The organism is Flavobacterium cyanobacteriorum (genome assembly GCF_002251835.1).
Taxonomy (GTDB): Bacteria; Bacteroidota; Bacteroidia; order Flavobacteriales; family Flavobacteriaceae; genus Flavobacterium; species Flavobacterium cyanobacteriorum.
Window position 1 is genome coordinate 1 of sequence record NZ_NOXV01000305.1, and the last position, 57,671, is coordinate 57,671.

At 41.8% G+C, this 57,671-nt stretch carries 51 protein-coding genes (1 of these 51 running past the window's edge); 35 read left to right on the forward strand and 16 right to left on the reverse strand.

The features are described 5' to 3' along the window. Positions 1 to 295 precede the first annotated feature (295 nt). From CHU92_RS14840 to CHU92_RS14855, 4 genes are all read right to left on the reverse strand, one after another. Positions 296 to 1,198 (reverse strand): IS1595 family transposase, encoded by a 903-nt coding sequence (locus CHU92_RS14840; RefSeq protein ID WP_094416951.1) that lies wholly within the window; start codon positions 1,196 to 1,198, stop codon positions 296 to 298. A gap of 209 nt (positions 1,199 to 1,407) precedes the next feature. Beyond that, a complete protein-coding gene (locus CHU92_RS14845; protein WP_165764679.1) occupies positions 1,408 to 5,088 on the reverse strand; it encodes an autotransporter-associated beta strand repeat-containing protein in 3,681 nt (1,226 codons plus the stop codon). Between the two features lie 319 nt (positions 5,089 to 5,407). After that, positions 5,408 to 5,899 (reverse strand): 6,7-dimethyl-8-ribityllumazine synthase, encoded by a 492-nt coding sequence (gene ribH, locus CHU92_RS14850; protein ID WP_094417075.1) that lies wholly within the window; start codon positions 5,897 to 5,899, stop codon positions 5,408 to 5,410. 1 nt (position 5,900) lies between these two features. Continuing rightward, positions 5,901 to 6,677, reverse strand: coding sequence for a tetratricopeptide repeat protein (locus tag CHU92_RS14855; protein ID WP_094416955.1), 777 nt, complete (start codon positions 6,675 to 6,677; stop codon positions 5,901 to 5,903). Between the two features lie 141 nt (positions 6,678 to 6,818). On the opposite strand from CHU92_RS14855, the gene recF reads away from it, so the two are divergent. The 8 genes from recF (at position 6,819) to CHU92_RS14895 (ending at position 14,617) form a co-directional block, all read left to right on the forward strand. Beyond that, positions 6,819 to 7,898 (forward strand): DNA replication/repair protein RecF, encoded by a 1,080-nt coding sequence (gene recF / locus CHU92_RS14860; protein WP_094416957.1) that lies wholly within the window; start codon positions 6,819 to 6,821, stop codon positions 7,896 to 7,898. A gap of 142 nt (positions 7,899 to 8,040) precedes the next feature. Beyond that, positions 8,041 to 8,712, forward strand: coding sequence for a DUF2461 domain-containing protein (locus CHU92_RS14865; protein ID WP_094417077.1), 672 nt, complete (start codon positions 8,041 to 8,043; stop codon positions 8,710 to 8,712). A gap of 257 nt (positions 8,713 to 8,969) precedes the next feature. After that, complete coding sequence (gene murB, locus CHU92_RS14870; RefSeq protein WP_262494656.1) at positions 8,970 to 9,995, forward strand: UDP-N-acetylmuramate dehydrogenase; 1,026 nt, start codon at positions 8,970 to 8,972, stop codon at positions 9,993 to 9,995. Positions 9,996 to 10,064: 69 nt separating this feature from the next. Next, on the forward strand, positions 10,065 to 11,171 hold the full coding sequence (locus tag CHU92_RS14875; RefSeq protein WP_094416961.1) for a glycosyltransferase: 1,107 nt from the start codon (positions 10,065 to 10,067) through the stop codon (positions 11,169 to 11,171). Then, on the forward strand, positions 11,162 to 11,725 hold the full coding sequence (locus tag CHU92_RS14880) for an RNA polymerase sigma factor (protein ID WP_165764680.1): 564 nt from the start codon (positions 11,162 to 11,164) through the stop codon (positions 11,723 to 11,725). The genes CHU92_RS14875 and CHU92_RS14880 overlap by 10 nt, the downstream gene beginning before the upstream one ends. Before the next feature lie 106 nt (positions 11,726 to 11,831). Continuing rightward, positions 11,832 to 12,665, forward strand: a complete 834-nt coding sequence (locus CHU92_RS14885; RefSeq protein ID WP_094416963.1) for an energy transducer TonB — start codon at positions 11,832 to 11,834, stop codon at positions 12,663 to 12,665. Between the two features lie 228 nt (positions 12,666 to 12,893). Beyond that, complete coding sequence (gene rimK, locus CHU92_RS14890; protein ID WP_094416965.1) at positions 12,894 to 14,264, forward strand: 30S ribosomal protein S6--L-glutamate ligase; 1,371 nt, start codon at positions 12,894 to 12,896, stop codon at positions 14,262 to 14,264. Next, positions 14,252 to 14,617 (forward strand): DUF1304 domain-containing protein, encoded by a 366-nt coding sequence (locus CHU92_RS14895; protein ID WP_094416967.1) that lies wholly within the window; start codon positions 14,252 to 14,254, stop codon positions 14,615 to 14,617. The genes rimK and CHU92_RS14895 overlap by 13 nt, the downstream gene beginning before the upstream one ends. Before the next feature lie 173 nt (positions 14,618 to 14,790). On the opposite strand, the gene hutH is transcribed toward CHU92_RS14895, so the two are convergent. Together hutH and CHU92_RS14905 are read right to left on the reverse strand one after the other, a co-directional pair. After that, a complete protein-coding gene (gene hutH / locus CHU92_RS14900; RefSeq protein WP_094416969.1) occupies positions 14,791 to 16,299 on the reverse strand; it encodes a histidine ammonia-lyase in 1,509 nt (502 codons plus the stop codon). A 71-nt stretch (positions 16,300 to 16,370) separates the two neighbouring features. Then, positions 16,371 to 17,864 carry an NAD(P)H-hydrate dehydratase gene (locus CHU92_RS14905; protein ID WP_094416971.1) on the reverse strand — a complete coding sequence of 498 codons (1,494 nt, stop codon included), beginning with the start codon at positions 17,862 to 17,864 and terminating at the stop codon, positions 16,371 to 16,373. Positions 17,865 to 18,160: 296 nt separating this feature from the next. Between CHU92_RS14905 and thrA the strand changes: the two genes are divergently transcribed. The 11 genes from thrA to CHU92_RS14960 all read left to right on the forward strand — a co-directional run bounded on the left by thrA (position 18,161) and on the right by CHU92_RS14960 (position 30,705). Then, on the forward strand, positions 18,161 to 20,611 hold the full coding sequence (gene thrA, locus CHU92_RS14910; RefSeq protein WP_094416973.1) for a bifunctional aspartate kinase/homoserine dehydrogenase I: 2,451 nt from the start codon (positions 18,161 to 18,163) through the stop codon (positions 20,609 to 20,611). A gap of 1 nt (position 20,612) precedes the next feature. Continuing rightward, positions 20,613 to 21,530, forward strand: coding sequence for a homoserine kinase (locus tag CHU92_RS14915; protein WP_094416975.1), 918 nt, complete (start codon positions 20,613 to 20,615; stop codon positions 21,528 to 21,530). Then, positions 21,527 to 22,267 carry a hypothetical protein gene (locus CHU92_RS14920; protein WP_094416977.1) on the forward strand — a complete coding sequence of 247 codons (741 nt, stop codon included), beginning with the start codon at positions 21,527 to 21,529 and terminating at the stop codon, positions 22,265 to 22,267. The genes CHU92_RS14915 and CHU92_RS14920 overlap by 4 nt, the downstream gene beginning before the upstream one ends. 3 nt (positions 22,268 to 22,270) lie before the next feature. Further along, on the forward strand, positions 22,271 to 23,557 hold the full coding sequence (thrC, locus tag CHU92_RS14925; protein ID WP_094416979.1) for a threonine synthase: 1,287 nt from the start codon (positions 22,271 to 22,273) through the stop codon (positions 23,555 to 23,557). Positions 23,558 to 23,618: 61 nt separating this feature from the next. Further along, entirely contained in the window at positions 23,619 to 23,918 is a 300-nt protein-coding gene (locus CHU92_RS14930) for a hypothetical protein (RefSeq protein ID WP_094416981.1), read from the forward strand. 153 nt (positions 23,919 to 24,071) lie between these two features. Continuing rightward, the gene (gcvT, locus tag CHU92_RS14935) at positions 24,072 to 25,154 is read left to right on the forward strand and encodes a glycine cleavage system aminomethyltransferase GcvT (protein ID WP_094416983.1); all 1,083 of its coding nucleotides are present in this window, start codon (positions 24,072 to 24,074) and stop codon (positions 25,152 to 25,154) included. Between the two features lie 5 nt (positions 25,155 to 25,159). After that, complete coding sequence (locus tag CHU92_RS14940; RefSeq protein ID WP_094416985.1) at positions 25,160 to 27,202, forward strand: carboxy terminal-processing peptidase; 2,043 nt, start codon at positions 25,160 to 25,162, stop codon at positions 27,200 to 27,202. Positions 27,203 to 27,209: 7 nt separating this feature from the next. Beyond that, the gene (locus CHU92_RS14945) at positions 27,210 to 28,244 is read left to right on the forward strand and encodes an LIC11966 family surface protein (protein ID WP_094416987.1); all 1,035 of its coding nucleotides are present in this window, start codon (positions 27,210 to 27,212) and stop codon (positions 28,242 to 28,244) included. Between the two features lie 56 nt (positions 28,245 to 28,300). Next, positions 28,301 to 29,011, forward strand: coding sequence for a YebC/PmpR family DNA-binding transcriptional regulator (locus CHU92_RS14950; RefSeq protein WP_094416989.1), 711 nt, complete (start codon positions 28,301 to 28,303; stop codon positions 29,009 to 29,011). 168 nt (positions 29,012 to 29,179) lie between these two features. Continuing rightward, positions 29,180 to 29,926 carry a metallophosphoesterase family protein gene (locus CHU92_RS14955; RefSeq protein WP_094416991.1) on the forward strand — a complete coding sequence of 249 codons (747 nt, stop codon included), beginning with the start codon at positions 29,180 to 29,182 and terminating at the stop codon, positions 29,924 to 29,926. Positions 29,927 to 30,000: 74 nt separating this feature from the next. After that, positions 30,001 to 30,705: a DUF4241 domain-containing protein gene (locus CHU92_RS14960; RefSeq protein ID WP_094416993.1), complete on the forward strand. Its 705-nt coding sequence runs from the start codon at positions 30,001 to 30,003 to the stop codon at positions 30,703 to 30,705. Here CHU92_RS14960 and CHU92_RS14965 read toward each other — a convergent pair. After that, the gene (locus CHU92_RS14965; RefSeq protein ID WP_094416995.1) at positions 30,702 to 31,427 is read right to left on the reverse strand and encodes a biotin--[acetyl-CoA-carboxylase] ligase; all 726 of its coding nucleotides are present in this window, start codon (positions 31,425 to 31,427) and stop codon (positions 30,702 to 30,704) included. The two genes, CHU92_RS14960 and CHU92_RS14965, sit on opposite strands and share 4 nt — an antisense overlap. Positions 31,428 to 31,521: 94 nt before the next feature. Here CHU92_RS14965 and rsfS point away from each other — a divergent pair, with 94 nt between their 5' ends. The 8 genes from rsfS (at position 31,522) to CHU92_RS15005 (ending at position 38,241) form a co-directional block, all read left to right on the forward strand. Further along, entirely contained in the window at positions 31,522 to 31,893 is a 372-nt protein-coding gene (gene rsfS, locus CHU92_RS14970) for a ribosome silencing factor (protein ID WP_094416997.1), read from the forward strand. 11 nt (positions 31,894 to 31,904) lie between these two features. Beyond that, positions 31,905 to 33,833, forward strand: a complete 1,929-nt coding sequence (gene ftsH, locus CHU92_RS14975; protein WP_094416999.1) for an ATP-dependent zinc metalloprotease FtsH — start codon at positions 31,905 to 31,907, stop codon at positions 33,831 to 33,833. 108 nt (positions 33,834 to 33,941) lie between these two features. Next, positions 33,942 to 34,544, forward strand: a complete 603-nt coding sequence (locus CHU92_RS14980; protein WP_094417001.1) for a lactate utilization protein B/C — start codon at positions 33,942 to 33,944, stop codon at positions 34,542 to 34,544. 1 nt (position 34,545) lies between these two features. After that, positions 34,546 to 35,358 carry a phosphatidate cytidylyltransferase gene (locus CHU92_RS14985; protein WP_094417003.1) on the forward strand — a complete coding sequence of 271 codons (813 nt, stop codon included), beginning with the start codon at positions 34,546 to 34,548 and terminating at the stop codon, positions 35,356 to 35,358. Continuing rightward, positions 35,348 to 36,001, forward strand: a complete 654-nt coding sequence (locus CHU92_RS14990; protein ID WP_094417005.1) for a phosphatidylserine decarboxylase family protein — start codon at positions 35,348 to 35,350, stop codon at positions 35,999 to 36,001. Before CHU92_RS14985 ends, CHU92_RS14990 begins: the two co-directional genes overlap by 11 nt. Position 36,002: 1 nt before the next feature. Further along, positions 36,003 to 36,269 carry an acyl-CoA-binding protein gene (locus tag CHU92_RS14995; RefSeq protein ID WP_094417007.1) on the forward strand — a complete coding sequence of 89 codons (267 nt, stop codon included), beginning with the start codon at positions 36,003 to 36,005 and terminating at the stop codon, positions 36,267 to 36,269. A 52-nt stretch (positions 36,270 to 36,321) separates the two neighbouring features. Beyond that, complete coding sequence (locus CHU92_RS15000) at positions 36,322 to 37,053, forward strand: superoxide dismutase (protein WP_243389621.1); 732 nt, start codon at positions 36,322 to 36,324, stop codon at positions 37,051 to 37,053. Positions 37,054 to 37,164: 111 nt separating this feature from the next. Next, positions 37,165 to 38,241, forward strand: coding sequence for an RHS repeat domain-containing protein (locus CHU92_RS15005; RefSeq protein ID WP_094417011.1), 1,077 nt, complete (start codon positions 37,165 to 37,167; stop codon positions 38,239 to 38,241). Between the two features lie 58 nt (positions 38,242 to 38,299). On the opposite strand, the gene CHU92_RS15010 is transcribed toward CHU92_RS15005, so the two are convergent. From CHU92_RS15010 to lon, 3 genes are read right to left on the reverse strand one after another with little or no spacing between them, the layout of a single operon-like run. Further along, entirely contained in the window at positions 38,300 to 38,881 is a 582-nt protein-coding gene (locus CHU92_RS15010) for a hypothetical protein (protein ID WP_129583107.1), read from the reverse strand. Positions 38,882 to 38,901: 20 nt separating this feature from the next. After that, on the reverse strand, positions 38,902 to 39,486 hold the full coding sequence (locus CHU92_RS15015; RefSeq protein ID WP_094417015.1) for a hypothetical protein: 585 nt from the start codon (positions 39,484 to 39,486) through the stop codon (positions 38,902 to 38,904). A gap of 45 nt (positions 39,487 to 39,531) precedes the next feature. Then, positions 39,532 to 42,018: an endopeptidase La gene (gene lon, locus CHU92_RS15020; RefSeq protein WP_094417017.1), complete on the reverse strand. Its 2,487-nt coding sequence runs from the start codon at positions 42,016 to 42,018 to the stop codon at positions 39,532 to 39,534. Positions 42,019 to 42,574: 556 nt separating this feature from the next. On the opposite strand from lon, the gene CHU92_RS15025 reads away from it, so the two are divergent. From CHU92_RS15025 to CHU92_RS15035, 3 genes are all read left to right on the forward strand, one after another. Next, complete coding sequence (locus CHU92_RS15025; protein WP_094417019.1) at positions 42,575 to 43,291, forward strand: porin family protein; 717 nt, start codon at positions 42,575 to 42,577, stop codon at positions 43,289 to 43,291. 5 nt (positions 43,292 to 43,296) lie between these two features. Continuing rightward, positions 43,297 to 43,854, forward strand: coding sequence for a Crp/Fnr family transcriptional regulator (locus tag CHU92_RS15030; RefSeq protein ID WP_094417021.1), 558 nt, complete (start codon positions 43,297 to 43,299; stop codon positions 43,852 to 43,854). Positions 43,855 to 43,942: 88 nt separating this feature from the next. Next, positions 43,943 to 44,704: a type 1 glutamine amidotransferase domain-containing protein gene (locus CHU92_RS15035; RefSeq protein ID WP_243389620.1), complete on the forward strand. Its 762-nt coding sequence runs from the start codon at positions 43,943 to 43,945 to the stop codon at positions 44,702 to 44,704. A 173-nt stretch (positions 44,705 to 44,877) separates the two neighbouring features. Here the strand turns inward: CHU92_RS15035 and CHU92_RS15040 are convergent, their stop codons facing one another. Together CHU92_RS15040 and CHU92_RS15045 are read right to left on the reverse strand one after the other, a co-directional pair. Beyond that, positions 44,878 to 46,959: an insulinase family protein gene (locus CHU92_RS15040; RefSeq protein WP_094417023.1), complete on the reverse strand. Its 2,082-nt coding sequence runs from the start codon at positions 46,957 to 46,959 to the stop codon at positions 44,878 to 44,880. Positions 46,960 to 46,973: 14 nt separating this feature from the next. Then, on the reverse strand, positions 46,974 to 48,299 hold the full coding sequence (locus tag CHU92_RS15045) for a M16 family metallopeptidase (protein WP_094417025.1): 1,326 nt from the start codon (positions 48,297 to 48,299) through the stop codon (positions 46,974 to 46,976). Positions 48,300 to 48,497: 198 nt separating this feature from the next. On the opposite strand from CHU92_RS15045, the gene rplU reads away from it, so the two are divergent. Together rplU and rpmA are read left to right on the forward strand one after the other, a co-directional pair. Next, on the forward strand, positions 48,498 to 48,860 hold the full coding sequence (gene rplU / locus CHU92_RS15050; RefSeq protein WP_094417027.1) for a 50S ribosomal protein L21: 363 nt from the start codon (positions 48,498 to 48,500) through the stop codon (positions 48,858 to 48,860). A 26-nt stretch (positions 48,861 to 48,886) separates the two neighbouring features. Then, a complete protein-coding gene (rpmA, locus tag CHU92_RS15055) occupies positions 48,887 to 49,147 on the forward strand; it encodes a 50S ribosomal protein L27 (protein ID WP_094417029.1) in 261 nt (86 codons plus the stop codon). Between the two features lie 135 nt (positions 49,148 to 49,282). Here the strand turns inward: rpmA and aat are convergent, their stop codons facing one another. Further along, positions 49,283 to 49,930, reverse strand: a complete 648-nt coding sequence (gene aat / locus CHU92_RS15060) for a leucyl/phenylalanyl-tRNA--protein transferase (RefSeq protein ID WP_094417031.1) — start codon at positions 49,928 to 49,930, stop codon at positions 49,283 to 49,285. Positions 49,931 to 50,049: 119 nt separating this feature from the next. Between aat and CHU92_RS15065 the strand changes: the two genes are divergently transcribed. Continuing rightward, complete coding sequence (locus CHU92_RS15065) at positions 50,050 to 50,655, forward strand: hypothetical protein (protein ID WP_207759856.1); 606 nt, start codon at positions 50,050 to 50,052, stop codon at positions 50,653 to 50,655. Between the two features lie 32 nt (positions 50,656 to 50,687). Beyond that, the gene (locus tag CHU92_RS15070; RefSeq protein WP_129583108.1) at positions 50,688 to 51,365 is read left to right on the forward strand and encodes a hypothetical protein; all 678 of its coding nucleotides are present in this window, start codon (positions 50,688 to 50,690) and stop codon (positions 51,363 to 51,365) included. 424 nt (positions 51,366 to 51,789) lie between these two features. On the opposite strand, the gene CHU92_RS15075 is transcribed toward CHU92_RS15070, so the two are convergent. From CHU92_RS15075 to CHU92_RS15085, 3 genes are all read right to left on the reverse strand, one after another. Continuing rightward, on the reverse strand, positions 51,790 to 52,269 hold the full coding sequence (locus tag CHU92_RS15075; RefSeq protein WP_094417037.1) for a hypothetical protein: 480 nt from the start codon (positions 52,267 to 52,269) through the stop codon (positions 51,790 to 51,792). Between the two features lie 370 nt (positions 52,270 to 52,639). Next, the gene (bshC, locus tag CHU92_RS15080; RefSeq protein ID WP_094417039.1) at positions 52,640 to 54,229 is read right to left on the reverse strand and encodes a bacillithiol biosynthesis cysteine-adding enzyme BshC; all 1,590 of its coding nucleotides are present in this window, start codon (positions 54,227 to 54,229) and stop codon (positions 52,640 to 52,642) included. Positions 54,230 to 54,285: 56 nt separating this feature from the next. Further along, a complete protein-coding gene (locus CHU92_RS15085; protein ID WP_094417041.1) occupies positions 54,286 to 55,356 on the reverse strand; it encodes a serine hydrolase domain-containing protein in 1,071 nt (356 codons plus the stop codon). Between the two features lie 430 nt (positions 55,357 to 55,786). Here CHU92_RS15085 and CHU92_RS15095 point away from each other — a divergent pair, with 430 nt between their 5' ends. Continuing rightward, positions 55,787 to 57,671 carry the 5' portion of a B12-binding domain-containing radical SAM protein gene (locus tag CHU92_RS15095; RefSeq protein ID WP_094417045.1) on the forward strand. It continues 341 nt past the right edge of the window, so the window shows 1,885 of its 2,226 coding nt (coding positions 1–1,885); its start codon is at positions 55,787 to 55,789; the stop codon falls past the right edge of the window.

Below are 57,671 nucleotides of genomic sequence, written 5' to 3' on the forward strand. Positions count from 1 at the left end.
CACCAGATACTGGTGATAAAAGACTCCAGCAACACTTCTTTTTATAAAAATTGTTCAATTGTGAGACCGGTAGCCATTCACAGTGTTCTATCTGTTCCCCGAAACCCCATTTTGTCCAACATTTGCTTCATAAAAACCATTCCACCCACGGGGTAATCTCTTTATTGTAAAGGATAAATCGAATTTCATCACTATTTTTTTCTACTGCTACGCAGTTGGACTTTCAGGCCTAAAATATGCTTTTTTCTCTATTGCGTAATTTGGGTTAAATAAAACTATAATTAAAAAAATTGAGTTATATAGTTAGTTTCTGTATTATTTGATTATGATATATAGGTTTTGAGTTTATCATTCTTTCGATTGTTTTGTGAAATATATTCTCTTTAAAAATAGATTTATTCATTCTAAAAGAGAATTCATCAAAATACGACTGAACGTGCTTTTTACTAACATGAGTTGGAACTGTTCTAATCCAAGACTTTATCTGGTGTACTACAACGTGTATTTCTTTAAAATTCCTTCCTTTTTTGCTTTCTTTTTGCTCAATATTATACATTGCTTTTAATGGTGAATATCCTCGCCATTTGTCTGTAAATATTTTGGCACTTGTACTTATGTGTTCCTCAAAAATAGGTGTTAATGACTTAGCTGAATAGTCATCAATTGCTTTCACATAAACGCGTTTTATCTTGTTTTTTTCTGTTAGTTCAACTGCTATAACTGCCGTAGTCTTTTTTGTGTCATAACTTCTTCCTTGTTTTGCGTCTTCTTTCCCACCAACTACAAATTCATCTACATGGACAATTTGCGATAAAGGATATTTCTGACTGCTTTGCATTGCAACACGTACCTTCTGCATGAAAAACCAAGCTGTGGTTTGGCTTATTCCATAACGCTTTCCAACTTGAATACTTGACATGCTTTTAGTTGAAGTTGTCATCTCAAAAACAATTAAAAATGCTTTTTGCAAACCGAATTTTACTTTATGAAAAAGTGTATTTGCTGTTGAACTTTCAACATGATTACAAGAATAACATTGATAGTTATATCCCGCTTTTTCACATCCTTTTTCAGAACCGTATTTTGAGCATTTAAAGCCATCCATCCATTTGATTTTACTTAAATAAGCTTTACAAGCATCATCGTCCGGTAATTCTTTTACTAAGTTGAGTATGTTTTGACCTTTAAAAACTTTCATAATATAGTATTTATAGGTGCTAATATACAGAAATTAAATTAATAACTCGTTAAAAAAAATTGGAAAAAACCTTTTTAAAGCTTTATTCATTAATCACATTATTTGCTTTAACTTCTTAATTTTGATAAAAATATGATTCCGGATAATTTTATATACACTACACCTGTAAAAGAATAAGCAACGGGATTCCAAATAATAAAAAAATAATACTAATGGACGAGTTTCCTGTTATAAATACCTTTTACGGTAGTGATTTTTAGGAGTAATACCTGCTGTTTTGCCACAAGGCCATCCAGCAATACCTCTGTAGACATTAGCCTCTCACGGCTATACACCAGCCTTCCCCTTATGTCGTACACCTCAATACCTGTGATATCTTCCTGTGGCGCGCTCACCACAACCGTATCGCCCTGCCTGTATACGCTAAGGGACGTACCGGCAGTAATCGTGGGCCTGTTAAGTGTATTATTAGCAAATACTATTTCAAACCTGTTACTAAAAGTTCCCGCCCCGGTCGTAAAGGTATAGGCGCCATCGGCAAAATTGTGTACCGTGCCGACAGCATTATCTTTGAGGTACACGGTCTGGCCTTCGCCAAACAAACCGTTTACGCGGCCTATGGCTACCTCATAAGTACCAGACTGGGCTGTACGCAGCTGCAGCGGCACCACATCCGTATCGGTAAATGGCAATGCACGTGCGTGTATAATGAATTCCTTACCATTCAGTACAGGCGCAAGTACAAAATCTGCATCGTTAATGTAGGGCGCGTCAAGCCCCTCATCTTCTTCATTAGTAGCGCCGGCTACATAGCCCGTATACATCTGGCTAAAACGCTGGCCGGGGCCTGTAAGATTGAGCCATATTCCGTGGCTTTCGGTTTCCGGCGCATTCATCCTAAAGAACTGGTTGGCCGTGTCGGTGCTTCGCATACCGTTCGTAAATAAGGCATTGAGCGAACCGGGGCTGTTTTTCATCTTCACAATAAAACCCTGCCCTGTCCTGATGATGCCCAGGGGATCTTCCTGCTCGGGCTCCCCATTGGAAGTGTATATCCCCACACTGTTTATGGTGACATAGGCCGATGAAGGGCTGTTGTTGGTTTTCCTCCATATCCAAACATTGCCGTCTATAGCGTTGGTATTGGCCGCCCTGAATACCGCAAGGCTAATGGGTGACGGGTACGGGTTACCTACAAAATTATAGCCGTTTCCTGCCGTGCTGAGGCTTACTGTAATATTGCCGTTATTAGGTAAGCCGGAAAACCTACCGTTGAACGTCATGGTGGTGATTCCCTGCTGGTATTCGGCAGCATTAGTACTGAATGTACCTGTAGGGTTCCCCTGGCCGTCAAAGCTGCCGTTTGGCATTCGTATCAGGTAGCCAGTACCGGGTGTAAAGGTTGTGGCTGACGATGTGCCCAAGCCGGGTACCTGGATATACTGGTCAGTAGCAGTATTGTAAGTGTAAAAACGGTTGGGCAGCGTATTGGGTGAAAAACCGAAAAGGTTCTGCGCGGCTACCGGTGATGACCACATGGTGTAATCCTGCCTGAAAAGCGGCGAACTGTTCCTGAAAACTACTACATTACCCGAATTGTTGTTTGTGGTAGTGGCAGCGCCCTGCAGCAGGTTGGCATTATTAAGGAATGACACGTTGCCCCCTGAATTAACAAGGTTGCCCCCTACAGTAAGGTTTTGCCCCGAAACTACTGTTAAGGCCACATTAGTTACAGTGGCATTACCGGCGGTGACTACGTTGCCCGCAAGGGTTTTTGCCCCGGAGCCAGAAAGAATGAGATTACCATACTGTGACCCGCCAAGCGTAGAAACAGACTGCGCCCCGCCGTAATATTCCGTAGTACTGGTGGCTCCCAATGTGTAATTGGCGTAACCCGCAGGAAATGAACCTGTACCGCCTATACGCAGCGTGGCACCATTGGCGATGCTAAAGGTGGCCCCTGTACCAGTATTGGTAAGGGTATTGGAAGCAATGTCAAGCGTAGAGGCATTAATAGCTACATTACCCCTTGCTGCAGTGTTGGCCGACAAAGATTTTGTGCCTGTGCCTGATATAGTAAGGTTGCCATAGTCAGTACTGTTAAGCGCAGCCACTACCTGGTTACTGCCATAGTACTCCACTGTTGACGAAGCACCCAGGGTATGGGTGGCAAAGTTGGCCGGGAAAGTACCGGTGCCGCCTATGCGGAGGATGGCGCCGTTGGCAAGGGTAAGCGTACCGCCCGAGACAGCCCTGCTCAGGGTGTTGGCACCAATATCAAGCGTACCGGCGTTGATATTCAGGTTGCCCGAAATGGCCCTGTCTGCACTAAGTGTGATGGTGCCGTTATCTACCGTAACGTTATTAGGCCCGAATGTAGCAGGCCATTCAGCACCGGTAGTAAGGGAACCCGGAAGGTTATAAATAAGGTTGCCGCCCGTGCCGTAGCGTATAGCCGCGCCGGCGCCTAACGACAGGGTTGCGGAACCTGTTACGGTAAGGTTACCGTTGATCGTAAGTACGCGGCCTGCTGTTATGGACAGGGTACCGCCACTAAGGGTAAGGTTACCGATGGTTTCATCAAAACCTACATTAAAAGTACCTGATGAGAGGTTTACAGATGCAGCATCAGGGATAATGTTAGCTGCACCCACCGTAAACGTTCCGCCGTTGATGTTATAAACTGTTGATGCCATAGCCACCGCTGTGGAGAGTTCATCACCCGAAACCGTAGTGCTGCCGGTGTAGCCTTGTGTACCATAGAGCGAAAGGGTGCCACTGCCCTGCTTGGTGATAGTGCCGGAACCGCTTATGGAATTCTGGAAGATGGTGCCTGTCCAGCCCCCGGTAATGGTCAGGTTACCCGAGCCAAGCGACACCGAGCCACCATTATTAAAACCAGTTTCCCGTACCGAAGCTACTGAGGTATCTACGCCGTTAAGGTCAAATGTTGCGCCAGCGCTGATAAACACATTGGAGCCGATACCGGGCCTGCCTGAACCACTCAGCCTGAGTGTTCCGCCGGTAATACGGGTGTTGCCGGTATAGGTATTGGCCGCCGCGAGCGTAATGGTACCTGTACCTTGTTTTATAAGTTCATTGACAGAAACAATAGTAGTAGAATTGGCATCCGTGCCGTTGCTTATGATACCGTCAAAAGTTGATGAGCCATTACCGCCGCCTATTTCGACGGTACCGGTAGAGCGGATAGAAGCATTTTTCCAAAACATGTTATTGCTGTTCCCACTTGTCTGGTTCCATATAGCAAAACTGGTAATATTGTCTGTTGCCCCAAGTGTGCCGGCAAGTACCATATCAAAAGAAGTAGCGCTGTTAGCCGATGAAATGGTAAGGTTCGCCGTTCTCGCCGAAGTGAGTTTCAGCCTGAAGGTTACATCCTGGTTTGGCGTAGCGAATCCGCTACCTGCTGAAGAAGCAGCGGGAAACCAGTTGCCATTCGTATTGATCTGGAAACGCGCTCGTTGGTTTACCAGCAAAGCGCCATAGTTTGAATATGTTGTATTTCCGTTAAAAGAAATACCCGCAGTACCATTGTCAAAAAAATTAGTAGAATTATTTACGAAAGCCGTGATTACAAATTCGTCGCCTACCTGCATAGGGCGGGAAATACCCTGGGTGCCAAAGGTATTGGTGGTAAAAGTACGAAATGTTGCCACACCCGGATTACCTATAAAACCACTTCCGCTACCGTTAGCAAACACACCCAGTTCGGCAGCGCCGTTATCAAAAGTGCCTGCAAAATAATTACTGCCTGTAAATACGGTATGGGTCTGGTTAAAAGCAACTGTTTGCGTGGTATAGTTAAGTGTTACCTGCGCATTCAGGGTATTGGTTAACATAAATAAAAGCAGGAGTAGTTTTTTTTTCATTTCCATAAATCATTTAAAAAACATTATTACATTAAAAATGAAGCACTTGTTTGTGCTTCATTCATACTCAAATGTAAAAATACATACAAAAAGTTGGTTTTACATACTAACTTTTTTTAACATTTAAACTATAACGTTTTCGTGTTGAAAAGTTTTTTAAAAATGATTATTTTAAAAAAAAAGATACGGGTTTTAAAAAAAATTAAGTAATACAATAGCAAATGTGCAATTGATGTGCCGCTGCAATTCTGACAGTAAAGTTTAAGGATAAGAGACTACTCTTGTAGTGAAAGGTTATTGTTACTTATACAAAATATAGTTACTTTACCCTGTGCTTTAAGCCGGCCATTTTCATGGCTACTACTGCTGCTTCCGTGCCTTTATTGCCGTGTTTGCCCCCGCTCCTGTCTATGGCCTGCTGCAGGTTATTATCTGTAAGCACACAAAAGATTACAGGGACATCAGTAATAATGTTAAGGTCTTTTATGCCCTGTGATACCGCTTCACAAACAAAGTCAAAGTGTTTCGTCTCGCCCTGTATAACGCTGCCTATGGCAATTACTGCATCAACAGCCTGTGATTGTATCATTTTTTTGCAGCCGTAGATTAGTTCAAAACTTCCCGGGACATTCCATATTACCAGGTTTTCTTCCGGCACGCCATTATCCCGCAGCGTTTCAACAGCTCCTTTATATAGCCCAGAAGTTATGTTTTCATTCCACTCTGAAACAACAATCCCAAACCGGAAATTTTTCGCGTTTGGGATTGTGTTTTTATCGTAATGTGATAAATTCTTATTTTCGGTTGCCATATTATTCGGCCTTTGCGATGTAGGCATCAATGTTTACGCCTTCAGCAGAAGTATCATATTTATCTTTTATTTCCTGGTAATATTTAAGCGCGTCAGCCTTTTTGTTCATGGACATTAAAAGCTGAGCCGCCTTAAACAGGAATCGTGGTGTAGTGAGCTCATTGTCACTGGCCTTTATGGCTTTTTCATAAAATTTTAGTGCGTCTTCATTCTGCTTCAGCTGGGCAAAAGCATCGCCTTTGGCACCTTCGGCCATGGCAGTAAGTACATCATCGCCGGATTTGAATTCTTCCAGATGTTTCACGGCATCCTTATATTTACCGGTATTAAGGTACGCCATACCGGCAAAATAATGTGAAAGGTTAGCCGCGTCAGTACCACCATAATTTTCAATTATGCCCAGGAAACCGAGTTTACCTTCACCACCTTTTAGCGACAGGTTATAAAGTGAGTCATTTGCGGTGGGGGCATCAATAGCCTGTGTAAAGTATTCTTCTGCCTGGAACATTTCCCTGGCAGCCTCGTCTTCTTTAGGAGTGGCAACAAACTTGTCATAAAGCAGGTAACCCACAGTAGCAAGGGCTATTATACCAAGCACTACAAATATAGCTTTTTGGTTACGGGCTACCCACGCTTCCGTTCTGGATGCGCTTTGGTCCAGCGTATTAAACACTTCAGCAGTAGTACTTTTGCCATCAAATTTTTCTTCAGGCTCAATATCATTAACTTCAGCTACAGGTTTGGGTGCTTTATATCCTCTTTTGTTATACGTTGCCATTTATTTCATTTTTGTGAGCCGCAAAAATAAAATTTTTATTGAATATTAAAATATCTTTTTATTGATATTTTTTGAATAATTTGCAGCCACTTTAAAAAAAGCATATACCATAACCGTTCGCTTATACCGGACGCATTGCGCATGTACCTGAAACAATTATCCATACTTAATTATAAAAACATTGCTGAAGCAGTATATGTTTTTGACCCGAAGATTAACTGTTTTACAGGTAAAAACGGCATTGGCAAAACCAACGTGCTGGATGCGGTATACCACCTTGCTTATGGAAAAAGTTATTTTAACCCGCTGGCGGTCCAGAACATTAAGCACGGTGAAGATTTCTTTGTCCTTGAAGGCACATTCAGCAAGGATGGCCGTACCGAACAGGTTGCCTGCAGCCTGAAGAAAGGGCAAAAAAAAGTACTGAAACGCAACGGCAAAGTGTATGAAAAATTTTCAGAACATATAGGTTTTATACCTCTTGTGATCATTTCACCATCTGACAATGACCTGATTATGGAAGGCAGCGAAACCCGCAGGAAGTTCATTGACAGTGTCATTTCACAGCTCAACAGCCGGTACCTGCAGCAGCTTATAGCCTACCAGAATATTATAGCGCAGCGGAATGCCCTGCTGAAGTACTTTGCACTCAACCGCGTATTTGATAAAGAGCAACTTTTGGTTTATAATGAGCAACTGGAACCACTGGCACAGGCTGTTTTTGAAGAAAGGAAAAAATTCCTTGAAAATTTCATACCTATTTTTAGCCACCACCACAGGACCATCACTGACGCGGCCGAAAGCGTAAACCTCATCTACGAAAGCCACCTGCACCATAATAGCCTTAGCGGCCTGCTTGAAGAAAACCTGGGCAGGGACAGGGTATTGCAATATACCAGTACCGGTGTGCATAAAGATGACCTTTTGTTCGAGATAGAGGGCCACCCCATAAAAAAATTTGGTTCCCAGGGCCAGCAAAAATCATTCCTCATCGCCCTGAAGCTGGCGCAGTTCGAGTTTATAAAGCAGCAAAGCGGCGTGCTGCCCATACTGCTTTTTGACGATATTTTTGACAAGCTGGATGAGACGAGGGTAGAAAAAATAGTTCGGATGATAGATGATAAGGTGTTCGGGCAGATTTTTATATCCGATACCCATACCGGTCGCACGGAAGCTATAGTCAAAGCCACACACCAGAGCTATAAGATGTTTACTTTATAAGAGTTGATTGAATTATTGATTTGCTTAGCCGGTATCCTGCTTTTTTTACTTTAAGCAAAAACTTTGTTACTTTGTTACTTTGTTACTGGCAAACCGATTATGTACAAAAAAAATTCACGAATCCACAAATTATCAAAAACAGATGCTTCAAAAAGAAACCCTCCAATTCATCAGTGACCTTAAAGCCAACAACAACCGTGACTGGTTCCAGGCAAACCAAAAGCGGTATGACGCTTATAAAAAAGAGTACAAACAACTTATTGAGGCCTTTATTGCCGAAATGAGCAAAGGCGATGCTTCACTGGCCCAACTGGAACCTAAGCACTGCTCGTTCAGGATAAACAGGGACATCCGGTTTACGAAAGACAAGTCGCCTTACAAGACCAATATGGGCATATGGATGTGCGAAGGCCGCAAGGGTACTAATAAGGCAGGCTATTATGTGCATATTGAGCCGGGGGCAAGTTTTGTAGCAGGGGGGCTATACATGCCTGAGGTAGCTGACCTGAAAAAAGTGCGCCGCGAAATTGCCGGGTTTTATGAAGACCTTGAAGCCATTGTAGGACATGAAGTATTTATAAAGCTATTTGGGACGCTTGACCGTGATGAAAATATTGCGCTTAAAACCGCACCTAAAGACTTTGATAAGGAACATCCCGCCATTGAATTCCTGAAGCTGAAAAGCTTTACTGCCACGGCAAAAATTAGTGATAAGGAGCTTGATGATAAAAATTTTGTAAAGAAAACATCAGAAAAGCTGCTGGTGCTGAAACCCTTGATTGAATTTCTGAACCGCGGGCTTTCTACAGAGTAACAGAACAGCTGTAACCCCCTGAAATATCATCCTGAAGCTGCCCGGAGGATACTGCAGTCCCCTGCCCAGCCCCGACAGAAGCGGCATCCTCCGCGGCGCCTGCTTTTGCGGCGCGGAGATACAGCGTATGGCGGGACCAAGCCCTGCCCGGCAAGCCGTACGCGTGCCGCTCCAAATGAAGCAATTAGCGTGTGTGCATTTTTTTTACACATTGCTATTGCGTAAATCGGGATTAACGTACTTTTGCCACGGCAAAAATAACCGCAGGCATGGAAATTATCAAAGACTTTTCCCTGAAAGGCTACAATACCTTTGGCATAGACGCAAAAGCGTCAGCATTTGTCGCCGTACACACTGTTGCAGAACTCGCGCAGGTTTTAAAAGAAAATACGGGCAGGAAACTGTTTATCCTGGGCGGCGGCAGCAACATGCTGCTGACTAAGGATATCGACGCACTTGTGCTACATATAGACCTAAAAGGTAAAGAGGTGGTAAAGCAGGAAGAAGGCTATGTACACATAAAAGGGATGGCGGGCGAAAACTGGCACCAGTTTGTACTGTACTGCATTGAGAGTAATTATGGCGGGCTGGAAAACATGTCGCTAATCCCCGGGAATGTGGGTACTACGCCCATACAAAATATAGGCGCTTACGGGACTGAAATTAAAGATACTTTTGTGTCATGCGAGGCTATGGACACAGAAACGCAGGAATTAAAAACCTTCACTAAGGAAGAATGCGAATTTGGCTACCGGGAAAGTGTTTTTAAAGGCAGGCTGAAGAACCGGTACATAATAACTTCGGTTACTTTCAGGCTTACTACTAGGAACCATAAAATAAATACTGCCTATGGCGATATTGCTGCCGAACTTGCCCGAAATAATATAACCCTTCCGGGTATAAAAGATGTAAGCGATGCCGTAACTGCCATACGCCAGAGCAAGCTGCCCGACCCAAAAGAACTGGGCAACAGTGGCAGTTTCTTTAAAAATCCGGTTATCACAAAAGAACAGTTTGACAAAGTATACCGGCAGCACCCGCAGATGCCGCACTACATACTGAACGACGCTGAAGTAAAAATCCCGGCAGGCTGGCTTATAGAGCAGGCAGGCTTCAAAGGCAAGCGTTTTGGCGATGCCGGAGTACATGCCAAACAGGCACTGGTACTGGTAAATTACGGTAACGCTACCGGGAAAGAAATACTGGAGCTATCAAAGAAAATCCAACAAAAGGTACTGAATAAATTTGGTATCGCTATTGAAGCCGAGGTTAATATTATTTAGCCTAAATATATTTTCAATTACTATTTGAACGTAACTTTGCGGTAAAATTAAAAAAACAGAAAAGCCTATATGCTGAACATTATTTTCTATGCCTTTATCGGGGTTGTGGCCATACAGCTGTTTTATTATGGAGGTATTTTTTCGAAATTTGCTTTTGCAAAACCTAAAACCATAACGCCAAAAAAAATACCTGTCTCTGTGATTGTTTGTGCTAAAAATGAGGCTGAAAAAGTAAGGGAGTTTGTGCCACTTTTGGCCACACAAGATTATCCTGACTATGAAATTGTACTGATTGATGATGCCTCCAGCGATGAAACCCTTGATATTTTTGAAGCTTTTGAAAAGCAGTACAGCAACATCAGGCTTGTTAAGGTAGAAAACAATGAGGCATTCTGGGGCAATAAAAAATTTGCGCTTACCCTGGGCATAAAAGCTGCGCGGAAAGAATACCTTCTATTTACGGATGCTGACTGCTACCCTGCCGATAAATACTGGATAGCCAGCATGAGTTCACAGTTCACAATGAGTAAAACCATCATACTGGGCTATGGGGCTTATGAACGGGTGAAAAATTCTTTCCTTAATAAGATTATAAGGTTTGACAATATGCTTACGGCTACACAATATTTTTCGTGGGCAAAAGCCGGGATGCCCTTTATGGGCGAAGGCCGCAACATGGCGTATAAAAGGGAAGAGTTTTTTAAAGTAAACGGTTACATTGACCACATGAACATCCGCAGTGGCGAAGATTCGCTTTTTATTAACCGCGCTGCTACTAAAAAAAATACGACGCTTTGCTACGCACCCGGCAGTTTTACCTATTCTGAACCCAAACATAAGTTCAGGGACTGGTTCATGCAAAAACGCCGCGGCGCTTTTACCGCTTCCTTTTTCAGGCCATTGCATAAGTCCCTGTTACGGCTTTTTTTCTTGTCGCAGCTCTTGTTTATCATCCTGGCAATATTACTGGCCGTGTTGCAGTTCAGCTGGATGTTGCTGGTCCCCGTAATTGCCTTCCGGTATATTTTCTCCTGGATTACCATGGGCTACAGCGCCTCTAAACTAAACGAAAAAGACACCGTTTACTGGTACCCTGTTATCGAAATTATCCTTATCTTCACACAACTTAATGTTTTCTTTACCAATTTGTTTTCAAAACCGGTACATTGGAAATAAACGCTGATCAGATACAGGCCAACATAGAAAAAGCCAAAAAGGGCGACCAGGTAGCATTTACATTCCTGCTTGATTTTTTTTGGAACGAAGTTTATGGCTTTATGCTGAAACGTACCGAAAATGAAGCAGATACGGAAGATATTGTTATAGAAACCTTTGCCAAGGCATTTGATAAAATCGGAACTTATAATCCTGATTATGCTTTTAATACATGGCTGATAGCAATAGCAAAGAATGTGCATATTGATATGCTGCGCAAAAAAAAATCATCGCTTTTTATTGAAATTAATGACGTAAACGACCAGCAGGCTTACTATGTGGCCGACAGTACACCCACTGTGGAAGACCGGCTGATTAAAGAACAAAACCTCTCGAGCCTGCTAAACTGTATTAGACAATTGAAACCGCAGTACCAGGAGGTCATCCAGCTGCGTTATTTCCAGGAACTCAGCTACCAGGAAATAGCAGACCAGCTTGGCGAGCCACTTAATAATGTGAAAATAAAGCTCCTCCGTGCGAAAAAGCTCCTCTCAGAAATCATAAGGAAAAAATAAGCAGCATTATTTACTTTTTAAACATTTACAGGTATTTGTATAATATATACCGATACTTAACCGTTTTAGTAAATATAATTTACCATCAACCTTAAATTAATTTATTATGTCAAAAGCTAGCGTTTTCAACTACGGATGGATTGACCTTGTGTTTGAAGGCAGGAACCAGAATTATGGTGCCTACCAGCTGCGCCGACAGGATCCCAGAACTACAGTTATAGCCTTACTTTTAGGTATTGGCCTTATCGGGGTGCTTGTGGGCATACCCGCCACAATTAACTACTTTAGCAGGACAGGCAACGGCCCTGTAGAAATCCCGCGGCCTAATGTAATTAAAGTAGATAAAATATATACAATCCCTGAGCCTGAAAAACCAAAGCCACAGGAACAAGCAGCGGGGGCTGCCGCACCAAAAAGCCCTGAGGAGACAAAACGTTTTACGCCGCCAACACCTGTTTCAGGCCCCGCAGATGATGAAGTACCTACAACCCGGGAAGTACAGCAAACAAATCCGGGACAAATGACACAGGCGGGTACAGGCGCTAACGAGATTGTTACGGGCCCAACTTCAGGGACAGGCGGAACCGGAGGCACGGGTACTCCGACCGCTGGAACTGGAAATGAGGTTGTTAGCATGCCGGAGCTGGATGTAATGCCTGAATTTCCTGGTGGAATAAAAAAATTTTTTGATTATGTTGGAAAAAATTTCAGGACACCTGACAGTGAAACTGCCGGCACACTAAAAGTGTATGTATCTTTTATCATTGAAAAAGATGGTACCCTGACGGATATTAAAGTGCCACACGACCCGGGCAGCGGCATGGGTGATGAGGCTATACGGGTTTTGAAATCACTTAAGACAAAATGGAAGCCGGGTATTAGGAACGGAATGCCTGTAAGGACTAAATACTACATGCCTATTATCGTAAGGCTTCATTAACAAAGAGTTCCCCTTGGGAGCTTTTTTTATGCATATCATTTTACATTTGGCAATTTTTAACGCTAAATAAAGTATTGGGCTGCCGGATTACAGTTGCCGGATTCCTGCGAAACATTGTATGAGCTGCGGGTTGCTCGCTCTTTATAAAATTTATGTAAAAATAAATCGCCATTTCTTCTTACAAATAAAAAAAGTAGTACTTTAGAATTGTTTAAACTATCAACCAAAATGCAGGAAAAAGTTATTGTAGGAAGCGAAGAATGGTGCGCGTTCCCTCAATTAGGAATACCCACAATAAAAGCACGTGTAGACTCAGGGGCCAAAACCTCTGCCCTGCATGCGGTAAATATTATGCCCTTTGAAAAAGAAGGGGAAAACTGGGTAAAATTTGACATAAACCCGATACAGAATAATACCAAAACTGTGATACACTGCCAGGCGCCGCTGGTTGATAAGCGTATTGTAAAAAGCTCAAGCGGTTTCAGGGAACAGCGATATGTAATAGCTACAGAGATACAGGTGGGCGAATCAACCTGGGAAGTTGAAGTAACACTAACTAACCGTGACTCTATGGGTTTCCGTATGCTGCTGGGCCGTGAGGCCATGAGCGGAAGGCTGCTGGTAGACCCGGAACAGAAATTCCTGCTTGGGCAGCCTACAAAGGAAAAACTTCAGGAATATTATTCAAAATCGGACGAAGGCAGGAAAGGGCTGCGCATAGGGTTGCTGGCCAGCAACCCGGAGCTTTATAGCAATAAACGTATCATGGAAGCCGGGGAACAACGGGGGCACGAAATGCATTTCCTGAACCTGAAGGACTGCTACATGAAACTGGATGCCGACACCCCGGAAATTCACTACCGCGGCGGCCGCATACTTAATGACTTTGATGCTGTAATACCACGCATACGCCCCAGTATGACTTTTTACGGGTGCGCGCTTACAAGGCATTTTGAAGCACTGAAGGTTTTTTGCCTTAATTCGGCTATGGCCATAAGCCAGTCACGCGATAAACTGTACTCATTACAGTTACTGCTCAACAGCGGGATTGACATACCCACTACAGGTTTTGCCAACTCACCGCTTGATACCAACGAACTCATAAAAATGGTAGGTGGGCCGCCGCTTATCGTTAAACTGCTGGAGGGTACGCAGGGAAAAGGTGTGGTACTCGCCGAAACTAAAAAAGCGGCCGAGAGTGTTATTAATGCCTTTAAAAGCCTGAATGCCAATATACTGGTGCAGGAATTTATAAAGGAAGCCAATGGTAAGGACCTGAGGCTTTTTGTAATAGACGGCAAAGTAGTTGCCGCCATACAGCGTGAAGCATTGCCGGGCGAATTCAGGGCCAACATACACCTGGGTGGTACTGCATCTGTTATTAAAGCCACGGCAGAGGAAAAGAAAATCGCTATAAAAGCAGCTAAGGCCATGAACCTTAAAGTTGCCGGTGTTGATATTATCCGTTCTTCTAAAGGGCCGTTACTGCTTGAGGTGAATTCATCTCCGGGCCTTGAAGGTATTGAAGGTGCTACCAATAAGGATATAGCAGGCGAAATGATAAAAGCTATTGAAAAGAACTTTAAATGGAAATTATAGGGAAAATACTTGTAGCGCTTGTAGCCCTCATACATGTTTATGTTCTATGGCTGGAAATGTTTGCATGGACTACACGTGCACGAAAAGTATTCCGCAACTTTCCTGAAGATATGTTTGCCAAAACCAAGGCCATGGCGGCAAACCAGGGTTTGTATAACGGTTTCCTGGCGGCAGGGCTTATCTGGTCATTGTTTATAACAGAGGCTGAATGGGGCGCTAATACAGCCATGTTTTTCCTGGCGTGTGTATGTGTAGCGGGTGTTTATGGTGCGGCAACAGTGCAAAAGAAAATTTTTTATGTACAGGCAGTACCGGCGTTATTGGGAATAGCAGCAGTATATTTTAATTTTTAGCATAGCCTGACACATTATTTATTTAAAATGCTGTACTAAAACAGTATTAGGACGTAATAGCTCAAGATTTTTTTGCTGAAGTCTTCAACCTCATTGTTCCGGCGCAGCCTGCCAGTTTCTTTTATCTTGGTGAGCACAACTTTTTCGGGATTAAGAAATTAAACAGGAAAAGGCTATTCAAACACACTCTCGTCGAGCTGCAGGTTTTGAAGGAAAGCAACGGTGTTTTCGATATCATAATGCAGTATCCTGTCTTCACCCACCAGTGGCACTTCCTCACGATACGATTTTACAAAAGATTCTAAAAACCCGCTTGATTTTAGTGGGCGGCGGTATTCCAGCGCCTGTGATGCGTTCATAAGCTCAATGGCAAGTATGCGCTCCAGGTTTTCCACAATTTTTAGCGCTTTTGTAGCGGCATTGGCACCCATGCTCACGTGGTCTTCCTGCCCGTTGCTTGAAACAATACTGTCTATACTGGCAGGGGTGGCAAGCTGTTTGTTCTGGCTCACTATGCTTGCTGCCGTGTATTGCGGTATCATGAAGCCCGAGTTAAGCCCCGGGTTCGAAACGAGGAACGGCGGGAGGCCGCGGAGGCCTGATATAAGCTGGTAAGTACGCCTTTCCGATATGCTGCCAAGTTCGGCCAAAGCCATACCCAAAAAATCAAGCGTTAGTGCCAGCGGCTGTCCGTGAAAATTGCCTCCTGAAAGTATCTGGTCACTTTCGGTAAATATATTAGGGTTATCTGTAACCGAATTTATCTCTGTCCTGAACACCTTTTTTACATATTCAATAGTATCTTTACTGGCGCCGTGTACCTGTGGTATGCAACGGAAAGAATACGGGTCCTGCACATGTTTTTTTGGCTGTATTATTATTTCACTGTCTTCAAGCAGTTCGTTAAAGCGCCTTGCCGTAACAATCTGCCCCTTGTGTGGGCGCACCATGTGTATCAGCTCACTGAATGGCTCTATACGGCCATCAAAACCTTCAAGCGACAGAGCCCCGATAACATCGGCCAGATAACTTAGCTTCACAGATTTCAGCAGTACATAAACACCATAGGCACTCATAAATTGTGTGCCGTTCAGCAATGCAAGCCCTTCTTTAGATTGTAATGCGATGGGCTGCCACCCCATTTTGTCAAGCACTTTTTGTGCAGGCTGGCGGAAACCGTCCCTATATACTTCCCCTTCACTGAGTAACGGCAATGACAGGTGTGCCAGCGGGGCAAGGTCGCCCGATGCGCCAAGTGAGCCCTGGGTATATACCACAGGCAGTATATCATAGTTATAAAAATCAATAAGCCTTTCCACTGTTTCGAGTTGCACCCCCGAATAGCCATAGCTCAGGGACTGTATCTTCAGCAGGAGCATTATCTTCACAATATCAGCAGGAACTTCGTCTCCTGTGCCGCAGGCGTGGGAGCGTACAAGGTTTTCCTGTAGCTTTGTAAGGTTTTCATTAGATATTTTTACATTATATAAAGAGCCGAAACCTGTGTTTATACCATAAATAGGATCATCATGCGACTTCATTTTTTCATCAAGGTATATACGGCACCGCTCTATACTTGCCCGTGCTTCTTCTGACAGTTCCAGTGTAAGGCCCTGTGAAATAATAGTGTTAACTGTTTCCAGGGAAAGAAGCTCAGAGCTTATATAATGTATGGTTTCCATAGTGGTGTGGTTTGAGGGGTCAAAATTCACAAAACCATAATTAAAAAACAAGGTTTTTAGGAGAAATCATTTTACTGGCAGCTGCTTTCTGCCTGCAGGTAGGCCCTGCCCAGGTAATGCAGTATTGATGATGCCGTAAAAGCCTGTGTACCTGTTTCGGCAACGCCTATATCAGCAGAAAGGCCATGCAGGTATACCCCGAAAACAGCCGCATCGGCAGGAGTGTACTGCTGTGCAATAAGCCCTGTGATAAGCCCTGCCAGCACATCGCCGCTGCCCCCTGTAGCCAGTGCCGCGTTGCCCGTGCTGTTTACATATACAGCATCGCCATTTACTACAAGTGTGCGGGCATCTTTGGCTACAATAATAACAGAATGCTTTTTTGAAAATGCTTTAAGCTTGTCTATTTTATCGAAATCATCATTCCAGGTGCCCATAAGGCGTTCCAGTTCTTTAGGGTGTGGCGTTATTACAGATTTTGGCGGCAAAAGCTCAAGCCACTGCAGATTTTCGGAAAGTATGTTTAGCGCATCGGCATCAACAACCATGGGAATCTTATTATCAAACAAAAAGTTATGCAGTGCCTGCTGTGTCTCTTCATCGGTACCCATACCCGGGCCAATAGCTATTGCTGCCGGCTTCAGTGCAAAAGCAATTTCCTGCAGGTGTGTTTCGCCGTTGGTAAGCACCATGGCTTCAGGGAAGGATGCCTGTAAGGGCACATAGCCACATTGGGGCACTAAAGCCGTTACCAGGCCGCAGCCCGAGGTGAGCGCTGCCCTCGCTGCAAGATGGACTGCCCCGGTTTTGCCGTAGCTGCCACCGATTACAAGCACATGCCCCCGGGTACCTTTATGTGCATAGTAAGGTACAGGCCTGTAAAGCCTGTAGGCCTCAAACTTGTCGGTAAAATAGTAGCCGGTAACTGTATCATTAATAAAATCTTTATCAAGGCCTATATCAATAATATGCATTTTATTAATATACCTGTAATTACCGGGAAGGAAAAAAGCCAGCTTAGGGAACTGGAAGGTAAGCACCTCATCAGCTTTTACGGCAAAACCTGTAGGCCTGTCAAGAAAAAGCCCCGAAGGCACATCTACTGAAACCACATAGGCGCCGCTATTATTTATCTTCTCTATAATACCTTTATATTCACCGGCCGGCTCCCGTGTAAGGCCGGTGCCGAAAAGGGCATCAACCACTACAGCTTTCCCTTTGCCGTAGGATGAAATCTCTGTAGTAGTGTTATAGGGTATGCCTTCCCTGTTTATTTTTTCAAGATTGGCGGCAAAATCAGGTGAAGGTGTATTTTCACCTGCAATGGTAAGGTGCAGCGTGTATTTGTCATTGCGCAGCAGCCGGGCAATTACCAGCCCGTCTCCCCCATTGTTGCCTTTACCGCAAAAAACATGAAAAACAGTCTCTTTATCGGGAAACCGGTTTTTCAGCCATAAATAAACCTCGTTCCCGACGCGTTCCATAAGGCCTCCGGAACTTATGCCCTGGCGTATAATTGTTAATCTGTCAGCTTCACGTATCTGGGCGGCATTAAAAATTTTCATACTTCAAAATTGAGCAGGCATTTATAAAAAATCCGTAAAAGTGATTCTCAGGCTTTTAGCGCTTTGTAAAATTATTACATTTGTTACGATATGTATTACAAAAGCAACAAACATTTAACTCAGTTTTATACAAGCATGGCCACGTTGCCGTGCAATGTTGCCTTTGCCCTTGCTTCTACAACTGCTACAACAACTACTACCCCGTTAGGGGTATAATCATTTACATATCAGCCAATAAAGGGATTATTTAATAATAATCAAAAAATAGTTGTTGTATAACCAATCCAGTTACTATCATGCACATAATCAAATTTGGCGGCACTTCGGTTGCCAACCCGCAAAATATACTGCAATGCATAAGCATAATTAAAAATAAAATCAATAACGGCCGTGTGGCGGTGGTAGTTTCCGCGCTTGGTGGAATAACCGACCTGCTACTAAGTGCGGCACTTGATGCCTCGGCTAAAAAATTAAATTACAAAGAACTATATAACGAAATAGAAGTACGGCATGTTGACGCAGTTGCCGGCCTGATTCCTGAAAAGAACCAGCCTGAATCGCTGCAAAATGTAAAGCAGGAACTGGAGCATTTGCAAACCCTGCTTGACGGCTGTTACCTGCTTGGTGAGCTTTCTGAACGCACAAAAGACCTTATCCTTTCTTTTGGCGAGGTGCTTTCCTCCTACATTATGGCTGAAGCCCTAAAAGTACAGGGGGAGGACTGCCGGCTTGCCGACTGCCGGGAACTCATAAGGACCAATAACCGGTTTGGCCGCGCCATTGTAAATTTTGAGATAACCAACCTGCATATTCAGCATTTCTTTGACAAGAACAGGAATACTGTTATAGTACTGCCGGGGTTCATAGCGCAGTCAGAAGACGGTCATGTTACCACACTGGGGCGGGGAGGATCTGATTATACCGCGGCTATTGTTGCTGCTGCGCTCGATGTGCCGCACCTTGAAATATGGACTGACGTAAGTGGCATTTATACCGCTAACCCCAAGCTGGTAAAACAGGCCAGGAGCATAAGCCATATTACTTTTGAGGAAGCTATGGAGCTGTCTCATTTCGGGGCAAAAGTATTGTATCCACCTACTATCCAGCCTATTATTAATAAAAATATTACGCTTACCATAAAAAATACCTTTGAGCCGGAGGCACCGGGCAGTATCATTACAAGGCAGGTGCCGGAAGAGAGCCGCAACCCCATTAAAGGCATCAGTAATATTGACGGTATAACACTTATTACGCTCGAAGGGCCGGGTATGGTGGGTGTATCGGGTTTTTCAAAACGCCTGTTCGAGGTTATTTCCAAAGAAAGCATCAATGTTATCTTCATAACACAGGCATCTTCTGAGCATTCTATATGCTTTGGCATTTCTGATGCAGAAGCGCCAAAAGCAAAAGCGGCTATAGATGTGGAGTTTTTATTTGAGATACGCCAGCAAAAAATAAAGCCTGCCATAGCAGAGAACGGGCTTTCAATTATAGCCGTAGTAGGCGAAAACATGAAGAACCACCAGGGGCTCAGCGGCAGGATGTTCAGTACCCTGGGGCGCAATAACATCAATATAAGGGCTATTGCACAGGGTGCAAGTGAGCGTAATATTTCAGCCGTAATAGCAAGCAGGGACGTTAAGAAAGCGCTGAACAGCCTGCATGAGGAATTTTTTGAGGAAAGTACTGTACAGCTCAACCTGTTTGTAATGGGTATTGGCAATGTGGGCGATAAATTCCTGGAACAGGTGCAGCAGCAACGTAAATACCTTAAAGAGCACCTCAACATCAATGTAAGGGTTATAGGGCTCGCCAATTCACGTAAAATGTATTTTGATGAGTATGGCATTGCCCTGAAAGACAGGAAGGCGCTCCTTGAAAATGGTGAACCATCAACACATACCGGATTTATAGGGGCTATAAAACGCTTTAACCTGCGTAACAGCATATTTATTGATAATACTGCCAGCAACGAAGTAGCCATGACCTATGGCAGCTACCTGAAACAAAGCATAGCCGTGGTAACCTGTAACAAGGTGGCCTGCTCATCAGCTTACAGCCACTATAGTGAACTAAAAAGCCTGTCAAGGCAGTATAGCGCGCCCTTCCTTTTTGAAACCAATGTAGGTGCCGGCCTGCCAATAATCGATACGCTGAAGAATCTTGTTGCTTCCGGCGACAGGATACGTAAAATACAGGCGGTGCTTTCCGGCAGCCTTAACTTTATTTTTAATAACTTTAATGAATCGGTTTCTTTCCATGATGTAGTGAAACAGGCGCAGGAAGAAGGCTATACAGAACCCGATCCTAAGATAGACCTGAGCGGAGTTGACGTAAAACGAAAACTGGTAATACTAATCCGCGAAAGCGGATACAAAATGGAAATTGAAGATATTGAAAACCGCTCATTCCTGCCCCAAAAATGCCTTGATACGCAAACCGTTGAGGATTTCTTCAGGTCACTGCAGGACAATGCAACGCATTTTGGGGATCTTTATGCCCGGGCAAAAAGTAAAGGGTGCAGGCTGAAGTTTGTAGCTACTTTTGAAGAAGGCAACGCGCATGTAGGGCTGGAATTTATACCACAGGAGCACCCCTTTTATAACCTGGAGGGCAAAGATAATATTGTGCTGTTTTACACCGACAGGTACGCAGATCAGCCGCTTATAATTAAAGGTGCCGGTGCCGGTGCGGCAGTAACAGCTTCGGGCATTTTTGCAGATGTAATACGTATTGGCAATAAATAGTATGGAAGTAAAGATTTTTTGCCCGGCCACTGTTGCCAACGTTTCCTGCGGGTTTGATGTGCTGGGCCTTTGCCTTGACACAGCAGGCGACGAAATGCTGGTGGAACGTACCATGCAGCCGGGCGTAAGGATAAAAGAAATTACAGGTGCAAACCTGCCGCTTGACACAGCGCAGAATGTAGCGGGTGTGGCCGCGACAGCACTGGTGGAAAAACTCCATCCGCCCTATGGATTTGACATTACCATACACAAAAAAATAAAAGCAGGGAGCGGACTGGGCAGCAGTGCAGCCAGTGCAGCCGGAGCGGTATTCGCTGTAAATCATTTGGTGGGGAATCCGCTCACGCCTAAGGAACTGGTGCATTATGCCATGCAGGGTGAAAAACTTGCCAGCGGCGCTGCCCATGCCGATAACGTAGCCCCTGCCCTTTTAGGCGGATTTACACTGGTACGGAGTTATGAGCCACTGGATATTATAGAAATCCCGGCTCCCGAAAACCTGTATGTTGCCATTATACATCCGCATATTGAGGTAAGGACGAAAGATGCACGGGCAGTGCTGAAAGACAGAATTGACTTTAAAAAAGCCGTTATACAAACAGCTAACCTGGCAGGGCTTATCAGCGGTCTTTACACAGCTGATTTTGACCTTATAGGGCGCTCGCTCCACGATGTGCTGGTAGAGCCGCTCAGGGCGCATCTTATACCACATTTCAGTTTTATAAAGAAAGCCGCGCTTGATGCCGGCGCGCTGGGTGCCGGTATATCAGGCTCGGGGCCATCTGTTTTTGCGCTGGCTAAAGGTAACGAAGCCGCAGGGAAAGCCGCAGGCGCTATGGCACAGGTACTGGAAGGCACTGGCATTGATTATGAGATACATGTTTCTAACATAAATCCCGTAGGGATAAAAATAGTATGAAAAGAACACTATTAAAAATTATAACAATTGTTTTTATCGTACTATTCGCTTTTATATATATTTGGCTTGAAAGCTTTTACTATACGGATTTAACTTGTGGATGTAGCTCGGCATGCTCAAGTTTTTATATATCTAAAACTGATAAAATTATTGGTTATATTATAATTTTTTTATCCGTCATTGTTATTACTGTCAGCCTTTGGAAGTTCCGCAAAATTTCTCGTTGGTGGTCTATTTTAGGATTACTTCTACTAGGCACTGCAATATATGGTAATAGTTTGATGTTTTTTAACCCAAATATATGCGGTTCATCTCTTAATGAATCGTACTTGTACTTCTTTAGTAATAAGATTGGTGATTGGGCAAAAACTGATTCAGAACACATTAACATGGACAGCCTGAAATTGCGAAAGCTTGATGGTAAATTTTTAGGATATTATTATCTAAATAATGATTTAATTATTTACAGGATTGGTAAAAAGCCAATAACTCTTCATACAAATTTTTTATTTTGGAATATTTGTAAACAAGAAATTACAAAACATATATCTTATGGATTAGATTCTTACCATCTGCCTGATAATAGTGAAGAAATGACAATACTTTTAGGTGGACAAGATATGCCTATTCAAGCCTTTATGCAGGAAGTAAACTACAATAACTTTAGTAAGGGGTTGAAGTACCAAAAACTTTTAAAGTTTGATGACGGAACAACACGCCTTTATATTTACAGATAACTCATGAAATACTACAGCTTAAACAACCATAACAGCAAAGCTTCCTTCAAAGAAGCTGCGGTTACAGGCATTGCACCTGATAAAGGCCTTTATTTCCCTGAAACAATTCCGCAGCTTGAATCAGGATTTATAAACAATATTGAAGACTACAGCAACACTGAAATTGCCGTTAAAGCCATTACACCCTTCATCGGGGACGAGATACCCCCGGATAAACTGCGGGAAATTGTGGAGGAAACCCTGGCTTTCAGTTTCCCACTGGTACAGGTAGATGAGGATGTATATGCGCTTGAGCTTTTCCATGGCCCTACCCTTGCTTTTAAAGATGTAGGCGCAAGGTTTATGTCGCGCTGCCTCCGTTATTTTTTACAGGACGATAAGAAGGAAGTAACCGTTTTGGTAGCCACTTCGGGTGATACGGGAGGGGCGGTCGCCAGTGGTTTCCTTGGGGTTGAAGGTATAAAGGTTGTGATATTATACCCCTCAGGCAAAGTAAGCGATGTTCAGGAACGCCAGCTCACAACGCTTGGGCAGAACATAACAGCACTTGAGGTAAGCGGCACTTTTGACGATTGCCAGGACATGGTAAAGCAGGCTTTTCTTGATGATGAGCTGAAAGGGCTGAACCTTACTTCGGCCAATTCCATAAATATTGCCCGCTGGCTGCCGCAAATGTTCTACTACTTTTTTGCGTATAAAGAACTCCGAAAAAACGGCAGGCCTTTAGTAGTATCAGTGCCAAGCGGCAATTTCGGGAATATCTGCGCCGGTATGATGGCAAAAAAAATGGGACTGCCCATCATGCATTTTATTGCCGCCACCAATGCCAATGATACCGTTCCCCGGTATATGGAATCGCGCCGGTATGTCCCCATGCCTGCTGTTGAAACACTTTCAAATGCCATGGACGTAAGCAACCCCAGTAATTTTGTACGCATATTGGAGCTTTTTGGCCCTGAAAGCCTTTCACAGGAATTGTCGTCCTATAGTTTCACGGATGAAGAAACCCTGAAAACCATTGCACAGCTGCACAAAAACCACCACTACCTGCCTGACCCGCACGGTGCGGTAGGGTACCTTGGCCTGAAGAAGTTCATGAAAACCAATCCCGGTGTTACAGGCGTGTTTTTAGAAACTGCACATCCTGTAAAGTTTGGCGAAAGTATTACAGGCAATTTCGGGATTAAAATTGCGCTGCCCGGGCAGATTAAAACCTTAATGTACCTGGAAAAAAAGAAAATTCAAATAGAAAATTATGAAGGTTTGAAAAAAGTTTTAGCCAAAATATAACCTGTAACATTTGCATATACAGGATTTTTTATCCTATATTTAAAATCTTAAATAAATGTTAATGGAAAATTCTACGCAAACTTTAGACTCAGACAAGGCCCATGCACTTGCTGCCAACATGATTGTTAACCAGAATAAAAACAATTATGAAGTAAAACAGGCATTAATGCTTCAAGGGCTTTCTGAAGCTGATGCTGCCATTGTTGTTGATAATGTTGAAATAATGATAGACGATGCCCAGAAGGCTAAGGCAAGAAAAGATATGTTATGGGGCGCGGTATGGTGTATAGGTGGTACAATAATAACTATAGCTACCTATTCAGCAGCCAGTGGCGGAGGCCGTTATGTAGTGGCCTGGTGAGCCATTTTATTTGGAGGTGTCCAGTTCATAAGAGGACTGATAAACTGGACAAAATAGCCTTTCTCTATAAATAAATCATAATCTTTTAACATACAGATTCTACAATGCTGAATTTTCAATAATTTAGCATTATCTAACATTTCCTGACCAATAATGAAAAATACTGCGCTTACGCACATTCATGAACAACTTGGGGCCAAGATGGTTCCTTTTGCGGGTTTTAACATGCCCGTTCAGTATGAGGGGGTTAATATTGAGCACGAAACCGTGAGGAACGGTGTAGGTGTTTTTGATGTTTCCCATATGGGTGAATTCCTGCTATCAGGCCCTAATGCACTGGAGCTGATACAGAAAGTAACCACAAATGATGCTTCTGTACTTACCGTGGGCAGGGCTCAATATTCGTGCCTGCCAAATGAAAACGGCGGCATTGTAGATGACCTTATCGTCTATAAAATCAAGGAAGACCAGTATTTACTGGTAGTTAACGCGTCAAACATTGAAAAAGACTGGAACTGGATTTCCTCTAAAAATGATATGGGAGTAGATATGCGCAACATATCAGACGAGTATTCCCTGCTTGCCATACAGGGCCCAAAGGCTGTTGAGGCCATGCAGCCTTTAACGTCTGTTGACCTGTCTGCCATTAAATATTATCATTTTGAGGTAGCTGATTTTGCGGGTATTGAGCATGTTATTATTTCCGCTACGGGATATACCGGCAGTGGCGGATTTGAAATATACGCTAAAAATACCGAAATTGAGCAGATATGGAACCGCGTATTTGAAGCCGGGGCTGCTTTTGGAATAAAACCAATAGGCCTTGCTGCCCGCGATACACTTCGCCTTGAAATGGGCTTTTGCCTGTACGGCAACGACATAAATGACAGCACGTCGCCGCTTGAGGCAGGACTGGGCTGGATAACTAAATTCAATAAGGAATTTGTAAACGCTGAAGCGCTTAAAAAGCAGAAAGAAGAAGGCGTACAGCGAAAGCTGGTAGGCTTTGAATTAACAGAAAGAGGCATTCCGCGCCACGATTATGAAATTGTGGATAAAGACGGCAACATTATTGGCATTGTAACATCAGGCACCATGTCGCCTTCCCTTAACAAAGGTATCGGCCTGGGGTATGTACCGGCAGGGTTTGCCACTCCTGATAGTGAAATATTTATCCGGATACGAAATAAAGATATCCCTGCGAAAGTTGTAAAACTGCCTTTTTACAAAAAATAACCGCTATGAAAAAACTGATCGCAATTACCTGTATGCTTCCGGTTGCCCTCGCGGCCCAGAATCATGAGAAAGCCTGCGATATTTTTTCAAAAGTAAATTTTGTGCTTCAGGAAGCGCACATCAAGCCTAAACCGGTAGACGACAGCCTGTCGGTTTATGTTTTTAATACCGTCATGAATGGGCTCGATGAAGACAGGATGCTCTTCATCCAGGAAGATGTAGATAAGCTTTCTAAACATAAATACCTGATTGACAATTATATAAAAAACAAAGATTGCAGTTTTTTCAATGATTTTATTTCTATTTATAAAACTGCGCTCGCGCGAAACAAAGAAAATGTCACAGCAATAAGCAGCCAGCAACTACCCGGGGCTGCTGTTGACACATTATATTTTTCCAAAAGCCATTTTCCTTATCATAAGGATGCGGCACGGATCAGGAAGTTTATTCGCAAGAAACTGATACACGATATTTTTGAAGACATTGCCAAGCAAAGTAAAAACAGGGATTCGCTAAGACTAAATCTCGTGAAGCTGGCAAAAGCGTCCCAATCAAAAATTGTGGAGCTTTACCTGTGCAGGGCAAATACCCGGCTAAATCCTCCAGGAGGCTTTGAAAACAGCATGTACAACAGGTTCTTTTCTGCCTTTTGTTCATACTATGACCCCCACTCTACTTATTTGAATAATGATGAAAAAACATCATTCATGTCTTCGATATCAACAGAAAATTATTCCCTGGGACTGATAGTGAGCAAAAATGATAATGAAGAAATAATTGTTGAAGACATTGTTCCCGGGGGGCCGGCTTATAAGTCAAATAAGATAAGCAAGGGAGACCAGATTATAACGTTAATCTCACAAGGCAAAGAATATAGTGTGAACTGTGCTACGTCAGAAATGATAAGTAACATAGTCCTGTCTGATGATTATAAAAAAATAGGCTTCACGCTCAGGAAAAATGACGGGACAGTATACTCCGTCATGCTTGAAAAAGCCATCATGAAGGCCGAAGACCACAGCGTATACAGTTTTATACTCAGTGACAGGGGCGAAAAAGTAGGCTATATAAAAGTACCGAGTTTTTACAGTGCTGCGGATAACAGCATCAGGGGCTGTGCCGATGATGTGGCAAAAGAAATCACCAAACTTAAAAAAGACAATGTAAATGGTATAATCCTGGACCTGCAGTATAACGGCGGCGGCTCTATGGAAGAAGCCATCAAATTGTCAGGCATGTTTATAGACTATGGCCCGCTGGCAATTGTTTCAGATACACGCCACAGTTTCACAACTATAAAAGACCAAAACAGGGGAACGTTCTACAACGGCCCGCTGGTAGTAATTGTAAATAATTTTTCTGCGTCGGCAAGCGAATTTTTCGCAGGTATAATGCAGGATTACAACAGGGCGCTGGTTGCGGGCAGTACCACACTGGGAAAAGCAACCATGCAAACCATTATACCGCTTGATGAAAAAAATCCAAAGGATTTTGTTAAAGTAACGATTGACAAGTTTTACAGGGTGACCGGCAAGAGCAGTCAGTACACAGGCATAAAGCCTGATGTTGTGATGCCTGTTTTCCTGGAAAAATTAATGCCCCGGGAAAGTACTATGCCCAATGCGATGGCCAATGACAGCATCAATATGAACCTGAGATACAAGCAACTTTCCAGGACTCCCCTGTTACAGGCTGCGGAACTTAGCAAAAAAAGGATTAAAAACAATAGTGATTTTGCAAAAGTAGAAGACATCAATAACCAGATTGACAACCTGATGCTCAAAGACAAGAAACCATTGCTGCTTACCTTTGACGCTGTTTTTGAAGATGTGCATTCCATGGACAGCGTCTGGAAAAGTATAAATGAAGCCTCGGAAAAAGAGCAGCCACTGACAGTTGACAATACATCTTTTGCTTCAGAAGTAATGATGTACGACAGTTATCTTAAAAGTACCATGGAGCATAAAATCAATGCTTTAAAAAAAGACCCGTACATCTACGAGAGCCTTAAAATCCTCTATGACCTTAATAAATTAACCAATCCCTAACATACCTATGAAAAAAACGTTATTTTATATTTTCTTATTTGCCTATGCCGCTTCGTTTTCAGCAGTGGCACAAAATTTTAAAACACCTATAGAATATTTAAACTATATCGGCAAAGAAACAGAACAAATTTCGGCAAGTACATGGAAATATACCAAAGCTGTAGCCCATAGCAAAAGGGCCAGGAAAATAGAAGCTACACGCAAAGAGCTTATTAAATCCATACAGTCGGCCATCAAAAAAATTGAGGCCGCAAAAAACGGATATAACGGAGATACTGAGTATAGGGACCAGTTACTGGCCTACCTTACTGTTACAGAAAATTATATAAATGAAGAATATAGCAAAATTATAAACCTGCAGGAGGTAGCCGAGCAGTCATACGACTTTATGGAAGCCTACATTACAGCACGTGACCTGATAAACAATAAAATAAATTCTGAAGTTGAAAAATTAAATATTAACCAAAAAATATTTGCAAACAAATACAACATCCAAATCACGGAAAATAACAGCAAGCTGTCCCAAAACATGAAAATATCAGATGAAGTTTTTGACCACCAGTCCGAAATGTACCTGATTTTCTTCAAAGTTTATATTACTGATGAAAACCTTATGAAAGCCGTTGCTGCAAATGACATAAACAGTATCCAGCAAAATGCCTCAGCTCTCGAACAATATGCTGATGAAGGCCTTATGAAACTTAAGGATGCCAAACCTTACAAGAATGACATGTTATTGGTAAACGCTACAAAGAAAATGCTTGAAACTTATAAAAAAGAAGCTGTTGAATATGCGCCGCAGGTTGTAGACTTCATGATGATGAAACAAAAAGCTGAAGAGGCCGGTAAATCCATTAATAGCAAGTCATCTCCCAGTAAAGAAGAAATCGCAGCATATAATAAAACAGTTGCTGACTTCAATAAACTCATATCAAACTATAACAACCTGAACACAAACTATAATAACGATAAAAACAAGGCTATAAACGACTGGAACCAGGCCAGTGAGACTTTTGTATCCAAACACGTTCCAAAAGATTAAATAGCCTTTGCAGAAATTACGAATAAGTTTATTTTTGTGCCGTTAACTAAAATTTTATGGGAAGAGCGTTTGAATTTAGGAAAGCCAGGAAAATGAAGCGTTGGTCGGCTATGGCCAAAACGTTTACAAGGATAGGCAAAGATATTGTTATGGCCGTTAAGGAAGGCGGGCCAAATCCTGAGACTAACTCACGTTTAAGGGCCGTCATACAGAATGCCAAAGCAGCAAACATGCCCAAAGACAATGTAGAAAGGGCAATAAAAAAGGCTTCAGACAAGGATACGGCCAACTTTAAAGAAGTATTATTTGAAGGTTACGCGCCGCACGGCATAGCCATACTGATAGAAACGGCTACCGATAATAATAACCGTACTGTGGCTAACATAAGGAGTTATTTCAACAAATGTAACGGTGCGCTGGGCACACAGGGCTCCGTAGAATTTATGTTTGACCACACATGCAATTTCCGCATTCCTGCCGATGGGCAGGATGTAGAAGCGCTTGAACTAGAAATGATAGACTTTGGCGTGGAAGAAATATTTGCAGATGAAGACAGTATTATAATGTATGCCCCTTTTGAAAGTTTTGGCGCCATACAAAAAGAATTGGAAAACAGGGGAATAGATATATTATCATCAGGTTTTGAAAGAATTCCGCAGATAACTAAGGAACTTACCCCCGAGCAGGTGGCCGATGTGGAGAAATTGCTGGAAAAGATCGAAGAAGATGATGATGTGATGAACGTGTACCACACCATGAAAGAGTAATCCTGAATCGTATTATCTGAGTATATACGGCAAAGATGCAACCCATTAAACCTGCATCAAAAAGGATTTGTCCTTCAAGCGTGGCTTAATTATTGATTTTCAGTACCGACACGTAAAATAAAAGCTTTTTAGTACGCTAAAAGGCTTTTATTTTTTTAATTTTACCAAATGCTAAAGCGTATAGCCCATATCACCGACACGCATATTGACGACCCTACCGCACTTGAACGCGATGCCGACCCAAGGGCCAATTTGGAAGCAGTACTGCGACATACCGCGGACTATGGCACAGACGAAATTATTTTCACGGGAGATATTGGTGAGCCGGGCACAGCGCCTTGGCTTCTGGACAAACTGAATGAATACAAACCCGGATTTAGAATTGTTTTAGGGAACCATGACAACCTGCAGGAAGTACTAAGCCTGTACACCAATACTGCTTCTGCCGGTAAAGACGGATTATACTACGCATATGAAGATGACATTTATAAATACATATTTCTTGACTCGTCCTCCTCTGCTATAAGCGACGCACAACTACAATGGCTGGCAGCAGAAGCCACAACGCTAAAAAAGATAATTGTTTTCATCCATCACCCAATACTTGATGTAGGTACTGCAATGGACAGGATTTACCCCTTGCAAAACAGGGACAGCCTGAGCAGTATCCTGCAGCAATGCAAAAAAGAAGTAATTGTTTTTTGCGGACATTATCATTTGCCAGATAAAAGGACAGACAGGAATATAACACAGTACGTGACGCCGGCTGTATCTTTCCAGGTGAAAAAGAATGCCCCGGATATTACTATTAATGTATCTTCTTTTGGGTACAGGCTCATAACACTTACTGAAGACAAGGTAAGCTCTCAGCTTATTATTAACCGGTATGACTACTTTAGCCCTGAAAAACTATAACGGTTAAAATATTGATAAATACAAAAGATGAACTGAAGTTTTGGCTAACTTTAAATATCCATAAATCACGTACTATGAAAGACCTTAAAGACTATGAGATTTTTTATGATCTTGAAGATGAAATAAACGACGCCGAACTCGTAGAAATACACATAGGCGAACTCAACCTGCCCACAGGCCGTGTAATAGCCGCAGACCCTTTTTTTACAGATACACAGCAGCCTTTCGCCCGTACGGTAGAGCCTGATAAATATCCTGTATTTATCTATATGGCTGAGATTGACGGGCTGCACCACAGGGTTGCTTATGCCAAAATTAAATTCAGGCCTGAACAAGCAAAAAAATGGATTTTAGCCATAACGGAAGACCTTACCGACGAAGAACTGAATGGACTGGCTGAAGATGAATTTTACGGTTTTGCCGTAGAATCAGGGATTGCGGCCTTTGTTGATGCGAAAACCAATGAAGAACTGGTTGCCAAAATCAATGAATTACAGGAAAAAAATCCGGAATCAAACTATTATGATGAGGTACTTGCAGATGAGTTTCGTGACTATTCAGGCAAAAACCAATTTTCCCGGTCCCTTGGCGACTGGAATGACCACCACCCCTACAAAGAATCTGACAACAACGTCATCATGTTTGCTTCGGGTTGGGGAGACGGCTACTACCCTGCCTACTGGGGCCTTAATGAAAACGGTGACACCATAGAACTTGTCATTGATTTCCTTCTTAATGATTTTACTGAAGAAGAGGATGAACTTTATACCACCGATTAGTACAGGAGCCGGACTTCTTTAAGGCCAAACAAGGCTGTGGTGTCATCTTCAAGGGTAACTTTAAGGTTTCCGGTACGGGACACTTCCTGAATAATACCCATAAATTTCTGTCCTTCTTTTTCAAAAGGCATGGGTATACCTTTCCTGTACAATTTATCATGATACTTCTCCCAAAGGGCATTACTGCCGTTATGCATGAGAGCCGCAATGTTTCGCTTCAGGTTATCAGCTATTGCCAGCATAATGGTTTCTTTATCAAAATCATGCCCAGCCACAACAGCCATTGATGTAGCTTTGGGCAGGCCCTCAAAATTATGCTGGTTAACATTGAGCCCTATACCTGCCACTGAAACAATTTCGCCGTTGTTTTTAATGCTGTTTTCAATTAATATCCCGCCAATCTTATAATTACCTGCCAAAATGTCGTTAGGCCACTTAATACTGATATCGGATAAATAATGTGCCAGAGTGTCTGTTATACTAACCGCAACAGCTGCATTCAGGTAAAATATCTCATTGATATCAAGCAGTAAATCTTTGATTAATATACTAAAAGTTAAGTTTTTACCGGGTTCAGCATACCACTGAGCGCCCCTCTGCCCCCTGCCGTTCAACTGGTGTTCGGCAACTACAAGTGTCAAATGTTCTACGTACCTTTCAGCAGCGAGCGTTTTTAGGTAATCATTAGTGGAGTTCGTGGCACTGAGTTTGATAATATTCATTTACAAATAATGTAAGTACTATGCTTTTAATCTTGTATTAAGTTTCAAAAGTAAATACAAAAATGATAACTTTGCGTAATAACTAAATTTTTAAATGGCGAAAAAGAATATAAACAATGATGCGTTGTTGGCCAACATCATCAAAGGGATTGAAGAAGTAAAAGGAAATGACATAGATATTCTTGACTTGAGGGCAATCGATAACACCGTTTGCGACTATTTTGTGATATGCAACGGTACTTCAAATACACAGGTGAACGCTATAGTTCACTCCATCCAGAAAATAGTTTCCAGGGAATTGAAAGACAAGCCTTGGCATGTTGAAGGCACTGAAAATGGAGAGTGGGTACTCATGGACTATGTTAATATTGTAGTCCATGTTTTCCAGAAACACATACGCGAGTACTACAACATTGAAAGCCTCTGGGGCGATGCAAGGATAACTTCAATAGGAAACAACTACTAATATTAACATTCATGTCAAAAGATAATAAACCTAATAAAGTTAAAATAAGTCCATGGCTTATATATGGCGGTATTCTGCTACTGTTCCTGGCTATTAACCTCCTTTTTGGGAATTCTGGCTGGAGCGACCCTAAGCCAATATCACTCTCAAAATTCTACAGTTACCTTGATAAAGGTGAGGTAGGCAGGGTGATATATGACAAAACCCAGGCAAAGGTGTTCCTGAAGCCTGATGCGGTTAAAGACAATGCCCATAAAGATGTTCGGGAAGATGTTTTTGGAAAGCCTAATAAAGGCCCGCATTATACAGTTATACTTGGTGATAAAAACGAACTTTTTGTAGATAAACTGTACCAGGCTAACAAAGATGGTAAACTCAATGACTATTCGGCTGAGCAGGAAAGCCAGTGGGGGGAACTGTTCCTAACCCTACTACCGGTACTAATTATAGTAGCGCTGTGGATTTTCATGATGCGCCGCATGGCCGGTGGAGGTGCCGGCGGGGGTGGCGGGCAGATTTTCAATATAGGAAAATCTAAGGCGCGCCTTTTTGATGAAAAGAATGATATTAAGGTAACTTTCAAAGATGTTGCCGGCCTTGAGGGCGCCAAAGAAGAAATACAGGAGATTGTAGAGTTCCTTAAAAATCCCGAAAAATATACAAGTATAGGTGGTAAAATCCCCAAAGGTGCGCTATTGGTAGGCCCTCCGGGAACAGGCAAAACACTACTGGCCAAAGCAGTTGCCGGCGAGGCAAAGGTACCCTTCTTTTCACTTTCAGGTTCTGACTTTGTAGAAATGTTTGTAGGTGTAGGCGCATCAAGGGTACGCGACCTTTTTAAACAGGCTAAAGAAAAATCTCCGGCCATAATTTTTATTGATGAAATTGATGCCGTAGGCCGTGCCAGAGGTAAAAATAATTTTTCGGGATCTAATGACGAACGTGAAAATACGCTGAACCAGCTGCTTACAGAAATGGACGGTTTTGGCACCAACACCAATGTTATTGTGCTTGCCGCGACTAACCGTGCGGATGTACTTGATAAAGCACTTATGCGTGCCGGTCGTTTTGACAGGCAAATATATGTAGACCTGCCGGACATTAGGGAACGAAAGGAAATTTTTGAGGTACACCTGAAACCGCTTAAAAAATCCGAAGACCTTGATACTGACTTCCTGGCCAAGCAGACTCCGGGATTTTCGGGAGCTGACATTGCCAATGTATGTAATGAAGCGGCGCTTATTGCGGCCCGCAAAGATAAAAAATCTGTAGACCGCCAGGATTTTCTTGACGCAGTAGACAGGATAGTAGGCGGGCTTGAAAAGAAAAACAAAATTGTATCACCCGAAGAGAAAAAAGCAATTGCCATACACGAGGCCGGGCACGCTACCGTAAGCTGGATACTAGAACATGCCGCACCGCTGGTAAAAGTAACTATAGTACCACGTGGGCAGAGCCTGGGCGCTGCCTGGTACCTCCCGGAAGAAAGGCTGATTGTAAGGCCTGAGCAGATGCTTGATGAAATGTGTGCTACAATGGGTGGCCGAGCCGCCGAAAAAGTAGTGTTTGACAAAATATCCACCGGAGCCCTCAGCGACCTTGAAAAGGTGACACGGCAGGCTCGCGCCATGGTTACAATATTCGGGCTCAACGAAAAACTGGGCAATATCACGTATTACGACTCAACAGGGCAGGCCGAGTACAGCTTTAGCAAGCCTTATTCGGAGGAAACGGCAAAACTTATAGATGAAGAAATTTCAAAACTAATCGAAGAGCAATACCAGAGGGCTATCGCGATATTGAACGAAAATAAGGACAAGCTGAACAGGCTTGCTGATATACTTATCGAAAAAGAAGTTATATTTAAGGATGACCTGGAAGATATTTTTGGCAAAAGGCCTCATGAAAGGACAGATACAGAAGTAGTTACAGAGGCATAATAGCCGTGAAATAATTTATTTTCAAAAATCTTAATTCAGTTGAAAAATTGAATTAAGATTTTTTTATCTTTGAGTAATATCAAAAAAATGAAAATATAGGGAGCAGGTATGAGTCTTTTTAAAAAAATCTTTGGCGCCGCTAACGACGTTTCGAATGAGGAAAAAAATTCTGATGCGAACCCTTTCCTGCCTGAAAAACAAGTACCTGCTGATGAACTTTTTACCTATAACTTCAAGAAAAACGGCGGTAAATTCCTCTACTGCGAAAACCTCCCGGAAGTACATGACCAGTTCCTGAATATCCTGGAAGAAAATGACTGGTTTGAATGTGAGGCCCTTTGTTTCGAGCCAAAATTATTTAGCCTGCTCGATGAGAACAAACTATCTTATCAGAAGCCTTCTGATCCGAAGTTTTTACTCGCTACCTGCGAAAACCTTATTGCTGATGAAGGCTCTATACTGTTTTCATCAAATCAGATAAAGCAAAATAAACCCAATGAGCTGCCGGCCAGTATTGTGATATTTGCCACTACCAGCCAGATACTAGGTTCAAAAAGTGACGGATTAAGGGAAATCAAAAAGAAATATGACAAAGATTATCCTACCAATATAACTACTATAAAATATTTCGAAAAAGCTAAAGAGGAAGATTTCCTTCAATATGGCAGTGCTGCGAAAAATCTTTACCTGTTGCTTTTAGAAGATCTTTAAAATGAATGAAAGCATTGTCAGGGCGCTCTCAGGTATTGTTTATATTGCTCTCCTAATTTCTGCTACCTTATTTTCAGGCTTAACATTTACCCTGCTGTTCGGCGTTTTCCTCTTTACTGCGGTATCGGAATTTTGCAGGCTTGTAAGCCTTAATAAGGTTTTACCTTTTATTATAGCGGCAACAGGCTATATCCTCTTTGCTGTTTTTATCTCTGATAATAAAGTTTACAACCTTATGCTGACTGTGGCGGCGCTCTGTGTAGGCTGCACGCTTCTGTATCGCCTGTTTAATCCGGCACGTCACACAAAAGTTGATTTTCTGGCTAAAATTGTCCTTCTTTCAGGATATATAATTATTCCGTTCCTGCTGCTGATCAGGATGCCTTTCAGTACTGGCGCTTATAACAGGTGGCTGCTTATAGGTATTTTCATCCTTATCTGGACTAATGATACATTTGCTTATATAGTAGGTAAAGCCTTGGGTCGGACAAAATTACTGGAAAGGATATCCCCCAAAAAAACAGTTGAGGGCTTTGTGGGAGGTATGGTGTTTGCGGTAGCCGCTGGCTTCACCGTCAGCCTGTTCCCCGAATTTGGGCAATCATCCCTATTATGGATCTGCACTGCTTTGATAGTGGTTGTATTTGGGACACTTGGGGATTTAGTGGAGTCCAAATTCAAACGCGATGCCGGAGTTAAAGACAGCGGTGCTATAATGCCCGGCCATGGCGGAATACTTGACAGGCTCGATAGTATTATATTTGCTATACCTTTCTTATTTTTGTTTTATCAAATCATCCATTATGTTTCATAAAGAAGGCGCTAAAATTATTTTTATTGCAATGGCAATAACTGTGGCAGTCATACTGCTTTCAGAAGAATTTATTCAAAGTTACTGGCTATTAAAGTTTATCCAGATATTTTCGCTGGTATTCCTCATACTGATACTCCAGTTTTTCAGGAATCCGAAAAGGCCGGTAAATGCAACCGATACTACTATTATAGCCCCTGTTGACGGGAAAGTTGTAGTAATTGAAGAAGTTTATGAACCGGAATATTTCAAGGACAAGCGCCTTCAGGTATCTATTTTTATGTCGCCTATCAATGTACATGTTACCCGCTATGCGGTTAACGGCCTTGTTAAGTTCAGTAAATACCATCCCGGTAAATACCTTGTAGCATGGCATCCAAAAGCCAGTGAAGAAAATGAACGTACGACAGTAGTTATTGAAAACCGTACATTTGGCGAAATATTATACAGGCAGATAGCCGGTGCCCTTGCAAGGCGTATTGTGAATTATGCCCGCGAAGGCATGCATGTGGTACAGGGTACTGATGCCGGCTTTATTAAGTTTGGGTCGCGGGTTGATATATTCCTTCCTGTAGGGACGCCTGTTGATGTGAAGCTGAACCAAAAAGCCATTGGCGGAAAAACAATAATTGCAAGAAGAGCTTAAGATGGAAGAAAAAGATTTGGATACCCTTTTTCATGAAGCTTATGAAAAGGCTTCAAATCTGGCGCATCCACTGCCTCAGGATGTCATGCTGAGGCTATATGCTTATTATAAACAGGCAACTATTGGCGAGGCTAACCCTATGTACCAGCATAGTTTTGACCTCAGGAATGCCTTTAAGATGAATGCATGGATGCAGGTACGGCATCTGCAGCCTGATGAAGCTAAAAAATTATACATAGAAATTATCGATTCAGTAACTAAAACATAATATTATGAAAAAAGTAAAAATCCTTGTATTTGCATTAGTAGCCCTTTCGTCCATGCCGTCGTGTAAAGATAAAGGCCATCTTGAAGAAGTGGTTCAGACACCGGAACCTCAAAAAGAAGAGAAAGCAGTACCGCTTGGCAACCCTGACGATGTAAAAGCGGAAGGAGGCCCTTTCCAGATCGCTAAACTTGGTTATACCTATGATGCGCTTGCCCCCCACATTGACGCAAAAACGATGGAAGTGCATTACTCCAGGCATTATAAAAAATATACTGATGAACTTAACAAAGCCGTGACCGGCACTGACCTTGAAAAGAAAACAATTGAGGAAATACTTAAAACCCTTGATATGGAAAACAAGGCTGTCAGGAACAATGGTGGCGGATACTACAACCATACACTCTTTTGGGAAATAATGGCCCCTAATGCGGGCGGAACACCAAAAGGCACCCTTGCAGAGGCTATAAACAAAGATTTTGGTTCTTTTGACGCTTTTAAAACACAATTTACAGAAGCTGCTACCAAACAGTTTGGCTCAGGATGGGCATGGCTTGTAGTGAATAAAGACGGAAAACTTGCTATTGGCAGTACCCCGAACCAGGACAATCCGCTAATGCCTAATGCCGGCATAGCAGGCACACCGGTTCTTGGACTGGATGTATGGGAACACGCCTACTACCTAAATTACCAAAACAAAAGGCCTGATTATATCAATGCTTTTTACAATGTTATAAACTGGGATGCTGTTGCCAGGAAATACGACGCAGCCGTAGCGAAAAAATAATTTATCAGCACATACTGATGTATATAATCCGCCTGTGGGTGGATTATATTTTTTATAGTATTGCGAATTTTAAAAAAATAACAGACTTTTGGAATACAAACTTATCCTGTAATGAAATATTGTCCCTACCTGTTTACCCTACTGTTTTTGTTGTCATGCAGCAAAAAACCTGAAATAGATTACTCAGAAACCGACTGGGCTTTTTATGAACTAAAAGGCAATGTCAAGAGCATGAGCGAAAAATCTTTTGCCGCTACAACTATTCCCGGTAAGCCTGCAATGAACCGTGAAAACCCGGCGGAACACAATACAGACCTGTATTTTAGTGAACAAGGGAAACTAATACTGGAAAAGAAATGGATAGACAATGGCCAGCCATTTGAAGAAACAAAATACAACGGAAAGAACCAGAAACTCTCTGCCACGCAGTATATAAACGGCAAGCCCTATACTATTACAGAATACAAATGGGATAAAACCGGAAAAATAAACATTGTTGCCGAACGGAAAAATCCCGACAATACTATTATTGAAAAAACCATAATCAAAGTAGTAACCGGCCTCCCTTTTGAGCGGCTTACCTACAATGCCCGGGGCAACCTGAAAGAAAAAATTCAATATTTTTATGATAATCAAAGGAAATTGTATGCCGAAAACCTTTATTATAATATTGAAATTTTAGAACAGCGTACCCAATATGAGTATGATGCCCAAAACAGGAAGATTGCAGAAATCAAAACAGGGAACAATGGGGAATTATTGTCAAAAACTACCTACCAGTATGAAGGGCAAAATATTTCTACAATTATAAATTATAATCATAAAAACGAAACAGATAATTATGAAAAATACGAATACGACTCAAAAAATAATATGACGGTAAAAGTATTTTATTCAGAATTTGATAAAATAGAAAGTAAAGAGTTGTTTATGTACAACAACAAGAATAAAAAGACCGGCAATAAATCATATGAAAACGGCTTACTCCAGTCAATAACCCTCATTAATTACGATAAATCGGGTAATATTAGCGCCATATCAACAACAAATGCGGAGGGCAGGGTTACGGACGAGAAAAGATATACTTATACATACGACAGTCAGGGAAACTGGATAACCAAAAATATTATGTATACAACGGGTGATAAACGTTCGTATCGCATAATAAGGAAAATTGAATATTATTAAAAAAATTAACCGCCTGAATATATTTCGGGGGAATTGATAACAGAAGCTTTTATCCATACTACTGTGAATCTTTGGGATTTGCGCTAAGGTCTAATATGGTTAATTCTTTTATATCAGTTAATTTGTTTAAAGGTAATATTTGCTCTTTTATTTTATCATTGACTGCTGTACTGTACACAAGATATACTTTCCATATTCCTTTATTATCATTTTTAGGCGAAGAAAAAACAAGATTACAATATTCATTGTTATTTATAAATCTTTTAAGCGTGTTGTACTTTTCTATGTCTTCTGCTTTAGCCAGCTTTATATGGCCCTTTAAAGTCCTTTCACCATTTGAATTGAGATAGATATTTTTAAAATTTCTATCTAATATGTATATTGAATCATTTGTATTATTAACTGCATACAATTCATGTATATCAAAGTTACTGGCGGCTTTATAAACAGCGTTCACATTTGCTAATGCAAAAATATGGGTTGTGTATGGTGCTGATTCATAAAACGGCCTGTAATATTCGACTCTCTTACTATTTGAAACTTCAATATCAGCACTTACTTTCTGGGTTCTACATGCGTTTAACCCCATTGACAAGCATAGTACAGCCATTATCCAAATAATATTAGTGGTAATTTTCATATATAGTAATTGTGAGATTATTAGTTGATTTCAGCAGCGCTTTTATTGAAGCTTAAATTGAGTATTATGATTTCATTAATATCATTAAGTTCCGTAACGGGTAAAGTTAATTTTCGAAGTTTTTTGCCCAGAAAAGTAGCATACGATATATAAATATCCCATGTTTTCATAGTGTTGTTTTCCCCCGAGAAAAATATCATTTTAGAAGATTGAGCAGCATTTATAAAAGCTTCAAGGTTTTTAAATTCCTGTTCATTTTTCAGGGTGATGTAACCATCTATAACATTATTATTAATATCCTGAATATTGTCCTGAATATCTTCAAAACAATCTAACTGATAAATTACGTTGGTTTTCCTGTTTTTGATAAATATTTTTGGAACCCCAATGTTACTTAAAGCCTTGCCCGCCGCATCATAATTGGAAAGTGTATAAATTTTTAGCGCGTATTCGTTATCTTTTAAAAAAGGCCTGTAATATTCAATAACCTCAGTGTCGGGTTTTATGGTTATTTCAGTTTTTTCCATTCCAAAATAGGTGCGCTTAACTGTTTCGCAGGAGGAAAAACTACTGATGATCAGGAACAGTATTATTTTTTTTACCATGATTATGTATTAATAAAAAAACGCCCAGTTTCCCGAGCGTTTCAGTTACTTTTTATCCTCCATTATCTGTTTAGTCTGCAGCTTGAACCGTTTGGCATAGATGGCATCCTCGTGGCTTATTGCGTGTTCAATAACTTCACTTACGTTTTTCACATAATGGAATGTAAGGCCTTTGAGATAATCCTGGTTTATTTCATCTACGTCGCGCCTGTTTTCTTCGCAAAGTATTATCTCCCTGATATTGGCGCGCTTTGCTGCCAGTATTTTTTCTTTAATGCCGCCTACGGGCAATACACGGCCACGCAGGGTAATTTCGCCCGACATCGCGAGGTGTTTTTTTACCTTTTTCTGCCTGAATGAGGATACTAAAGATGTAAGCATGGCCACACCGGCACTTGGGCCGTCTTTTGGCGTGGCACCTTCCGGTACGTGTATGTGTACATTATAATGGTTGATCATATCGGGGTCTATGCCCAGTACCTCCGCATTCGATTTTATATATTCCAGCGCAATGGTAGCCGATTCTTTCATTACCGTACCCAGGTTGCCTGTCATGCTCATGTGCCCCTTGCCTTTACTTAATATCGACTCAATATACAATATATCGCCTCCTACGCTCGTCCAGGCCAGCCCTGTAACTACCCCGGCAACATCGGTATTTTCATACTTGTCACGTTCCATCTTTGGTACTCCAAGTATCTTGGTTATGTCCGCGTCCGTCAGCTTAATATTGTAATCTTCGCCCAGGGCAATAGATTTTGCCACATTACGCACCGCCTTGGCAATTTGCTTTTCTAGTCCGCGTACACCGCTTTCACGGGTATAGCCGGTAACAATCCTTTCAAGCTGCCTTTTACCTATGGCAACGTCTTTATCGGTAAGGCCATGCTCTTTTATCTGTTTAGGAAGCAGGTGGCGTTTAGCAATCTCAATTTTCTCTTCAATAGTATAGCCTGTCATGGTTATTATCTCCATCCTGTCCCTGAGGGCAGGCTGCACGCTGCCCATATTATTTGATGTAGCAATAAACATGACCTTGCTAAGGTCAAAACCCAGCTCAAGGAAGTTATCATAGAACTCCTTGTTCTGCTCAGGGTCCAGCACCTCAAGCAGTGCACTTGAGGGGTCTCCCTGGTTGCTTATGCTAAGCTTGTCTATCTCATCCAGTACAAACACAGGATTACTGGTACCCGCTTTTTTAATACTTTGGATGATACGGCCCGGCATAGCGCCAATATAGGTTTTCCTGTGTCCCCGTATCTCTGCTTCGTCCCGGAGGCCGCCCAGGGAAATACGGATGTACTCCCGGCCTAACGCTTCGGCTACTGATTTACCTATAGAAGTTTTACCCACACCCGGAGGCCCGTAAAGGCAGAGTATCGGTGACTTCATATCATTACGGAGTTTAAGCACCGCAAGGTATTCTATGATACGCTGCTTCACATCTTCGAGCCCGAAATGATCACGGTTCAGTATTCGCTCTGCCCTTTTCAGGTCAAAGTTATCCTTGCTGTACACGTTCCAAGGTAAATCAAGTAAGAGTTCAAGGTAATTGCGCTGCGTACCATAGTCGGCCGCCTGTGGGTTCATCCTTTGCAGCTTGGCGAGTTCTTTCTCAAACTGGAGTTTCGTTTTATCGTTCCACTTTTTCAGCTTGCCCTTCTGGCGCATCTCTTCAATTTCCTGATCGTGGCTTACCCCGCCCAGCTCTTCCTGTATGGTTTTCATCTGCTGGTGCAGGAAATATTCGCGCTGCTGCTGGTCAAGGTCAAAACGTACTTTGCTCTGTATATCATTCTTGAGTTCCAGCTTCTGCAGTTCAAGGTTCATATACCGCAGCGTTTCCAGGGCTCGGTCTTTCAAATCATTCTTAGCCAGCAACTCCTGCTTTTCCTTAACTGTAAGGTTCATGTTTGAAGATACAAAATTCACCAGGAAGGAATCACTCTCAATGTTCTTTATAGCAAAAGTAGCCTCAGTAGGAATATTGGGGCTCTCCTTTATAATTTGTATGGCCAGTTCTTTGATGGATTCAATAATAGTGGCAAATTCCACATCGGCCCTTTCAGGCCGTGACTCATGTACCTCTTTTATAGTGGCTTTTAAGTAGGGCTGTTCTGTGGTTACCCTATCAATTTCAAAACGCTTCTTTCCCTGCAGGATTACTGTTGTGTTGCCATCGGGCATTTTCAGTACGCGGAGTATCCTGGCTACCGTACCTATAGGGTGTACATCGCCGGCTGCAGGCTCTTCTATATTTTCATCTTTTTGAGCAACGACACCTATAATCTTGCTTCCATTATTGGCATCATTAATAAGTTTAATCGACTTATCCCTGCCTGCAGTAATAGGTATTACTACACCGGGAAAAAGTACCATGTTCCGCAGTGGGAGTATGGGCAGGTCTGCCGGCAACTGCTCATTGTTCATCTCCTCTTCATCTTCCGGGGTCATTAGCGGTATAAGTTCCGCATCAGTATCCAGTTCCTGGAGTGACAAACTGTCAATATTTAAAATCTTTTGGTTAGACATATCTGGTTAAAGGTCATTTTGTCATTAAACATTAAATTCTTACAACGCCTGAAAAAAGCCAGGCCTGATATAAAGCATTGACTTTTAGATAATTTTAATAATCCTGAGTTTGCTTTCCGGATGTATAAGTCAATCTTTATGCCATAAAAAGAAGCCGTCTCAATACTTAAATTTTGAGACGGTTTTTTATTNTATTGAAGAATACAGGAAGAAATTAATTGCTAAACAACTTGCTGAAAAAAAATAGCTATTTGAATTTTTCAAATTCTGCCTTAAGGTAAATCTTTTACCGATGACATCCTCGGCTCATCAAATGCGTGAAGGATTTAGACCTGCGAAAGCCTTACGAAATAACTTTCTGTCAATGTAACTATCAGGGTGCATAAATGTGGAGTTATTGTGTTTTACCGATTCCTCATTAGCCGTTTAAAGTGGTTTTTTGGCACATGAGATGTTTATGCGGTATAATTGCCTTTAAGTACCTAAGAAAGTAAAAAAGGGCTCTTAATTTTCGGCAAACTTTCGCATCTTTGTATAAAGAACCCTAAAAACAATTATGCGGCTACTTTTTATAGCATTCCTGCTTTTTCACCTGCCTGTTTCCGCACAGCAGGGCCTTGTGCTTACTGGTACAAAAAATGATACTATTGCCACCCCTGCAGATACTTTGTATCGTGAAGACCAGATGTATGCTTCGATAGCCTATAACCTGTTGCAGGGGAAGCCGCGCGACTTTTCGCAGAATTCGTTCTCCAGCAGCTTTACCATAGGTTTTCTGAGGGATATGCCCATCAATAAAGCCCGTACTTATGCTGTGGCTGCCGGATTGGGTTATGCTTACAACAATATAAAATATAACCTTAAAATTAGCGGTGCTGACGGTGGAGGCTATGGTTATGAAGTAATTCCTGAAAATTTATTCAGCCGTAACAAACTGGTGCTGCATTACGCCGAATTGCCGGTTGAACTGCGATGGCGCGATTCGAATCCTCTGAGCCACCAGTTCTGGCGGGTTTACCTCGGCTTTAAAGTTAGCTTCCTGCTGGCTGATAATGCAGAATTTGAATCAGGTGAAGAAACCATTAAAATAAAAGGTAATAACGACCTGAACCGTTTTATGTATGGTGCTTATATCGCTGCGGGATGGAACACCTGGAACCTATATGCCTATTATGGGCTCAATCCCATTTTCAAATCTTCCGCAACATTGCCCGGCGGCGAAAGTATAGATCTATATTCGGTTAATTTCGGGCTGATGTTCTATATATTATAGCTGCCATGGACGAACTGAGGCGCCATATTGAAAAAATAGTATCACTGACCGAAGATGAATTCATTGCCGTAAAGTCTTTTTTTACGGAAAAACAATTTAAAAAACATCGTTTCCTTATTCAGGAAGGTGGCAATGCCACTAATGAATTTTTTATTTTAAAAGGGCTGGTTAAACTGTATTATACTAATGCAGAAGGTAAAGACCATATACTCCAGTTTGCTGCCGAAGACTGGTGGGTTACTGATTATAATGCGTTTTTTAATCAGGCTGCCGCCACGCTTAATCTTGATTGCCTTGAAGATACCACAGTACTGTCTATTTCATTTGATGGCAGGGAAAGGCTTTGTGCTGAATTTCCCAAGATGCAGTACTTTTTCCTTAAAAAATCAAATTCAGGCTATGTAGCGTTACAACGCCGGATACTTTCCCTGCTGGATGGCACTGCCGCCGAAAGGTATGCACAGTTCAGGTTGTTGTACCCCGGGCTTGTTAACCGCGTGCCGAAAACACTTCTTGCCGCTTATCTGGGTGTTTCAAGGGAAACACTGAGCCGCCTGGCCTGATGTGATACAGGTCACAATAAATACGTGATATACTTCCTTTACTTTATGGATTACCCTGCCGAACTTTGCCCTGTAAAATCATAAAACTATGAAACAAATCAAAAACCTGCTTGCTGTAGCGCTGCTTATTGCGTTACCGGCACAAAACGTTTTTTCACAAACTAAAAAAGCAAAGAATATGGCAAAGAAAGTTTTATTTGTGGTAACAAGCCACGACAAAAAAGGCAATACAGGTGAACCTACAGGGTTCTACCTTGGCGAAGTATCTCACCCGTGGGAAGTACTGCACAATGCAGGCTACGATATAGATTTTGTAAGCCCTGAAGGCGGTAAAGCCCCTGTAGATGGTTTTGACCTTACAGATCCTGTTAACAAAGCTTTTTGGGAAAATAAGGAATACAGGCATAAAATAGAAAATACTAAAAAGCCTGAGGAAGTAAACCCGGCAGATTACAGTGCTGTTTTTTATGCAGGAGGCCACGGCGCTATGTGGGATTTTGCCGATAACAAAGCCCTGGCAGCCATTGCCGCTAAAATATATGAAGCCGGAGGGATAGTAGGGGCAGTATGCCACGGGCCGGCCGGGCTTGTAAATATTAAATTATCGGATGGTTCATACCTGGTGAGCAACAAAAAGGTAAATGCCTTTACCAATGAAGAAGAAATTGCTGTAAAAATGGATAAGGAGGTCCCGTTTGCTCTGGAAAATAAGCTGATAGAACACGGGGCTAAATTTGAAAAATCAGGTTTATGGCAGCCGCATGTAACAGTTGACGGCAGGCTGGTAACAGGGCAAAATCCACAATCAGCAAAAGGGGTAGGGGAAGCAATATTAAAACTTTTAAAATAATGAGGAAGCCGTCTCACAACTTGAGACGGTTTTTTTACGTTTTTCTTGCATAAAAGAGTTGTAATTTGTATATTTATATCTGATTTACAGATTATTAGAAATGAATTTCAAACACTACAATCAACGTCAAACTACACTTTTACCTTATTCGTTTGNGTATCGAGGAAACTCTTTTACTGGAAATCAGCAGGAGTAACGCCTTCGTTTATCTTAACTTCAGAAACAGTAAGCTCTATGTCAATGCCCACATTCATGGTCATTTTATGAGGTACTTTTATACCTTTTACATCTTTGTAATCACTGTAAAAAGTAGTTTGTGTCATTTTCTGGCCCATCTGCTCTTCCTCTTTTGCTTCACCTACTCTATACCCTGTTTTTACATCATAGTAATAAGTAGTATTACCTTTTTTAAGAGCATAAGCATCACTACCGTTGATAGATTCAATGCCTGTAAGGGTAACGTCTTTGCTGTTTATCAGCGAAAGCTCCTCAAACGGCACGGCGCTTTCCTGAAGTCCTTTAAGCTCTTCACCGGTAATGTCAGATTTTTGTCCCTGCTGAACCCTGTAACCTGACTTATCAGTTACTACCTGCTTCATCATACTCATGCCCATAGCTTTCATTTCAACAAACTGTTTTTTGTCAGATGATGCTTTTACGGTAAGTTCAAGGGGTGTTCCCTGTACGGTACCTGTAGATTTTGTGTAAAGTGTTTTTACACCTTTAACTGCCTTTTCGCCACCAATTGCCTTAATGTAGTTATCAAGTACTGATTTAGCTGTTACACCGGCAGGAACTGCTTTATTAGCAACAGGCTTCTCAGTCGGGTTACCAAATTTGTCAAAGTAGAAGATAGGGATTTTAGTCTTTTCAAGCCCTGGAAGTACATCAGCAGCTTTACCAACTACAACAACACGTGCATTGTCTGCAAGGAAAAATCTCTTAGCTGCATTCCTTACATCTTCAACAGTTACTGCATTAATGTTCTTGATGTAGTTTTCATAAAAATCAGCAGGTAAGCCCTGTGTTTCTGTTTGTAGTGCATAAGTTGCAATAGTTGATGGTTTTTCCATCTGCATTACAAAGTTGCCTATATATTTAGCTTTGGCATTTTTAAGGTCTTCCTCTGTTACAAGGTCGTTCCTCATTTTTTTGATCTCATTAAAGATCTCTACCACTGCGCTGTCGGTAACAGTATTTCTAACCTGTGTTGAAGAACGGAAAGAAGTTACATATTTTCCTGCACCGATTGAAGAGTAAGCGCCATAAGTCCATCCATGGGCTTCACGCAGGTTAAGGAATAAACGGCCTTCACCGCCACCGCCAAGTATCTGGTTGGCAAGCAGTGCAGCAAAATAATCCTTATCAGTCCTTTTCAGGTTAACTACGTTCACTACCGAAATTTCAGACTGTACTGCATTCGGCATATCAACAAAATTGATTTGTGAGTATTGTACATCTTTAGGATCAGTATAGCTTACATTTGGTGCTTTGGCCGGTTTCCATGAACCAAAAAGTTTCTCAACCTGTTTTTTTACATCGTTAAATTTTACATCACCAACCACAACAAGGTAAGCGTTGCCCGGCACGAAATAAGTTGAGTAATTATCCTGAATATCTTCAAGTGTTACATTATTAAGGGTCTGCTCGCTTACAAATTCGCCATTCGGGTGGCTTTTTCCGTAGGTAAGCACATTAGTTACCCTTTGTGCAATAGAAGGAACACTTTTTTCATCGGCTTTAAGGCCCTCAAGCATTTTAGCTTTTTCTTTTTCAAACTCTTCTTTAGTGAATACAGGATTAAGGGCACCATCGGCCATCAGCTCAAGTATTTTGCCTGAATATTTTGAAAGGCCATTTGCAGAAGCACCTTCAGCCCAAAAATTAATATCAGCGCCAAGGAAATCTATTTCTTCATTATAAGCATCCTTAGCCATTTTTTTAGTGCCGTTGCCAATCATGGCGCTTAGCATGTCAGCCACACCCTTTTTGTTGCCTTCAGCATACGGGGCGTTATCAAGCGTAAGGGTATATGAAACCCTTGGCAGTTTGTTATTTTCAACCACAAGCACCTTAAGGCCGTTTTTAAGCGTAAAGGTTTGCGGCTTGCCCACATTTACTTTAGGTGTCGGCCCCGGTTTAGGCATTGGCCTTTCCTGTTCCTGCCTGTTGACAGTAAGCGATTTTGTTTTGTCCTGTGCCTGCATAGTAATGGTAATGAACATGCCGGCTAATAGATATATAACTTTTTTCATGATAGTTTATGTACTTAGTTTTGTGCTTTGTCTTTAGCTGGTACGTAGTCAAGTAATAATCTCTGGTTAGGGTTAAGGTATTTCCTTGCCACATCCCTTATTTCTTCCCTAGTGATAGAACGGTAAATGTCAATCTCAGTATTGATAAGGTTTATGTCTCCGTAAAGCATGTAGTATGTTGCAAGGTTTTCAGCAATGCCTTCTACGCTTGAGTTGCTGCTTACATAGCGGCTTTCAAACTGGTTTTTAAGCTTCTGGAATTCTTTTTCAGAAATTAGCTCGTTCTGTAATTTAACGATTTCTTCGTCAGCTTCTTTAACAAGCTCCTGTGCCGTGTGGCCCTGCATAGGTATTCCGTATATTATATATAGCCCGTAATCTTCCTGGCTGTAGTTGAAGGCGCCTATCTGAAGGGCAATTTTCTTGTCATCAACAATTTTCTTGTACATCCTTGAGCTTTTTCCGTCGCTAAGGATTGAAGATATCATGTCCAGTACGCGTGCATCCCTTGTTTTCATTGATGGGGTCCTGTATGATGCCACCACCATCGGAAGCTGGATGTTTGGATCTTCGTAAGTTGCCTTAATAGTTTGGGTAATAGGTTTCTCTTCAAACTTTTGGCGATTTATTGGAGCTCCTTTAGGAATAGGGCCAAAATATTTTTGTATCCATGCTTTTGTCTGCGCAATATCAATATCACCGGCTACAACAAGAACAGCGTTGTTAGGTACATAGAACTTGTGGTTGAATGCCAGGAATTCATCAAGCGTAGCGGCGTCAAGGTGTTCCATTGAGCCTATGGTAGCCCATCGGTAAGGGTGGTTTACAAACATGTTCCTCTTTACCTCTGCAATAAGGTTGCCATAAGGCTGGTTATCAACACGAAGCCTTTTTTCTTCTTTGACTACCTCATTCTGCGTGTCAACACCAATCTTATTAATTACAGGGTGCATAAGCCTTTCTGATTCCATCCATATAGCCAGTTCGGTATTGTTTGAAGGGAAAACTTCGTAATAATACGTCCTGTCATCGCTGGTATTGGCGTTGTTGTTACCGCCATTGGCAGTTACAATTTTAAACCACTCACCGCGCTGGATATTCTTTGTCCCTTCAAAAAGCAGGTGCTCAAAAAAGTGTGCAAATCCTGTTCTTTCAGGGTTTTCGTCTTTAGAACCCACATGGTACATTACCGAAGTAACCACTACAGGAGCTGATTTGTCCTGGTGTAAGATTACGTGCAACCCGTTGTCCAGGTTATATTCCTCGAATGCTACTTTCTGAGCCGAAGCTACTCCGCCAAGCATCAGGAGGGAACCCAAAGCCATTAAAGATTTTTTCATAAAGATTACTAATATTTTGATTTTGATAATAGGTACGCAATTTCGATATTTTGTTACAATAAAGCTAACTTTTTTTATGATTTCATTAGCTTATGGCGGTTTTTTTGTTTGTTGCCAGCTATTTTTATGGCCGGAAGTTGTATGGTAAATAATTAGTTGTATATTTGCAGGCTCAAAAAATAACCAAATTATATTGTTATGTACGCAATCGTAGAGATAGCAGGGCAACAATTTAAAGTTAGCAAAGACCAGAAGGTATTTGTTCACCGTTTAGAAGGTAAAGAAGGTGATGCAGTTACATTTGCAAAAGTTCTTTTACTGGACGATAACGGTAACGTTACCCTTGGCGCCCCGGCTATAGAAGGTGCTTCTGTTGAAGCCAAAGTGCTGCAGCACTTAAAAGGAGACAAAGTAATCGTTTTCAAAAAGAAAAGGAGAAAAGGTTACAAAGTTAAGAACGGCCACCGCCAGGCTCTTACTCAAATCGAGATTACCGGAATTACCGGTGCAGGGGCCAAGAAGAAAGCCACTAAAAAAGCGGAAGCGGAATCTGCAGAATAATATTAACAATTAAAAACTAAAACATCATGGCTCACAAGAAAGGTGTCGGTAGTTCCAAGAACGGTAGGGAATCAGAGTCGAAACGTTTAGGCGTTAAGATTTTTGGCGGCCAGGCTGCTATTGCCGGTAATATTATAGTTAGGCAAAGAGGTTCTAAGCACAACCCGGGCGAAAACGTTTACATGGGTAAAGACCATACGCTACATGCAAAAGTTGACGGTGTTGTGAAATTCCAGAAAAAGGGCGATAACAAGTCGTACGTTTCTGTAGTTCCGTTTGAAGCTTAAGACGTAAAAGAGAAAGATAAAGAAACCCATTCCCCGGTGAATGGGTTTTTTATTTCATACCTGTGATGATACAGATGGCAATGGCCATATTCTCCGAAAGGCACAAGGGTGATAGCTTTATCCCGGCAGGTTTGATTATAGGCCTTGTGTCTCAGTCAATATCTTAATGAAAGTTTCACGGCTTATTTCGCGTGCGCCAAGGCTCTCCAGGTGGCTGTTGTGCACCTGGCAGTCAAGCAGGGCATAGCCTTCCCTTTCAAGCTGCCGCGCCAGGGCTATAAAAGCTGCTTTAGACGCATTTGGCACTTTAGAGAACATGCTTTCGCCACAAAAAACATGGCCAAGGTCCACACCATACAGCCCGCCCACAAGCTCTTGGTCCTGCCATACTTCATAAGAGCGTGCCAGGCCCAGCTCATGAAGCCTGCAGTAGGCCTCTACCATTTCACCGGTTATCCAGGTGCCGTCCTGCCCTTCGCGCTCAATATGCCTGCATGAAGTGATTACATCATTAAATGCCGTGTTAGATGTTACCCTGAAAATGCCGCGGTTTAAAATATTCCGCATGCTTTTTGATACCTTTAGCTCGCCGTGAAAAAGCACCATGCGCCGTGGCGGGCTCCACCATAGTATTGGCTCATCGTCCTCAAACCATGGAAAAATACCGCTTCTGTAGGCCAGCATAAGGCGCTCAGCCGACAGGTCGCCCCCTACGGCTACCAGCCCTTCAGGCGATGATCGTTCTACAGATGGGAAATAAAGTTCCCGTGTGAGGAAATACATGCTTTAAATACCGAAGTTTATAGCTTCAAATTTAATTTAAATTTAAATCAAAAAATTACCGATGTTACTAAAATGATAGTTATCTTACCGGGATGAAGTATATCCTTATTTTTATAATCATGGCTGTAGCTGTTGGCAATGCCCAGGTCAGTGATATAGTAAAAGACACTATCAGGCTTGATGAGCTTGTGATAACCAAATACAGTAGTAGTAACTACAGGATCAGGGATATTGCACGCCGTGGCAAATGCTATGCGCCCGATAATCTTAGCGACGCTTCCGAAATTATTTCCCTTGTAGATAATCTTCCGGCAGGCGAACTCAACAGTATAAGATTTTACTTCAATGAAATGTTTGATGCTTATAAGCGCCTTCCACAGAATGTTACCGACCGGGATTTTGAATTGTTGCTGTACCGTGTAAATGATAACAATACCCCCGGAGAACGGCTGGTGCACGAAACCATGCTTTTACGGCTGAAAAAATCACATACAGGAGGTGTAGTTATTAATATTTCTGCGCTTGGCATTAAAAGCCCTGACAGGCTTTTTATCGGGCTCCGGCTTTTAGGCGAAAGGGGTAAAAATGATTTTTATGTAGACTGCCTCTGCAACGGCTATGATAAGTACCTCACCCTGTTTAGGGATTCCGCATCAAAAGACTGGAACCGCCGGTGGGCTTGCGCGGCCTTAAAAATTGATGTAAGCGTGGCAGTAAAAAAATAATATATTTACCCATTATTTTAAAAAGAACTATTGTGCCATTCAGCAACCAAATATTTTTAATCCTGGCGCTCACTTTATCGAGTAATATGCTTCTCGCACAGGATTTGTCTAAAGATACTATTTTCCTTAAAGAACTTATTATAGAAAAGGATAACAATAAGAAGAAGAAAAAAATTAAACTTGGGAAAGGGCAGCATAAACACATGTGGTTTGAAATGACTGCCAGTAGGGTTAAATTTCCTGTATATTTCGTAGTTGAAAACCTGCCCCAGGGTAAATTATCCGATCTTACATTATATTTTAGTTCATTTAGGCAAAATACTCCAACCGGTAAATCGGTAAGGAAAGATTATTTGAACCATAAAACAGTTTTTAAAATAATGGTGTACGATATGCCTGAAGACGGAAATGTAGGAGCGCCTTTAAACTCTGTGCCTATCATTGCTGTTATAAATGAGGATCCTAAAGGCAAAGACAAAAAGTTTATGATGGATGTTGAGGAATTTGATTTCAAAAGTAATGCCTTTATGTTATCTATTGAAACAGTTTCTGATACCTCATGTCACAAGTGCTATTATTATGTACCTTTATTATATGTTGGCGAAACGTCTACTATGTTTCTTAATAAAGAGGACAAACTTGTTGGCATTCAAAATTATACAAGTTTAAAAAACATCAACCTCAGGGTTGATGTAAGCTACTATAAATAGTTTAATATAAATAAAGAAGCCGTCTCAATACTTAAATTTTGAGACGGTTTTTTATTTGATTAAACTTTCATCAAAAGTTTACTATTTTAAAATGAGTTTAAAATTGCCTTTAAGCTGTAATTTTTTTTCTTAAGTTGTGTGCTAAAGNTTCATTATTATGTTTTGCAGGTTCAATATTAGAATTTGCGGATACGTTTATAGGAATTGCAGGTTCGTATTTATTAATTTACTATGTGTTATTATAATTTGCAGGTTTAATAATAGGAATTGTAAGTTTGTTGTTTGGTTTTTGCTATTCGTTATTGTTGTTTTACTTTGCGTTATTATAAATTTATGATTGATTATTAGTATTTTACTATGGCTTATTATTAAAAACAGAAAGAATAAAACAAAAGGGCGGTAGCCCTTTTGTTTTATCTATTTTTTATTTTGTTTCTTTGAATTGTAGTTTTACGATTGCGTTGTAATATGGTTTACCTGCATCTCCTAAAGATTTTAAATAGGCTTTAATATCTTTAATTAATTGTATTACATTAACTTCATTGTTGTATAAAATATTGTTTCTGTTTGCTCTTGCAGTAATTAAGGCATTACCCGCTGAATTAACTGCTTGACTTAATGTAACCAAGCTAGAATGTAAGGTTTGTAAACTTGCAATTTGTATTTCTGTTTCGTTGGGTGCATATTCTGGATGTGAAGCTAATTGAGTTATATAAGCGTCTAAATTAGCAATACGGCTGTCATAACTCATTTGAGAAGTTGAAATACCGTCTGTTTCTGTGGTTTCAGGGTTTACTGATTTAGGTTTTTGGTCGCCTCGTATTTTTTTAGCTTGATTGGCTATGTTTTCTTTATCAGTGATTGAAATATCTAATGATTTTGCATAATTTAATGATTTTGTCATTAGTTTTCCAAGTGGTGCAATAGCAACTTCACGGGCTGAAACTGCATTTTTATAAATTGGTTTCTTATTGTTTAGTTCTGTTATTACAGTTTATAAAGATGAACGGATAGGGTCGAGGTTTACTAACTGTATTTTTGCATTAGATGGATTGTAAAGCGTACCTGTAAGCTCCCCCAAAAATAGTACAGTTTAAAAGTAGAAAAAAAGTATNTTCAATATATAATAATTTTGATAACATCTTAATAAGAATAATTAATGAAAATTAACTTTGTTTATTTAATTTTTTTTGTTGAAGTGGTTTAAACTTATTTGTTAAATAAAAAAGGGTTGACGAAANACAATTAATAAATCTGTAATCAATTCGTGAAAATTAAAGAATTATTACATTAAATTCCTGCTCCAGCGGCTTTAGGCTCCTCAACAGTTCGTCCAGCAGCTTCCCGTCATGCTCCAGGTAAAATTCTGCAAAATTGGCTTTACGTTCCTGTAAGCTTTGTGCGGGGAATAATTCATTTTGCAGGGCTGTAATGCGCTCCAGTTGTTCTGCATGCTTACGCTTTTCGGCCTTCAGCAGGCGTTTCTCCAGGTTCTCAAGCCCTTTAATTTGTTTTACTTGCTGTGCTTTTACGGCGCCGGTAAACGAGGCATCGGTTTTGGCCGCTATTGCATTAAGTTTGGCAAACTGTTCTTGCAGGTACTGCTTCTGCTCGCTGAAATTCAGTTGGAATTCCGAGAACAACTGCACTTTTTTATTCAGGAGCTCGTGCTGTCTGCTGAACATATCGGTCCACGTCAGCCCCAGCTTGTCCAACTTATCAGCCTGTTTCTGTGTGGCAAGCAGCACAGAATTGCGCAGCAACAGCATGGGGAACGGCACTTGTGATGCCTCAAAGGACGACTTGAGTTCCAGCCAGTAGGCCAGCTCACCCCCGCCGCCTATGTAGCACAGGTTGGGCAATATCACTTCTTGGTATAGCGGTCGTGTGATAACGTTTGGGCTAAACCTTTCGGGATGTTCTTCCAGCAGTTGCAGTATTTTACTTTCGCTAAATGTCAGTTCGGTGTTGTTTATGTAGTACACGCCGTCCCGCAGTATGATGCGCTCCCTAAGGTTATCTTCAATGTAAAACAGGTTTATCTCCCGCGGGTTTACCTGTATGTTATAATCCTTCAGTAGTTCGGCTGTTTCGGCTACCTTGTGGTGCGACGTTTGGTGCAGCAGCTCCTCCTTTACGTGTGGCGCGAAAAGCTTTTTAAGTTTTGGCGCATCGGCATCAATAATTACAAGTCCATGATCTCCAAACAGTTCATTGGCTAGGTAGCGGGTGGCATCGGCCAGGGTGATATGTTTCAGGTAAGCATTTTCAAATAAGTCTTTTAGCCACCGGGCATTATTGCCGGGCCCCAGTTCTTTGCTGAAAACTTCCAGCACGGCATCAAGGCCCTCAGTAGATAATCGCCCCACGGGGCCTGAGCTTTCACGCGGCCATTTTATCTTCTTGTTGCGGAAGTTAAAGTAGTTTATCTCCTCAAAATCGTGGTCTTCGGTCGCCATCCAGTACACCGGTACAAAGTTATAGCCCGGGTATTCCGCCTTTAGCTGCTTTGCCAGGTTAATGGCTGAAACTATTTTGTACAAAAAATAAAGCGGACCGGTAAACAGGTTCAGCTGGTGGCCCGTGGTAACAGTATAGGTAGTATCCTCCCAAAGGGCGGCAATGTTTTGTTTGGTAAGCACCGAAGCATCAATGCCTGCGTACTGCTTTTCCAGTGTTTCGGCCAGTATACTGCGGTAGGTATGGTTGTAGCGGCGGTGCTTTTCTTCAATTTGTGCCTTAAAGTTGGGCAGGGTGGGGAAGCGGTTGTACAGCGGCTTCAGTGTATCTTTCTGGTTTAGGTAGTCAACAATTAGTGGCGTGAAATATCCTGAACTCTGGTAGCTGATACAGTCTGATGGCATTTGTAGAAAAAATTTCCTGTAAAATTAAGAAAAACTATAAGATAAAGATGGTAAGATTACTCAATAGTCTTTACTATTTTATAAATAATTTTACCAGTGTAAGGATCGTCAAAATGATTTGAAAAAACGATAATAAGGTTTCCGGTCAATGGATTATAGAAATTTCTTATTTTGTAGGAGAAATTATCTCCGCTATGTCCATACAGTATAGCTCTTTTGTTGCTATTTAATTTTAGGTCATACTTTTCAATTCCAAGTCCATATTCACTATTTGTCACCATCATCATATTCAAAGTTTCTTTTTTTAAAAAAGTATTTTTATTAAATAAATTGTTAAAAAAAGATTCCAAGTCATAAAGCGTAGATGATATCCCGCCAGCTGAAAAAGCATAATTTTTATAATAGTAAAAATAAACCTCCTCATTAAGGTCTTTACCCCTAAACATAGGATGCGCGGTATTTACCAATGATTTTGAATAGTAGGCATAACTGTTTTTCATATTTGCCGGATTAAAAATCCTTTCCTGAAGCAAATCCTGATAAGGCCTATCATTACCAATTTCTAAAATATATCCAAGGAGAATATAATTTGTATTGCAGTATCCGTACTTTTCTCCGGGCCGGTTTTTTGGTGCAGGTATTTTATAAAAAAGATTGATATTGTTATATTCATTAAAAGGATTACGTACTGCATTATTTATTAATGTATCTATAACTACTTCGGCAAGACCACTTTCATGCCTTAAAAGTTGTTCTATTGTTATGGTGCCATCTACATTTTTATTCTTATGTATTGGGAAAAAAGTCCCTATAGTATCACTAAGTTTTAAGTTGCCTTTTTCTACTTCCTGCATAATTAGCACAGCAGTAAATGTTTTAGTCAGGCTACCAATGTTGAAGATTTTTTCAGGGGTCATTAAAATAGAGTCTCCGGCAAACCCAATAGAGTAGGTGCTTGTTACCCCATTTTGCTGTAAAAGAGCACTAATCCCAAATTTTTTTGTATTAACAGAGTCTTTATAATCATTCATTATTTCAGGTAATACATTTTCCCCGATAAAGATTTTTCTAGAAGAAGAACAGCCTGCCAGCATTAGTATAGCAAAAAAAATAATTAAAGATCGCATTATTTAATATAAAGTTTTAGAATTTTAGTTATATAACTTTTTTTGCCTTTGTCCAAAAGGGTAAACAATAATCATTAGACAATACATATATTAGCTAAAAAAAACCTTAGGCACGATTATGTATTGATAGATTCCCTTTAGCCTTACTCTCGTAGTTATTTTATTAATTGTTTCAAAAGTATAAGCACATTTCTTGAAACGCACAACTCTATGAGACATGAAATAGAAGTCGGAATCTTTTACACTAACTGTGAGCATATCAAATGTAATTTCAAAATCAGCAATATCACTTGCCTGAGAAAATGTTGTACCGGTCAATACCAGAAGTAATAAACAGATATACAATTTCATGCTTTAGTTTTCGCCTCAAATATACTAATTTCCCTTTCCCGAAAATATCCCCTAACTTTGCAGCCTTAATTCATTCCCCTTGAATACTAAAGCGTTTTTAATAACACCGCCTTTTACGCAGCTCAACACGCCCTACCCGGCCACGGCCTACCTGAAAGGTTTCCTCAACACCAAAGGCATTGCCGCCACACAGGCCGACCTGGGTATTGAAGTTATTATAAAGCTGTTCTCCAAGCAGGGGCTAACGGATATGTTTTCTTATATAGAAAATTCCAAAGCACAAATTCCAAATCACAAACAGGTTGAGGCCAACTTAACGCAAAACGCCGAACGTATCCTCGCCCTCCGCGCCGACTACCTAAAAACCATCGACGCAGTTATGCTGTTCCTGCAGGGCAAGAACCCCACGCTGGCGCACCTTATCTGCCAGGAAGATTTCCTGCCTGAAGCCTCACGTTTTGCACAGCTGGAGGAGCTGGACTGGGCGTTTGGCACCATGGGCACGCAGGACAAGGCCAAGCACCTGGCTACGCTGTACCTGGAAGATATAAGTGACCTAATAGTGGAGTGCATTGACCCGCACTTTGGCTTCAGCCGCTATGCCGAAAGGCTGGGACGTTCGGCCAACACGTTTGATGAACTGTACGAAACGCTGCAACAGCCCCTTACCTATATCGATAGAATTTCCCTCGGCCTCCTGCACGAGAAGATGCTGGACATCAACCCACAGATGGTGTGTTTTTCAGTACCATTCCCTGGGAATTTGTATTCGGCTTTCCGGTGTGCTCAGTTCATAAAGCAGCACTTTCCGCAGGTGAAAACAGCCATGGGCGGAGGTTTCCCGAATACCGAGCTACGGTCGCTGAGCGATGCCCGGGTAATGGAGTTTTTTGATTTTATTACACTTGATGACGGAGAAGCGCCAATAGAATGCCTCATTGAACACATAGAAGGAAAGAGGGAGCTAAGCCAGCTAAAGCGGACTTTTACTTTAGTTAATGGCGAAGTGGCGTATATAGACAACTCCGGCTGCAAAGATTACAAGCAGTCGGAAGTTGGCACACCCGATTATTCTGATTTACTGCTCGACCAGTATATTTCAGTCATAGAGATCGTGAACCCCATGCACCGCATGTGGAGCGATGGCCGCTGGAACAAGCTCACCATGGCGCACGGCTGCTACTGGGGCAAGTGTACGTTCTGCGACATCTCACTGGATTACATAAAGGTATATGAGCCTGTGGCCGCCAGGCTTTTGGTTGACCGTATGGAGGAGCTCATCGTTCAAACCGGGCAAAACGGCTTCCACTTTGTAGATGAGGCTGCGCCGCCCGCCCTGATGCGCGAGGTGGCCCTGGAGATACTCCGCCGTAACCTGGCCGTATCCTGGTGGACGAACATCCGCTTTGAGAAAAGCTTCACGCGGGACCTTTGCCTGCTGCTGAAAGCTTCAGGATGTATTGCCGTTTCAGGAGGTTTGGAAGTGGCGTCAGACAGGCTTTTAGAACTGATACAAAAAGGCGTTACGGTAGCACAGGTGGCTCGTGTAACCCGTAATTTTACCGAGGCAGGCATCATGGTGCACGCGTACCTTATGTACGGCTTCCCTACACAAACGGCGCAGGAGACTATTGACTCGCTTGAAATGGTACGCCAGATGTTTGAGGCCGGGATACTGCAAAGCGGATTCTGGCACCAGTTTGCCATGACCGCGCACAGCCCTGTTCGCCTGGAGCCTGAAAAGTTCGGTGTAGTAAAAGATAGCGATATTGTGGGTATCTTCGCCAATAACGACATCATGTTCAGCGATAAAACGGGCGCTAACCATGATAAGTTCAGCTTCGGGCTGAAGAAGTCGCTGTTCAACTACATGCACGGCATTTGTTTTGATTATGACCTGCAGGACTGGTTTGATTTTAAAGTGCCGCGTACTAAAGTAAATCCTGATTTTATTTATAACGCCC

Coding starts and splice junctions, on each gene's coding strand:
- recF (WP_094416957.1), top strand. CDS start 6,819: ATGTACCTGAAACAATTATCCATACTTAATTATAAAAACATTGCTGAA.
- CHU92_RS15035 (WP_243389620.1), top strand. CDS start 43,943: ATGAAACAAATCAAAAACCTGCTTGCTGTAGCGCTGCTTATTGCGTTA.
- CHU92_RS15085 (WP_094417041.1), bottom strand. CDS start 55,356: ATGCGATCTTTAATTATTTTTTTTGCTATACTAATGCTGGCAGGCTGT.
- CHU92_RS14885 (WP_094416963.1), top strand. CDS start 11,832: ATGTCAAAAGCTAGCGTTTTCAACTACGGATGGATTGACCTTGTGTTT.
- rplU (WP_094417027.1), top strand. CDS start 48,498: ATGTACGCAATCGTAGAGATAGCAGGGCAACAATTTAAAGTTAGCAAA.
- CHU92_RS14955 (WP_094416991.1), top strand. CDS start 29,180: ATGCTAAAGCGTATAGCCCATATCACCGACACGCATATTGACGACCCT.
- CHU92_RS14940 (WP_094416985.1), top strand. CDS start 25,160: ATGAAAAAACTGATCGCAATTACCTGTATGCTTCCGGTTGCCCTCGCG.
- CHU92_RS15000 (WP_243389621.1), top strand. CDS start 36,322: ATGCCGTCGTGTAAAGATAAAGGCCATCTTGAAGAAGTGGTTCAGACA.
- CHU92_RS15040 (WP_094417023.1), bottom strand. CDS start 46,959: ATGAAAAAAGTTATATATCTATTAGCCGGCATGTTCATTACCATTACT.
- CHU92_RS14950 (WP_094416989.1), top strand. CDS start 28,301: ATGGGAAGAGCGTTTGAATTTAGGAAAGCCAGGAAAATGAAGCGTTGG.
- CHU92_RS15010 (WP_129583107.1), bottom strand. CDS start 38,881: ATGAAAATTACCACTAATATTATTTGGATAATGGCTGTACTATGCTTG.
- gcvT (WP_094416983.1), top strand. CDS start 24,072: ATGAAAAATACTGCGCTTACGCACATTCATGAACAACTTGGGGCCAAG.
- bshC (WP_094417039.1), bottom strand. CDS start 54,229: ATGCCATCAGACTGTATCAGCTACCAGAGTTCAGGATATTTCACGCCA.
- CHU92_RS14855 (WP_094416955.1), bottom strand. CDS start 6,677: ATGGCAACGTATAACAAAAGAGGATATAAAGCACCCAAACCTGTAGCT.
- CHU92_RS15030 (WP_094417021.1), top strand. CDS start 43,297: ATGGACGAACTGAGGCGCCATATTGAAAAAATAGTATCACTGACCGAA.
- CHU92_RS14980 (WP_094417001.1), top strand. CDS start 33,942: ATGAGTCTTTTTAAAAAAATCTTTGGCGCCGCTAACGACGTTTCGAAT.
- lon (WP_094417017.1), bottom strand. CDS start 42,018: ATGTCTAACCAAAAGATTTTAAATATTGACAGTTTGTCACTCCAGGAA.
- CHU92_RS14920 (WP_094416977.1), top strand. CDS start 21,527: ATGAAAAGAACACTATTAAAAATTATAACAATTGTTTTTATCGTACTA.
- CHU92_RS14965 (WP_094416995.1), bottom strand. CDS start 31,427: ATGAATATTATCAAACTCAGTGCCACGAACTCCACTAATGATTACCTA.
- CHU92_RS14915 (WP_094416975.1), top strand. CDS start 20,613: ATGGAAGTAAAGATTTTTTGCCCGGCCACTGTTGCCAACGTTTCCTGC.
- CHU92_RS15015 (WP_094417015.1), bottom strand. CDS start 39,486: ATGGTAAAAAAAATAATACTGTTCCTGATCATCAGTAGTTTTTCCTCC.
- CHU92_RS14985 (WP_094417003.1), top strand. CDS start 34,546: ATGAATGAAAGCATTGTCAGGGCGCTCTCAGGTATTGTTTATATTGCT.
- CHU92_RS14875 (WP_094416961.1), top strand. CDS start 10,065: ATGCTGAACATTATTTTCTATGCCTTTATCGGGGTTGTGGCCATACAG.
- thrA (WP_094416973.1), top strand. CDS start 18,161: ATGCACATAATCAAATTTGGCGGCACTTCGGTTGCCAACCCGCAAAAT.
- rimK (WP_094416965.1), top strand. CDS start 12,894: ATGCAGGAAAAAGTTATTGTAGGAAGCGAAGAATGGTGCGCGTTCCCT.
- ftsH (WP_094416999.1), top strand. CDS start 31,905: ATGTCAAAAGATAATAAACCTAATAAAGTTAAAATAAGTCCATGGCTT.
- CHU92_RS15065 (WP_207759856.1), top strand. CDS start 50,050: ATGGCTGTAGCTGTTGGCAATGCCCAGGTCAGTGATATAGTAAAAGAC.
- CHU92_RS14930 (WP_094416981.1), top strand. CDS start 23,619: ATGGAAAATTCTACGCAAACTTTAGACTCAGACAAGGCCCATGCACTT.
- CHU92_RS14905 (WP_094416971.1), bottom strand. CDS start 17,864: ATGAAAATTTTTAATGCCGCCCAGATACGTGAAGCTGACAGATTAACA.
- CHU92_RS15005 (WP_094417011.1), top strand. CDS start 37,165: ATGAAATATTGTCCCTACCTGTTTACCCTACTGTTTTTGTTGTCATGC.
- CHU92_RS15045 (WP_094417025.1), bottom strand. CDS start 48,299: ATGAAAAAATCTTTAATGGCTTTGGGTTCCCTCCTGATGCTTGGCGGA.
- thrC (WP_094416979.1), top strand. CDS start 22,271: ATGAAATACTACAGCTTAAACAACCATAACAGCAAAGCTTCCTTCAAA.
- CHU92_RS14895 (WP_094416967.1), top strand. CDS start 14,252: ATGGAAATTATAGGGAAAATACTTGTAGCGCTTGTAGCCCTCATACAT.
- rpmA (WP_094417029.1), top strand. CDS start 48,887: ATGGCTCACAAGAAAGGTGTCGGTAGTTCCAAGAACGGTAGGGAATCA.
- aat (WP_094417031.1), bottom strand. CDS start 49,930: ATGTATTTCCTCACACGGGAACTTTATTTCCCATCTGTAGAACGATCA.
- ribH (WP_094417075.1), bottom strand. CDS start 5,899: ATGGCAACCGAAAATAAGAATTTATCACATTACGATAAAAACACAATC.
- CHU92_RS14995 (WP_094417007.1), top strand. CDS start 36,003: ATGGAAGAAAAAGATTTGGATACCCTTTTTCATGAAGCTTATGAAAAG.
- CHU92_RS15075 (WP_094417037.1), bottom strand. CDS start 52,269: ATGACAAAATCATTAAATTATGCAAAATCATTAGATATTTCAATCACT.
- rsfS (WP_094416997.1), top strand. CDS start 31,522: ATGGCGAAAAAGAATATAAACAATGATGCGTTGTTGGCCAACATCATC.
- CHU92_RS14960 (WP_094416993.1), top strand. CDS start 30,001: ATGAAAGACCTTAAAGACTATGAGATTTTTTATGATCTTGAAGATGAA.
- CHU92_RS14840 (WP_094416951.1), bottom strand. CDS start 1,198: ATGAAAGTTTTTAAAGGTCAAAACATACTCAACTTAGTAAAAGAATTA.
- CHU92_RS14845 (WP_165764679.1), bottom strand. CDS start 5,088: ATGAAAAAAAAACTACTCCTGCTTTTATTTATGTTAACCAATACCCTG.
- CHU92_RS14865 (WP_094417077.1), top strand. CDS start 8,041: ATGCTTCAAAAAGAAACCCTCCAATTCATCAGTGACCTTAAAGCCAAC.
- CHU92_RS14945 (WP_094416987.1), top strand. CDS start 27,210: ATGAAAAAAACGTTATTTTATATTTTCTTATTTGCCTATGCCGCTTCG.
- CHU92_RS14990 (WP_094417005.1), top strand. CDS start 35,348: ATGTTTCATAAAGAAGGCGCTAAAATTATTTTTATTGCAATGGCAATA.
- hutH (WP_094416969.1), bottom strand. CDS start 16,299: ATGGAAACCATACATTATATAAGCTCTGAGCTTCTTTCCCTGGAAACA.
- CHU92_RS15025 (WP_094417019.1), top strand. CDS start 42,575: ATGCGGCTACTTTTTATAGCATTCCTGCTTTTTCACCTGCCTGTTTCC.